This window comes from Stenotrophomonas maltophilia group sp. Smal12, assembly GCF_037079935.1.
In the GTDB taxonomy this organism is placed as follows: Bacteria; Pseudomonadota; Gammaproteobacteria; order Xanthomonadales; family Xanthomonadaceae; genus Stenotrophomonas; species Stenotrophomonas sepilia.
In genome coordinates, this window is sequence record NZ_JBAWUK010000032.1 from 1 (window position 1) to 57,259 (window position 57,259).

Genomic DNA, 57,259 nt, shown 5'->3' on the forward strand with positions numbered 1-57,259 from the left:
CTACATCGAGATGTTCTACAACCCGATCCGCCGGCATGGTTCCGCTGGCGGCGTGTCACCGGTAGAGTTTGAAAGGCGCTACGCGCAGAGCGGCAACTGAGTGTCTACAGAACTCTGGCCGGTCCAGTGCGAGTTCCGGTTTGTGCTCTCCTTCCAGTTCGAGAGCGTCTATACGGCAAGGCTCGGGAAGGATCTGGTCTTCCCGGGGCCAGCTACCCCGTAATGCCGCGCAACGGGCTGGCAGGTCCCTGTCTGATCCCATCTCGCTACCCGTGGCGATATACCTTATGGATAGAAAGCCCTCGTGAGTCGTCCTATTTCACACCTGTCTGCACAGTTCCAGAGTTTTGGATCGATATAATAATAATCGGCCCATAAAGTTTCCCCTGCCTGCGCCGCCATCGATCGTACGGCCATGATCAAGGGAATTGAGATGCTCGCCTTACGCAACCTCCGAGTGGGACCCCGGCTGGGTGCCGGGTTCGGTTTGCTGCTGCTGTTCATCGTGGCCATCGTCGGCCTGGCGCTGTACGGAAACCATCTGAAGTCCGCCCAGTTCTCGAAAGTGGTGGACGTCAACATGGTGAAGATGCGGCTGTTGAACGAGATGCTGGATACCAACAACGCGGTGTTGATGCACCGCCGGCTGATGGTGATCAAGCGCGGCGAGGATTTCGACAAGGATTATCAGAAGGCGCAGGAGCTGTCGCAGACCTACGATGGTATCTGGGCCAAGTACATCAAGATTCCACGCGACGCCACCGGCGATGCCCTGGTGGCGAAGATCGACGCGGCACGCAAGGCCACCGACGCCTCCACCCAGCATCTGCACGAGCGCATGAAGGCGGGTGATTTCGACGGTGCGGGCAAGGAACTGCTCGCCGAGCACGGCCTGGCTACCGCATGGAACGAGACGATCTCGACCCTGCTGCGGCATCAGGAGACACTGACCGCGCGCAGCCGCGAGGAATACCGTTCAACCGAGTCCTGGACCGGCACGCTGTCGATCGTGTTCGGTGTGCTGAGCCTGATGCTGGGCTCGCTGGCCGCGTGGGCCATCACCCGCAGCCTGACCTGCCCGCTGGAAGGTGCGGTGAAGCTGGCCGACGGCATCGCCAACGGGCGGCTGGACAACAGCATCGACGCGTCCGGCAACGATGAGGTGACGCAGCTGCTCAGGTCGATGCAGCGCATGCAGGCGCAGTTGCAGTCGGTGATGGCGGCGCAGGGCGAGCTGGCCCGCCAGCACGATGCCGGCAGCCTCAGCTATCGCATGGACGAGAGTGCGTTCCCCGGCGACTACGGGCGCATGGTGCACGAGACGAACGCGCTGGTCGGCTCGCACGTGCAGGTGCAGAACCGGCTGATCGAAGTGATGAAGCATTACGCCCGTGGCGACCTGTCGGTGGACATGGATCCGCTGCCGGGCGAGAAGGCGGCGATTACCCAGGCAATGGACGAGACCAAGACCAGCCTGTCTGCGATCAACGGCGAGATCCGCCGGCTGGCGACGGCCGCGGCGGCGGGCGACTTCAGCCTGCGCGGCGATGAAGATCGCTTCGCCTACGATTTCCGCGACATGGTGGCCGGGCTCAATCGCTTGATGCAGACCACCGACCAGAACCTGGTACAGGTGTCGACCCTGCTGCAGGCGATCTCGCGCGGTGACCTCACCGTACGCATGCAAGGTGATTTCCACGGCGTGTTCGCCCGCATGCGCGATGACTGCAATGCCACCGTCGATCAGCTCAAGCAGATTGTCGGCCGCATCCAGTCCAGTGCGTCCAGCATCAACCTGGCAGCGGGCGAGATTGCCTCGGGCAACACCGATCTGTCGCGGCGTACCGAGCAGCAGGCGGCGAACCTAGAAGAGACGGCGGCGTCGATGGAGGAACTGACCTCCACCGTGAAGCAGAACGCCGAGCACGCACGCCAGGCCAACCAGCTCGCCATCGGCGCGCACAGTGTCGCGTCACAGGGCGGCGAGGTGGTCGGCCAGGTGGTCACCACGATGTCGGCCATCGAAGCCTCGTCGAAGAAGATCGCCGAGATCATCAGCGTCATCGACGGCATCGCCTTCCAGACCAACATCCTGGCCTTGAACGCGGCGGTGGAAGCCGCGCGTGCCGGCGAGCAGGGCAGGGGCTTTGCGGTGGTGGCCAGTGAGGTGCGCACGCTGGCACAGCGCTCGGCCGGTGCGGCCAAGGAGATCAAGGGCCTGATCGAGGATTCGGTCGGCAAGGTCGCCGATGGATCGGCGCTGGTCCGCCAGGCAGGCACCACAATGGGCGAGATCGTGGCGTCGGTGCAGCGCGTGACCGACATCATGGCCGAGATCTCTGCCGCGTCGCAGGAGCAGAGCTCGGGCATCGAACAGGTCAACCAGGCGGTGGTGCAGATGGACGAGACCACGCAGCAGAATGCGGCGCTGGTGGAAGAAGCCAGCGCGGCGGCACGCTCCATGGCGGAGCAGGCCAACCTGCTGGCCGAGGCGGTATCGGTGTTCCGCACCGGTGCGGCAACCGCGGTTGCAGCCGTGCGTCCGGCCCTGGCTGCGGTGGCCGCGACGGTTACTCCGGTGCGCAGGCCGGCGGCACTGTCGCCGCGCATCGAGCCGACACTGGCGGCCAATGCCGGTGGTTGGGAAGAGTTCTAGCTGGAACGTGGCATGCCGGTAGGGAGACGGCGCCCATTGCGATGGCTGATCGCGATGGGCGCAGCTTTCTTCCTGAACGCGCGATGGCCGATGAGGTGGCGGACACGCGCATTTCACTTCCGGTTGCCAACCGCAGGAGGAAACATGCGTCATACCGGAACTCAGGAGATGGCCATGAAGACCTCGACCCGATTGCTTGTGCTGGGCACCCTGCTGGCGGCTTCGTCGGTGGCCGGCGCGCAGACCTATGGCCCGCGCGATGAGGGACGCAAGTTCAATGACGGCAGCCGCGTGGTCTGCAAGAACGTGGAAGTGCAGCGCAACTCGCGCGATCCGAACCGCATTGCGGGTACGGCCACGGGTGCAGTGATCGGCGGCCTGCTGGGCAACCAGGTGGGCGGCGGCAATGGCAAGAAGCTCGCTACCGTGGCCGGTGCTGTGGCCGGTGGTGCGGCCGGTCGCCAGATCCAGGGCAACAGCCAGCAGAAGAACGGCGACCGCGTGGTCGAGCGCCGTTGCGAGCGCGTCTATCGTTGATCGGTTGCCGACAGCGCCCGTTCCCCCCTTGCACATCGCAGTACTCGAACGCCGGCCCCGCGCCGGCGTTCTTCGTTCCGGACCTGTATCGCTGACTCCGGCGTCGTGCCTATACTGCGCCGACTCAACGGATGAATGTCCAGTGAACGAATCGGCTCCAGCTCCCCAACCGGCACCGCTCGCAAGGCATGACCCGATACCGGAAGCGACTGCCCATCCCCATCGGGTGCGTGATCGCACCGATGAACTCGAGCTCTTCATTTCGGGCCTGCTGGCGTTTGCGCTGCTGGCCGTGCCGGGTTATCTGTTCGACGCCTGGGCGCGCAGCAGCCTGCACACCGAAGGCATGTACTTCCAGATGCTCTGGTTCGGTTTCAGCATCAGTGTCGGCATGTGCTATGTGCTGGCAGTGGCCTTGATCATCCACCTCACGGTGCGCGGCTACTGGATCGGGCTGATCGGCCTCAGGTCGCATTTCCCCGATGGCATTGACTGGGACCGCCTGCCAAGAATGGGGGCGGTCACGCGCGCCTTCCTGCAGGCCCGGGACGGAGGCCTCGATGGCAGCATCGAACGTGCCGACCGGCTGGCGACGATGCTGTTCTCGACCACCCTGCTTGCCGTACAGACATTGGCGGGCACCCTGGTATTGGCCGTCCTGACGCTTGGTGTGTCGATGGTGATCGGCGCGCTGTCCGGCGGCGCCGATCATGTCGCCATGCTCGCCCTGTGCACTGTGCTGGCCGCAATGTTGGCGCTGGCTGTTACCCCCGGGATCCTGGAGAAGATCGTGGCGCGGCGGCAGGCGCGCGGGCAACCCCATGAGCGACCGCAGCGACTGCTGCAGGGCATGCTGGCGGCACTGCAACGGGTTCCGCTGTTGCGCCTGATGCAGACCATGCAGCTGACCATGCAGAGCAACCTGCGCTCGCGTTCGTTCATGGCGGCCTACCTGTTCGCGGTGCTGGTAGCAATGCTGCTGGCGGCCGTGCAGGTGATGGCGTCGTTGAAGTTCTCGCTGTTCAACCGTTACCAGATCGTCACGGAAGCGGCGGTTGAGCACGGCATGCTGAGTGCGCATTACGAATCGATGCGTTCGGCGCATGACCAGCTGCTGCCGTACCCGATGATCCCGTCGGACACGATCAGCGGTGCGCAGCTTCGTTTGTTCATTCCGCATCGCCCGCAACGCGACAATCCGCTGGCGCGCCAGCATTGCACCGCACTTCCGGACGCGCGCAATGAGGCCACCGGGCAACAGGCCGCCAATGCCGCAGTGGAGTGCCTTTCCCGGCTCTGGCAGGTCAAGCTGGACGGCGCCCCGGTCGACCTGCATGGCTTCGTGCCCATGGAGCGGCGTGACCTGGATATGCGCGGCCTGGTGGGGTACCTGCCTACCCGGGGGCTCGCACCCGGACGCCATGACCTGGAACTGGTGTGGAATGCTGCAGGCGGCGAGCGGGGGGCCGGAGGGCGCCGCGCGTTCCGCATCCCGTTCTGGTATGCCCCGGATCCATAAACGATGGATCAAAGCGGCCATGCCGCGCCGCTTGAACAGGCCGCTTACGACTTAATTCCCTCCGTCCCCTTTCTGGCGAGGAGGCGCCAGGTGGCGAGGCTGCCATAGAGCAGCAGCAGGACGGTGAGGGTGATCAGTTCGTGGCTGACGTCGGCCAGGCGGGCGTCCATCTGGTTCAGGCGCACCATCAGGTTGATGCCCGAGGTGGTCGGCAGCAGCTGTGCCAGCCAGACCAGCGGATGCGGCGTCATCACCGCCGGCCATGACAGGTTGGCCAGGAAAAACAGCGGGATGGAGGTGGCGATGATGTACTGGAAGGCGCGCTCGCGGGTGCGGAAGAAGCTGCCGACGAACAGGCCGAAGGCCACGGTGGTGGCGATGAACAAGGTGCCGCCCAGCAGCTGGCCCATCGGGTTGCCGCCGCGTGGATAGTCCTGCACCCAAGCAGTGAAACCGGCGTACCAGAACAGGCCGAACAGGCCGATCAGGCCGAAGCCCAACGCCATGCCGGCCAGCGCCGGCAGGTCGAAGCGCAGGCGCCGGCCCAGTGCGAGGCGGCGGCCGCCGAGCAGAACGCCGATGCCCATCAACAGCGTCTGGTGCACGATCAGTTCGGCCACGCCGGGCACGATGGCGCTGCCATAGCCTTCCTGCGTGTTGTACAGCGGGCGCTGCACCAGGGTGACCGGCGGTGCCTGCGGCGCACCCATGAAGGCGGCCTGGCCGACCACCGCATCACGCCCGAACGCACCCAGCGCATCAGCTACGCTGCCCAGCACCCAGCTGGCGCGGCCCAGGTAGGCACCGTTGCCAAGCAATACCAGCTTGGCCGGATGGCCGCGCAGGATGTCGCGCTCCAGGTTGGCCGGGATCACGACGATGCCTTCGGCGTGGCCGGCTTCGAGCTGCTGGCGTGCGCTGTCGACGTCCGCCGGTTGCCCGACCACGCGCGCAACGCGCAGTGCGTCGAGCTTGCGCAGCAGCTCGCGGCTGGTCGCGCTGTGGTCTTCGTCCACCACCAGCACCGGCAGGTTGCCGGCCACCTGGTGCCGATAGGCGGCTGGATAGAAGAACGAATACAGGATCACCGCACCGACCATCACCACGATCGCGTAGCGGTCGCACAGCACCGCCATCAGGGTCTGCCGCAGGCTGCGCCAGAGCATGCTCATGCGTCAGCCCCTGCGGATTGTGCGGCGGCGGGCGTGCGTGCAAAGGCGATCAGGCGCAGGCCGCCGATGCCACCGGCCACCACCGTCATCAACAGCAGCGTAGCCAGCGGCCATGCCGAAACCTGCAGCGGCGAGCCGATGAACTGCTGCTGGGTCTGCAGCTTGATGTAGGCGCTCAACGGCAGCAGCTGGTGCCAGACGCGGGTAAACAACGGCCCGTCCAGCACCGGGAAGGTAGCGCTGGAGAACGCCAGTGCGGTGCCGATGCTCAGACCGACCGCAGACAACGCGGTGCCCATGTCGCGGGTGACGCCGACGAAGAACAGCGCGTAGGCGGCCGTGGCCAGGTAGAACAACGGCTGCGCGAGCAGCAGCAAAAGCACGCTGCCGGCCACACCATCGCCGCGCAGCCACGCCAGGTAGCCGATGCCGAGCGCGCCATACAGCGAGAACAGCAGGAGGTACGGCGCGACCTTGCCGGCAATCGCCGACCACGGCGTGCGAGCCAGCCAGGCGGGCAGGGTGCCATCGCGGATCTCGCGGCCGAGGCTGCCGGCCACGGCAAGTGCCAGTACCAGTGACAGCACCGCCGGGAAGATCAGTGGCAGCAGGAACAATTCGTAGCTGCGCGCCGGGTTGTAGAGGATGTCCGACTGCACCGCGATCGGCGCCGCGCGCAGCTTGCCCGGGCCGACCTGCAGGCCGATGCGCTCGCGCAGCAGGCGTGCGTTCCATGCGGAAACCGCGTCGCCGATGTCGCGCGACGCCGACTGGCCGGTGGTCATGTAGGTGGCGTTGTAATAGGCGAACACCGTGCCCTGGCGCCCACGCAGCGCCTGCCGGGTGACATCGCGCGGCACCAGCACGATGGCGAACACGTCCAGGCTGCGCAGCTGCGATCGTGCCTCCTCCAGGTCCGCTGGTTGGCTGGCGACGCGTACGCCGGGACTGGCGTCGAGCATGCGCAGCAGCAGGCGGCTGTCACTGCTGTGGTCAAGGTCGACCACAGCAATCGGGATATCGCGCATCACCGACGGCGTGAACATCCATGCCATCACGACCAGCATCAGCAGTGGCAGCACGGTGACCAGCAGCAGGTCGGCACGGTTGCCGCGCAGCGACTGCAGCTCGCGCCGCCACGAAGCGGCGAAGCCGTTGCGGTCCGGGCTCAGTGCTGGGGCCATGCGAACAGCACGCTCATGCCGGGGCGGAAGCCCTCGATGCGGCGTACCGGGCGCACCCGCACCTCGAAGCTGCGGACGTCATAGCCGGACGACTGGCGGGTGGTACGCCAGGTTGCGTAGTCGCCGGCCGGATTGATGAAGTAGACCTCGAACTCGCCATCCAGGCCCAGCGCCGGCACGCTGCCCTGCAGCTTGCTGCCGACCTTCAGGCCCTGCATCTGCGATTCGCGCAGGTTCATCGCCACCCACATGCGGTCGATGTCGACCAGGGTGAACACGGGATAGCCGGCTGGCACCAGCTCGCCCGGGTCGGCCATGCGCTTGTTGATCTCGCCCGCCACCGGCGCGCGTCCTTCCACTTCGGCTCGCGCAGCGTTGACCTCGGCCACCGCGCCCTGCGCCTGCTGTACCTGGCCCTGCGCGGCACGCTTGTCCTGCTCGCGGGCGCCGGCCAATGCCATGTCGTACTGCGCGCGGGCGGCGCGGGCCAGTTCGCGCGAACTGGTGGCCTGGGCATGCGCTTCATCGCGCTTCTGCCGGGTCATCACCCCTTCGTTGAACAGGTTCTGCACGCGCCGGTAGGTGGCTTCGGCCAGTGTCGCGCCGGCTTCGGCGCGCTTCCAGTTCGCTTCGGCGGCGCGGATGTCTTCGCTGCGCGCGCCTTCGTCGGCCTTGTCGGCCACCGCCTGCGCAGCCGCCAATGCGCCGTGCGCCTGCTGTTCCTTGGCAGCCACTTCGGGGCTGTCGAGCAGGAACAGCACCTGCCCGGGCTGCACGCGATCGCCCTCGCGCACCTTCAGCTCGGCCACGCGTGCGGTGATCTTGGCGGCCACGTTGATCGTGTCCGCATCGGCCATGCCCTGGATCTGGTCGGCCGGGCTGCGCCAGGCCAGCCACAGGCCGAGCACCACCGCGACCAGCAGGACCACCAGCAGGATCGGTCCCAGCCGCCGCTTGCCGGGGGGCGTCGTCGCATCGTCGTGCAGCACATCACTCATGGTCGATCACCTCGTCCGCACGCCGCCGGAATTCTTCGAAACGGTCCATCTGTCCACTGATCTCCAGCAACTGTGCCAGCGCAATGTCGTATTGGTAGGCGGCCTGTGCGCGCTCGACACGGGCGCCGCCCAGGCCGAGCCGCGCATCGATCACATCCAGCGAGGTGGCCTGGCCTTCGCGGAATGCCAGCTCCTGCAGGCGCAGGTTTTCCTGTGCCTGGGCGATGCTGCTGTCGAGCAGCACGAACTGCTGGCGCGCGGTCTCAAGTTCGTTCCAGGCCTTGCGCACGCCCAGTGCGACCTGGTTCTCGGCCTCGCGCAGGCCCGCTTCGGCCTGCTCCTGCTGCGCACGCGCGGCGCTGATCTGCGCCGGCCGCGAGTTCGGCGACAGGAAGGTGTACTTCAGCCCGATGCCGAACGCCCAGTCCGGGTCGGTCAGCATTTCGTCGCGGCGGCGGAAGTCGTACTGGCCGAAGGCGAAGATCTGCGGCTTCAGCTTGGCCTGCTGCACGCGCACGCCCTGTTCGGCCTGCGCAACCATCGCGCGCAAGCGCGCGATCTGCGGCTGGCGCGCCTGCGCGGTGCGCTCGAAGCTGGTCACCGGTTCCAGCGGCACGCGCTGCACGAACAGCGGCGACACCGGCTGCACCTCGCCACCACTGCGCAGCAGCGTGGCCAGCGCGGCCTTCAGCGTAGCCAGATCGTTCACCGTCTTCTGGTATTCGCGCTCGGCCTTGTCGCGGGCCACGGTGGCCTGCAGGCGCTGGGCGCGGGTGGCAAAGCCCTCGCGTTCCAGCTTTTCTGCATCGGACAGGTGGCGGTTGAGGCCGTCGCGCACGTCGCGGCGCACGTCCACCGCCTGCTCGGCCAGGCGCTGGCCGAAGTAGGCCTGAGCCAGCTGCACGGTCAATGATTGGCGCTGCGCCTCGCGCTCGGCGTTGGCCTGCTCATGGGCGGCGCTGGCCGCACGTTGCGCGGCCGGGATCACGCCGCCGGTGTACAGCGGCAGCACCGCGGTCACTACCGGGCGTGTACGCCAGTCGCGCTCGGTGAACGACAGCGGCGAATCGATACCGAAGGCTTCAGCCACGGGCGCCAGCGAACCCAGTGGCAGGGTCAGGGTCTTCTGGAACTGCAGGCGGCGCACTTCGCCGGTGATCTCCGGCAGGCGCAGCAGGCGCGTGGCGTCCTGCAGGTCCTGCTTGTTGCGTACCGCTGCATCAGCGGCCGCCAGCGCATCGGAGACCTGCTCCAGGCGTTGGCGTGCCTGTTCCCAGTCCAATGCGGGGGCGTCGTTGCTGTTCTGCGCGGACGCAGCGGTTGGCAGGCAGGTCGCCAGCACCAGCGCCAGCGCGGCCTTCGCGCGGTGCATCCTTGTACGTCGGCCGATCACGCCCATGCCGTCCCAGTGGTAAAGAAGTGCGCAAACGGTAGTGCGCGCGGCGTGAAGCCCGAGTCTGCGGTCATCCAATTGTCCTCAACGAAGGGTGCCGCTGGCTGCAGTGCGCAGCGCCTGGGTGATGTGCTGCAGCGTGCTTGAGCGCACGGCGGCATGTTGCCAGTACAGCGGCACATCCAGCCAGCGGCGGGGTTCCAGTACCACCACGCGGCCGGCGCGCACGGCGGGCGCGACCAGGGTTTCCGGGGCCATGCCCCAACCGAGTCCGCACGCGGCGGCTTCGACGAAACCGGTGGAAGAGGGCAGGTAGTGTAGCGGCGGCTGCAGTCGCGCGCGGGTCAGGCGCTGCACGAAGCGCCATTGCAGTTCATCCTTGCGGTTGAACACCAGCATCGGTGCGCGCGCCAGGGCCGCGGCCTGCATGCCATCGTTGAAGTACTGACGGGCGAAGCCGGGCGAAGCGATCGCGTGGTAACGCATGGCGCCGAGCGGGTGCACGTTGCAGCCCTTCACCGGCTGGCTTTCGGCGGTCACTGCGCCGAGCACGCTGCCATCGCGCAGCAACTGCAGGGTGTGGTCCTGGTCGTCCATGCGCAGGTCGAACAGGTAGCCATGGCGCTGGTGCAGGTCGGCGATGGCGGGCACGAACCAGGTATCAAGCGAGTCGTCGTTGACCGCCAGGGGGATGGGCGTACGGGCAGCGTCGTTGCCACGCTCGGGTAGCAGCTCGGCCAGCGCCTCGGCTTCCAGTGCCTGCATCGGGCGTACCCGGCGCAGCAGTGCTTCCCCCGCTGCGGTCGGTCGGCAGGGTGCCTGGCGCACCACCAGGACCTGCCCGAGCCTGTCTTCCAGCGCCTTGATCCGTTGCGACAGTGCTGATGGGCTGATCGACAGGCGGCGTGCCGCGGCCTCGAAGCTGCCTTCTTCCAGCACCGCAGCGAATGCGGCCAATTGTGGATGTACCAGATCCATGCCGGTGCCTCTTCAGTTTTCCTGCACAGGATAAAGAAAAATCAGATTGTCTAAACATGGGCGGTGCCGCACCCTGCGCGTCCCCTCGCTGCCTGGCCTGTCCTGATGTGGATCGCCGCTACCGCCGCCGGCCTGTTCGCAGGTGTCGGCCTGATCATCGCCATCGGCGCGCAGAATGCCTTCGTGCTGCGCCAGGGCCTGCAGCAGCGGCATGTGGGCGGGGTGGTGCTGGCCTGCGCCGGCGCGGACATCGCGTTGATCCTGGCCGGCGTCGGTGGCATGGGCGCGCTGGTGCTGCACTGGCCGCTGCTGCTGCAGGGGCTGCGTTTCGGTGGTGCGGCGTTCCTGCTCTGGTATGGCCTGCAGGCGGGACTGCGCGCGTGGCGCGGTGGCAGCGTATTGGCAGCCGCCGAGGCGCAGGCCGCTAGTGGGCGCCAGGTGCTGCTGACCTGCCTGGCGTTCACCCTGCTCAACCCGCACGTCTATCTGGATACGGTGGTGCTGCTGGGCAGCCTGTCCACGCGCTACCCGGGCAATCTGCGCTGGGCCTTCGCCGCCGGGGCCTGCGTGGCCAGCGTGGCCTGGTTCTGCTCGCTCGGCTATGGGGCGCGCCTGTTGCAGCCGGTGTTCCGCAGGCCGAGTGCCTGGCGGGTGCTGGATGCAGGCATGGCGATGTTCATGCTCTGCCTGGCCACGCTACTGCTGTTGCGTCCGCTCTAGGCCGCGTCCACCGCGCACAGTGGCGCTTCGCCGGGGCGCAGGGTCAGTACGCGCACACCGTGGCGGGTGACCGCCACCGTGTGCTCGAACTGCGCCGACAGCTTGCCGTCGCGGGTGTAGACCGGCCATTCGTCCGGCTGCTGGCGGATGGCCGGCTTGCCCTGGTTGAGCATCGGCTCGATGGTGAACACCATGCCCTCCTCCAGCACCCTGCCGGTGTTGGGATGGCCGTAGTGCAGGATCTGCGGTTCCTCGTGCATTTCCTGGCCGATGCCATGGCCGCAGTATTCCTTCACCACGCTGTAGCCGTGACTGCGCGCGTGGCGGGCGATGGCGTGGCCGATGTCGCCCAGGCGTGCACCGGGGCGCACCGCAGCGATGCCTTTCCACATCGCCTGGTAGGCGGTCTGCACCAGCCTGCGCGCGGCGTAGTCGACCTCACCGATCAGGTAGGTGGTGCTGGAGTCGGCGATGTAGCCGTTCTTCTCCAGGGTGATGTCGAGGTTGACGATCTGGCCATTGCGCAGCACGTCGGTGGTGCTGGGTACGCCGTGGCAGACCACGTTGTCGATCGAGGTGTTGAGCACATACGGGAAGCCGTACTGGCCCTTGCTGGCCGGCCGCGCCTGCAGTTCATCGACGATCATGCGTTCGACGAACTCGTTGATCTCCATCGTGCTGCGGCCCTGCAGCGGCAGCTGGTCGAGCGCGGCGAACACCTGCGCCAGCAGGCGCCCGGATTCGGCCATCAGCGCGATTTCGTGTGGCTGCTTGATCACCGCCACGTCAGGCCCGCCCGGGTGCCAGCGCCTGTGGCTGCACGCCGGCTGCGCGCAGTTCGCTGGCGACGATGTCCTGGAAACTCAGCGTGGGGTTCATTTCGCACAGCATGCCGACCCGGATCCAGAAGTTGGCCTGGGCGTTGATCGAGCGGCTGGAGACGGTGCAGGCACGGCGCAACTGGTCGTGCAGGGTGTCATCGATGTTGACGATGCCCATCGGCGGTCCTGGAGTGGGAATATACGAAGCGTATATTTTTCGTATATCCGCCTCAAGCCCGCGTTGTTCAGTCCAGGTGGGTGGCAAAGCGCAGGCGGTTGCCGTCGGGGTCGCGCAGCAGCATTTCGCGGCTGCCCCAGTCGGTGTCATGCGGTGGCTGCTCGATCGGCACGTTGGCGGCGCTGAAGGCGCGGTACAGGCTGTCGACGTCGTCGACGATGAAGTACACCGCGCCGCCTACCTCGCAGTCACCGCTGTGCTCGGTGAGGAAGATCGTCTGGCCGTCCCGGGTGAGTTGGGCGAACAGCGGGAAGCCGGACTCGAAGCGGTGTTCCCAGTCGACCACGAAACCCAGCCCCTGCACGTAGAACGGCAGGGTGGTGTCTGCGTGGCGCATGCGCAGTTGCGGGATGACGGTCTGGGGCATGGCGGCGGCTCCGAGGTGGGAACCCAGTGTAGTGCCGGCCGCTGGCCGGCACTACCGAAGCCACGCCGGCCAACGGCCGGCATTGCCGACGCGGTCAGCAGGCCGTCGGTGCGGCGGCGATTGCCGCCAGCAGTTCGCGGTTCACCTGCTGGTGACGCGCCTGCCAGACGGGAAGATCATCGGCCCTGATGTCCGGTTGGCCATCCAGCGACGACAGCCAGCGCTTGAAGCGGCTCTGGTAGTTCGCCAGCGAGACTTCGCCGGTGATGTCACTGCCGACCAGGCCACCGGCGCGCAGTGCTTCGATCACCACCAGTGCGTGTTCCAGCTGGAAGCGGCCCTGGTCCCAGTTGCTGCGCGCAACGTCCTCGGCGAATACATCCTTGTCGATCGACAGGTAGGTCGGCTGCGGGGATGCGGCCTGCTCGGCGGCGAACGCGGCGACCAGTGCCTCCGGGTGCTCGAAGCGTCGGAACGCACGGCCCATGCCGAGGCGGTGGCCCCAGCCCACGTCCACGTCCATGCACCAGTACGTCAGGCGTCCACCCATCAGCGGTCGCCAGTGGTTCTCCCAGGCATGACCGAGGCCGATGTCGCTGGAAGTGATGCCGAGCACATGGATGTGCGAGATCTGCGGCAGCTTGCTGGCGGCGTTCACCCACGAGCCGCAGTGCATGCCGAGCGGGAACCGCATGTTGTCCGGATGGTTGTCCAGCACCACCAGCTGGAACGGGGCCTGCCCATGCATGCGGCGCAGCAGTGGCAGGCTCAGGTGGTGGAAGTCGCCGCTGCCGAGCATGACGGTTCCGAGCTGGGCCGGCAGCGGTGCCAGCACGTCAGCGGCGAAACGGTCGAGGGTGGCATTGCTGCAGGCGAAGCGCAGCGGATCGTGCCACTGCGGCAGAGCCAGGGTCTGCGCCTTTGGCAGCGGCAGCACGCCACCGTCCAGGTCCAGGATCAGCGGGGAACGCAACGGCATCGTTCAACCGCCTCCATCAGGTTCGCCCTGCAGGTGCGGGGCCAGCTTGCGCAGGGCGGCGCGCAGCAGCGGGGAGCGTGCGTGGATCGCGTGCCGGGTGGAGGTGAAGCGGGCGCCCAGCTCGGCCTTGATCCGCGAGTCGGTCCAGCCGGCCACGTAGTGGCTCAGGCCGTGCTGCAGCGCGTACTCGAGGTTGTGCATCCAGCTGACCGCGTACAGGTTGTGCTCGCGCGACTGCGGGTACGCCAGGCCGATGTACTTGTCCACCAGCTTGCCGGCATGCACGTAGCACAGGTTCCAGCCGATCAACCGGCCCTGGTGGCGGTACAGGAACATCCGTCCCTGGCCCTGGCTGTCGGCCAGCAGGTACTGGAAATAGGGCAGGTCGAGCTGGTCGAAATGCACCGCGCTCTGCGCGTATACGCCCAGGTACAGCGCGTACAGTTCGGCCTGCAGTTGCGGGTCGGCCAGGGCCGGGTTGCCGGTGGCGATGCAGTCGATCTGCAGGTCATCGCGCGAACGGAGCTTGCGACGGATGTTCTTGCGGCGCGACGATGACAGGCGGCCGAGATAGTCGTCGAGCGAATCGAAATCGATCGCCACCCAGGCCAGCGGCATGCCTTCCAGTTCGACGAAGCCGCGTGTCAGCAGCGCCTGCAGGAAGGCGCCGCTGTGTGCGTTGGCGGCGTCGTCCAGCAGCGGTGAATCGATCGCCAGGTCCTTGACCACCAGCAGCCGGGTATCGCCGATCGCGTGACGCGTCACGTCCTCGGCCAGCGCCTCCGGCGCCACGTCCGCCGGCAACGGGGTGTACTCGGTGCTGGTGGCACCGACGAAGCGCGTCTTCCAGGTAATCCAAGGTCGCCACAGGCGCGACAGCGGCAGGCCGAGCAGCCTGCCGCGCAGGTCGTCATCCATGGTGGTGGTCAGATCCAGCGGCGCATGGAAGGTCGGCAGGCCGCTGGGAAGGCGGCCTGCCTCGAATCCGAGCGGCGGGTGGGCCAGGAAGCCCTCCAGCAGCGCGGCCGGTTCCAGCGCGGTGCTGGATGCGCGTGACGTCATTTCCATCGGCACGGGAACCGGCAGCGCATCGACCTCAGCCCTTGGCCTTGGTCAGCGCCTGGTCGAGCAGGGTGATCGCCAGGTCGATTTCTTCGTAGCTGATGTCCAGCGACGGCGCGAAGGTGATCACGTTCTTGTACCAGCCACCCACGTCGAGCACGAGGCCCATGCGCTTGCCGTCGTGCAGCAGGTCACCGGCCAGGCCGATGTCGACCATGCGGTCCAGCAGCTCCTTGTTCGGCGTGTAGCCGTCGGCCTGGCAGATTTCCGCACGCAGCGCCAGGCCCAGGCCGTCGACGTCGCCGATTTCCGGGTGGCGCTTCTGCAGGCCGCGCAGGCCGTCGAGGAAGTACGCGCCCTTTTCCGGCACGGTGCGCTCGTAATCCATTTCCTTGCCCAGCTTCAGCACTTCCAGGCCCAGGCGGGTGCCCAGTGGGTTGGAGTTGAAGGTGGAGTGGGTGGAGCCCGGCGGGAACACGGTCGGGTTGATCAGCTCTTCGCGCGCCCACAGGCCCGACAGCGGGTTCAGGCCGTTGGTCAGCGCCTTGCCGAACACCAGCACGTCCGGGGTCACGCCGAAGTGCTCGATCGACCACAGCTTGCCGGTGCGCCAGAAGCCCATCTGGATTTCATCGACGACCATCAGGATGCCGTACTTGTCCAGCACGCGCTTGAGGCCGGTGAAGAAGTTGCGCGGCGGGATGACGTAGCCACCGGTGCCCTGGATCGGCTCGACGTAGAACGCGGCGTACTCGGCCTGGCCGACCTTGGGATCCCACACGCCGTTGTACTCGCTTTCGAACAGGCGCTCGAACTGCCACACGCAGTGGTCGGAGTACTCGTCCGGGGTCATGCCCTTCGGGCGACGGAAGGGGTACGGAAACGGGATGAACATCGCGCGCTCGCCGAAGTGGCCGTAGCGGCGGCGGTAGCGGTAGCTGGAGGTGATCGACGACGCACCCAGGGTGCGGCCGTGGTAGCCGCCCTCGAAGGCGAACATCAGGCTCTTGCCGCCGCGCGCGTTGCGCACGATCTTCAGCGAGTCTTCAATGGCCTGAGCACCGCCAACGTTGAAGTGCACGCGACCGTCGAGGCCGAACTTCTCGTGCATGTCCACGGCAATGGTCTTGGCCAGCTGCACGCGGGTCGGGTGCAGGTACTGGCTGGCGACCTGCGGCAGGGTGTCGATCTGGTCCTTCAGTGCATCGTTCAGGCGCTTGTTGCTGTAGCCGAAGTTGCACGCCGAGTACCACATCTGCAGGTCGAGGTAGGGCACGCCCGCGCCGTCGAACATGTAGCTGCCTTCGCCGCGCTGGAAGATCTTCGGCGGATCGACGTAGTGGACGGTGTCGCCGAAGGAGCTGTAGCGGGCTTCGTCGGCCAGCAGCTGCGCATCGGAGGCAGCGGCGTCGGCGTTCTTGTCAAAAATATTCATGCAGTTCGGTTCCGTGAAGGACGTTCGAAAGGGGTAACAGGGGAGCGCGCCTGGAAGGGAGTGCTCAGGCGGTGGCAAGCAGCAGGGGCAGTGCGGCGGGCTGCGGGCTGGCGTCGAGGCGACGTGGCTGCAGCAGGCTGCCATCGAGCAAGCGCGGCAGCAGTGCGATTGCATCGTGGAAGGTGTCGATGGCGGCATGCTCGATGCCGGCATTCGTGCAATGGGTAATCAGGCGGCGCTTGGCGAACACGAAGTCGGCGTCTTCGGACACGCAGAAATCCGAGCTGCCGTCGCCGATCATCAGCACGCGCGGTGCTTCGTTGGCGCGCGCCTGCGCGGCGCAGGCGCATTTGCAGGTGCCACTGCGGCAGCCTTCGGCCTGGTAGGGCGATTCCAGTTCCCAGTGGTCATCGCACCAGCGCAGGTGGTTGGCCACCACCGGCAGCTGCGCCAGGCCGTGGTTGGCGAGGATGCGATGGATCGCATAGTCCAGGCCGTCGCTGACGATGCGCAGTGGCAGGCCCAGCTGTTCGGCACGGCTGACAAAGGCGGCGAAGCCCGGATCGATCTGCACCTGGTCCAGATGGGCATCGAGCGTGGCCGGGTCCAGCTTCAGCAGCCGCACCTGGCCCTGCATGCATTCACGCGAGCCGATCTTTCCCGCCTTCCACTGGTCTTCCAGTTCCTGCCAGCCCGGCTGGCCGTACTTTTCCAGCAGCGAGTCGATGACATCTTCGAGGCTGATGGTGCCGTCGAAGTCACACAGGATGCTCCAGCGCATGGGCAGGTCCGTCGATGAAAGAAGCGTCCGGCACGATGCCGGGGCAGGCTCAATGTAGGCAGGCCGCCTTTCTCGTTCCTTTCCTGTTGAAAGGCGCTTTTGACGGGCTGGGAAAGCGTTCAGGAAAGTACATGGATGAATGCGCGGAGCGCAGGCCACGCATGCACGTGCGGGTCAGGCGCGGGCCAGGACCTGCAGTATTTCGGCCGTCTCCTCACGGGTCTGCCAAGCGCTGTTGCCAAGGGTGAGCATGCGTGCGGCGAAGTCACGTGCATTGGGCACGTCCTCCTGCGGCACGATGCCACGCAGGTAGGCGTAGTCGGGCAGGGCATGGATGAACATGCGGCTGGCACCGAGGCCGCGCGGCCACAGGTCGTCCAGCGCGGCATCGCGCGCGCGCTGGCTGGGCAGCAGCAGCATCAGCATCGGCCAGGTGCCGCCGGTGCCGGCCAGGCCATCGACCACCTCCACCGCTGGCAGTTGTGCCAGCTGCACGCGCAACTGCAGTGCGCGCAGGCGCCCGGCCTGCAGGAACGCCGGCAATCGCCGCGCGGCATGGGCACCGATGTTCTGTCGCCATCGACTGACCCGGTGCTGCGGTATGTCCAGCGGGAAAACATCACCGACCGCGTCTTCCAGATCGCCACGCTGCAGTGCGTTGCGCAGCGGATTGCCGTACACCAGCGACAGCAGCGAGGGGCGATAGCAGGCGGCAAGGCCAAGCAGCTGCACACTGCGAAGCAGCTCCCAGCGCAGGTTGAAGCGCACGTGTTCGGCGGCATGCTCGGCCAGTTCGGCGCGCAGTTCGTCATCGCGGCTGACCAGCAGGCCGCCTTCGTGCAGGCTCAGCCCCTTGCCGGCGGCCAGGCTGAAGAATCCGATGTCGCCACGCAGGCCGACACTGCTGTTGCCCACCCGTGCGCCCAGCGCCTGTGCGGCATCTTCGATGACCCAGGCGCCGGCGCTGCGGGCGATGTCGCAGGCCCGTTCGACATCGGCGATGCGACCGCCGAGGTGGGTCGGCAGGATGGCCAACGTACGCGCATCGGCCAACCGTTCGAGCTGGCCGGGATCGAAGTCGAAGTGGCCGCGCCGGGTATCGCACAGCTGCACGCGCAGGCCGAGGCTGTGCACCGCGATCGGCACCAGCGGGCAGGTGTAGGCCGGCATGATCACCGTGTCGCGCCTGGGCGCGCGCTTGCGCAGGGTGCGCAGGGCGATCAGCAGCGCGTGCGTGCCGGAACAGGTCAGCTGCAGCGGCGGCGTGCCCAGCTGGTTGGCCAGGATCCCGCGCAGGTCACCGCCACCGGGAAGGAAGTCGGTGGCCTGCATCGGCAGGCCGGCGGTCGGTGGCAGTTCGCGCGCGAACAGGCTCATCGCAACGCGCTCACGAAGCGTTTTCGGTGGGACTGTGCGGGTCGTCCGCTTCCGCGCGGGCGAGGCAGACGATGCCGGCCACGATCAGCACCGCACCGACCAGGTGGTGCAGGGTGAGAGGCTCTTTCAGCAGCCACGCCGAGAGCAGCAGTACGCTGATGACCTCCAGGTGCGAGGCCGCGAACGCCGGGCCGATCGGTGCATGCCGCAGCAGGCTCATCCAGGTGAAGAATGCACCCACGTAGCCCAGGATGGCGCCGTACACCCATGGTTGCGACAGCACGCGCAGCAGCCAGGTGGTGTTGGCCTCGACCGGCAGCGCAGCATCGCCGGCGTACTTGAAGCACAGCTGGGCCAGGGTGTCGAAGGCCATCAGCAGGGGGAAGCCGATCACATACAGGCGCCTCACGAGCCGGCCCCCACCACTGCCACGCCCGCGGTGACCAGCAGCATCCCGGTCACCCGCAATGGCGTGAGCTTCTCGCGGAACAGGATGCGGCCGGCGATCATCAGCGCCACGATGTTGATCGAGCCCAGCAGCACGCCCTTGGACAGCGGAACCAGTGACAGGAAGGCGATCCAGGCGACGAACTCAAGCACGTAACAGGCGATGCCGATCCACAGCCAGGGGCGGCTGAGCATGTGCTTCCAGCGCTGCAGTCCCTCGCCCTCCTGCGGGTCGCTGGCGGCGGCCTTGAAGGCGAGCTGGCCACCGGTATCGAGCACGACATTGGCCAGCCACAGCAGCGTGGCAAGTGCCCCCATCTCAGGCCACCGCCTTGAGGACGCCGCTGCGTTCACCGATCCCGGTGAAGAAGCGTGCGCTGCGGCGGATCACCTCGCGGCGTTCGCGGTCGATCGTGATCATGTGGTAGCTGTCCTCCAGCACCACCAGTTCCTTCGGGCCACTGACCCGCGACATCACCAGTTCGGCATTGCCCATGCTGGCCACGTCGTCTTCGCGCGCGTGCATCACCAGGCACGGGGCGGTGACCTGGTGCAGGTGGCGGCGGGTCCAGTTGCTCAGCGCCCGCATCTCGGCCAGCGCGTGCCAGGGATTGCCCGGAAGGCCGGCCGCCGCGCTGTCGCCGGACAGCATGGCGGCGCTGACCTGCGCACGCAGGCGCTCGTCGCGCAGGCCGTACGGCGGTTCTTCCATGAACATGCGGTCGCGGCCGATGTTGAAGCGCTTGAACCACGGCAGCAGGAACGAGAGGCGGGCGACGGCGGGTATGTTCCAGCCGTCGTAGCGGAACGTGGCGCCATACACGCCGACGCCGGACACCCAGTCCGGTCGTCGAGCAGCAAGTGCCAGCGACAGCACCGCGCCCATCGACAGGCCACCGACGAACAGCTGGTCGACCTTGCCGCGCAGGCTTGCCGCCGCATCTTCCACGCCCTGGTACCACTGTTCCCAGGTGGTCGCCAGCAGGTCATCCACGGTGCCGCAATGGCCGGGCAGCTGCACGCCGTGTACGGTGAAGCCGGCGTTGTTCAGCCCTTTGCCCAGCATGCGCATTTCCGCCGGGGTACCGGTCAGGCCGTGGACCAGCAGCACGCCCTGCGGGCCACCGGGGAGGAAGAAGTCGTGCGAGTCGGTCACCTGGCGGCTCCGGGACGGCAGTGGGGAGGGTCAGGATCGCAACCGCGATTTTCGCCAGCCTTTCAGCGCCCCGGTCCGGGTCAGGGGCCCTTCAGCAGCGGCAGCGTGATGGCGACCTTGAGCCCGCCGCCGGGGCGGTTGAGGAAGGTCAGGCGCCCGCCGAAGTGCTCCACCGCCTCGTGGGCGATGGCCAGGCCCAGGCCGGTGCCGCTGGCGGTGGTGCCGGGGGCGCGGAAGAAGCGCTCGCCCAGCCGCGGCATCACGTCCTCGGGTACGCCGGGCCCGTTGTCCTCCACGTACAGTTCGACGTCGTTGTCATCCAGCGCGTGCACGCCGACGGTAACGGTCGCATCGCGGCCGGCATAGCGCAGCGCATTGTCGATCAGGTTGTCCAGTGCTTCCTGCAGCTGGGCACCGTTGCCGAGCACGCGCAGCGGCTGGGGGCTGCCGCGGTAACCCAGATCGATGCCATCGCGGATCGCTTCAGGCACGCGTGTACCGACCCACTGCGGCACCCGTTCGCACAGGTCCAGTGCCTCCACCGTCTCCGGCACGGTCTGGGCCCGGCTCAGCGCCAGCAGCTGGGTGCTGACCCGCGCGGTGCGCTGGTTGAGCCGGCGGATGTGCTGCAGTGCCTCGCGCACCGTGTCCGGGTCGCCATGCGCCAGTGCCTGGTCCACGTGCAGGGCCATGCCGGCCAACGGCGAGCGCAGCTGGTGCGCGGCGTCGGCGATGAAACGGTTCTGCAGGGTGATCATTTCCGCCTGGCGGGCAAACAGATCGTCGATGGTGCTGATCAGTGGCTGGATTTCCTCCGGCACGTCGGCGTCGGAGATCGGCGCCAGTTCGCCGCGGCGCTGTGCCAGGCGGGTCCTCAGCGGGGTCAGGATGCGCAGGCCATGGGTCACCCCGAACCAGACCAGCGCGGCAGTGCCCAGCGCCAGCATGGTCATCAGCGGGATGATGATCATCAGGATCTCGCGCGCGCGCTGGCGTCGTTCGGCCATGCTTTCGGCCACGGTCACCGCCAGCTGGTCCTGCGGATCGTTCATCGCACGCGTGCAGACGGTGGCCATGCGCACCGGCTGGCCGTTGAGAATGCCATCGTACAGGGTGGGGTCCACGCCGGTGCATTCCTGCGAAGGCGCGTAGGCACTGAAATCTGCATTGCCGCTGAGCGTCCCCTGGCGGCTGCTGTCGACATTGAAATAGCGATGGCCGTCGGGCTCGTACTCGATCAGGAAGCGCGCCTGCGGAGACAGGTCGCTGGTCACCGGCATGGTGCTCAGCATCTGCGCGAACGAGTGCGTGTCGTCGATCAGGTTGCGGTCGTGGATGCGGTTGGAATAGTCCAGCGCAACGTAATAGGCCAGGATCGTATTGAAGGTGAGCAGGCCCAGCATCGGCAACGCCAGGAAGGCGAGCAGGCGCCGGCGCAGGCTGGGCGGTCCACTGATCACGGGGCGCTGTCGTCCTGCGCGTCTTCCAGCATGTAGCCCAGCCCGCGCACGGTGCGGATGCCCATGCCGCCCGGCTGCAGCTTGCGGCGCAGGCGGTGCAGGGCGATGTCCAGGCCGTTGTCGGTCAGGTCCTGGCCCCAGTCGCACAGCGCTTCCACCAGTTGCGCGCGTGACACGATGCGCTCTGCACGCACCGCCAGCGCCGACAGCAGGCCGAACTCGCGTGCGGTCAGTTCAAGTGATTGGTCGTCGATCCATACGCGGTGCCCGGCCAGGTCCAGGCGCAAGCGGCCGATGCGCAGGTCCGGATTGCCATTGCTGGTGACCCGCCGCAGCTGTGCACGCACGCGGGCTTCGAATTCATCCAGTGCGAACGGCTTGACCAGGTAGTCGTCGGCACCGAGGTCGAGCACGCGCACCCGCTCGGCCAGGCCGTCACGCGCGGTCACCACCAGCACCGCCAGGCCATCGCCACGCTGGCGCAGTCGTTGCAGCACGTCGCGGCCATCCAGTTGCGGCAGCCCCAGGTCCAGCACCAGCAGTGCATACTGGGTCGAGCCCAGTGCTGCATCGGCGTGCGCACCGTTGTCGACGTGGTCGACCACGTGCCCCTGCCGGCGCAGCGAGGCGCACAGGCCGGATGTCCGGGTCGTCTTCAGCAATCAGAACGCGCATGCGCGGGGCTCCTGTAACGGTCAGGCCCACCGGCTGGACGGGCGGGCCTCTCGGCTGCCGAAGGGTAGCCGCAAACCGGGTGAAGGTGGAGCGCGCCGGCACCTCCCGGCGCCGTCACGCTGTCCCTCCATTCAGTCCTGCAGCCCCGGCTCACCCAGCGCCAGCGGCATCCGGGAGCCATCCAGCAGGCCACGGCTGAGCTTGCCCTCCTCGATGAACAGTAGTTCGCCGTTCTCGCCGTTCTTGATGCTGCTGTCGATGGCGATCACGCGGTCGCCGTGGAAGCTGCTGACGTGTGGCATCGACGTATGGCCGACCACGATGCGCTTGAGCTGCAGGCGGTCGAGCACGGCCTGCACACCCGCGGTGTCAAGGCGGCCATCGAAATAGCCGCGGTACCAGATCGGGCTGGTCTTGCCGTCATACAGCGGTGCGGTGGCCGGGTCGGCCTTCACTTCGGCCTTGGGCAGGCCCAGCGAGGCCTGGTAGGCCGCGTTGGTGCGTGCCGGGTCCAGCGCCAGCTGCACCGCCTCGGGCGAGATGCCGCCGTGCAGGAACAGGGTATCGCCGATCTTCAGCAGTACCGGTCGGGTGCGCAGCCACTGCCCGATCACCGAGTCGGCGCCATACAGCTGCGGGTAGCTGCGGCCCAGCAGCTGGGCGCTGCGCAGGTACTTGGGGTTGACGTAGCGCAGGTCGTCGTACAGCACCATGGTTTCGTGGTTGCCGAGCACGAAGTGCACGGCGCCACCGGCGGCGGCCGCCTGCTGCTGCAGGCCGTAGAGCAGCCAGAACGCCTCGGTCACCTGCGGGCCGCGGTCGAACACGTCGCCGGCGATGACCAGCGTGTCCTTGCCCAGCGCCCAGCGATCCTCCGCGTCGATCACGTGATGGGCACGCAGCAGGCGCACCAGCAACCCGTACTGGCCGTGAATGTCGGACAGCGCGACGATGCGCGGTGTGGCCGGCAGCACCGAGACCGAGGCTGCATTCGGCGCAGCCACATGCACGGTGTGTTCGTAGCCGCAGCGCGGTGCGATATCGGTCCCTGTTGCCCCGGAGGCAAGCGTGCGCGATTCGACCTTGTCGGCGCAGATCCACTTGGCCTGCACCCGGTCGCCCTGGCGGAACACATAGGGGCCATCGGCCTGCACGTGGTCGGCGGGCGCGGCAACCTCGCGGGCCTGCGTGGTTCCGGCGCTGCAGGCCAGCAACGGCAGCAGCAGGGCGGTCATCAGGGAAGAGCGATAGCGCGACATCGTCGTTGTCCGGCGGCGGAAACATCCGATGCTAACCGGCGCGACCGGGTCGCGGTGTGCGCGAATGGGCGGGTCAGGCGCTGTGCCCGTCGTCCCTGAGCTTGCGCACACGGGTGGCGGCGGCCTGCAGGGGCCGACCGTCGCGCCCGCGCGGCTGCATGTACGGCAGCGGTCGCCGCGTGCTGGATTCGATCAGCTGCGAATGAGCTTCGTCTGCACCGAAGCGATGGCGTTCACCCCATTGGCGCAGCGCGACCAGCACCGGGAACAGCGCCTGGCCCGCGGCGGTGAGCACGTATTCCTGGTAGGCCGAGCCGTCGGAGGCCGGTTGCAGTTGCAGGATGCCGGCCTCGACCAGCCTGCGCAGGCGATCGCTGAGGATGTTGCGGGCGGCGCCCAGGCTGCGCTGGAAGTCGCCGAAGCGGGTGATGCCATCGAAAGCATCGCGGATCACCAGCAACGCCCAGCGGTCACCGAGCAGGTCGGCGCTGCGGGCGACGGGGCAGGGGCTGTCTGCGTGCATGGCGGTCTCCGTCCTATGTGGTTGCAGTTTAAAACCAAAGTAGCTAGCCTGCATCTGGTTTCAATATGAAACCAGATGACGAATGCCATGCCGATTCCACGCCCCCTGCTGGTGCTGCTTGCGGTTGCCGCCGGCGCCAGCGTTGCCAACGTCTATTACGCGCAGCCGCTGCTGGATCAGCTTGCACACGCCTTCGCGCTGGAGCGGACGGTTGCCGGCGCGGTGCTGGCCGCGACCCAGGCCGGCAGCGTGCTGGCATTGCTCGGGTTGCTGCCGCTGGCTGATCGCGTTGACCGGCGGCACCTGCTGCGGCTGCAGCTGGCGGCACTGGTGGCAGCCCTGCTGTGGCTGGCAGCGGCACGCACGGCCGGTTGGCTGTTGTCGGGCATGCTGCTGGCCGGGCTGTTGGGCACCGCGCTGACCCAAGGCTTGATCGCCTACACGGCAGCGATGGCTCCGGCCGCGCAGCGCGGGCGCGTGGTGGGGGTGGTGCAGGGCGGGGTGTTCATCGGGTTGCTGCTGGCGCGCGTGCTGTCCGGCACGGTGGCGGCCATTGCCGGCTGGCAAGCAGTCTATCTGCTGTCGGCAGCGCTGATGGCGACCCTGGCCGCACTGCTGTGGCGGCGCCTGCCGGCTGTGCCGATACCCGTGGTGCCGCCGCGTTGGCGCGACCTGATCGGCTCGATGCTGGGCATGCTGCGCCGGGATCGAACGCTGCGCGAGCGCGGTCCACTGGCGTTGCTGCTGTTTGCCGGACTCAACGTGTTCTGGGCGGCGGCCCCCTTGCCGCTGTCGGCCCCACCGCTGCAGTGGTCCACTGCGGCCATCGGTGCGCTCGGCCTGGCTGGGGTGGCAGGTGCATTGATGGCGTCGCGGGTCGGGCACTGGATGGACCGCGGTTTTGCCGATCGGGTCAGTCTTGGCGCGCTGCTGTTGATGCTGGTCGCGTGGTGGCCGCTGCTGGGCCTGCCGCAGTCGCTGTCGTTGCTGCTGCTGGGCGTGATCGTGCTCGATCTGGGTGGGCAGGCGCTGCATGTCTCGAACCAGGCGCTGCTGCTGCGCGCGCCGGGCGAGCAGCATGGACGCCTGGTGGCGCTTTACATGCTCTTCTATGCGGTGGGTAGTGGTGCCGGTGCGGCTGCCGGGCCCTGGGTGCACGCCCGGCACGGCTGGCCTGCCGTGTGCCTGCTGGGCGCCGGCATCGCGCTGCTGGCGCTGCTGTGGTGGGCAGCGTGGCGGAGGCGGGCGGTGAAAGCAGCGGCTGCCGCGCGAATCGGTAGAGTCGACTGTTAGTCGACTGCTCCTCGTTCCGACGGCGAAAAGCTCCGCGCTGCGCGCGGTAGTACTAACAGTCGACTCTACCCGCCACCGGGATTCTTCATTTCCGCCAGTTCAGCGCTGCAACGCGCGCCGCCCCGGCGCTTCCTGCAGGTCGGCGCTGGCCACCACCACGCGGTTGCGGCCGCTGCGCTTGGCCTCGTACATCGCCGCGTCGGCACGTGCCATCAAGCGTTCGTAGTCCGGGTGGCCATCATGGCCGGCCACGCCGATGCTGGCAGTCAGCGACAGAACCTGGCCGTTGGCCAGTGCCACTGGCGACTGCGCGATCTGCCGGCGCAGGCTCTCGGCGATCACCGAGGCCTGTGACTCACTGGCGGCAACCAGCACCACCACGAACTCCTCGCCGCCGTAGCGGAACAGGTAGTCGCTGCCGCGGGTCAGCTGGCCGAGCAGGCCGGCGACGTGCTGCAACGCGCGGTCGCCGGCATCGTGGCCGTGGCCGTCGTTGATCGCCTTGAAGTGATCCAGGTCGAGCAGCAGCAGCGAGAACGGCGTGCGGTTGCGCGTGGCCAGCTCGATCTCCCTGCGCAGCACGGTAGGCAGGAAGCGGCGGTTGAGCAGGTTGGTCAGGGCATCGCTGCCGGCATCCAGTTCACCGATGCGTTCGAACAACAGCGTCATCAGGGTACGGATGGCGGCCAGGTCCTCGCGAATGGCCGGCAGCACCGCCAGTCGTTGCGCCGGGGTGTCATGGTTTGCCCGCTGCAGGTTGCCGTCGATGCGGGCCATCAGTTGGCCGACCTGCTGGGTTTCGCTGCTCTCGCCGAAGCTGGGGATGCCCTTGTGGGTGAACCACAGGCCGAATTCCGAGGTCGCCAGGCTGGCGCTTTCTCCGGCCTGCACGTGTCCGGCGAGTGCGTAGAGCAGGGCGTTCTCCCAGTCCAGCAGCAGTGCACGCTGGCGCTCGCGTTCAGTACCGACATTCTGCACCAGCGAGAACAACCGGTAGGCAGCATCGGCGCGGGTGGAGCGCTCACGTGCATGGGTGTAGGCCAGGGTCATGCCTTCCATGGCGATGTCCATGATCGCGCTGAGGCAGTCGATGGCGGCGAACGCGGTGGCGCTGTCGGGCGCGTCGTCGCGCAGGCGCACGAACAGCTCGTGCTTGAGTACGCGCGCGCCGCGGGTGACCAGGTCGACCGGAATGCCGACCCGGGCATGCACATCGCCGATCACCCGTTGCGAGGCAACGGTGGCGGCAATGCCGTCGGCATCGGTGGTCAGCAGCTGCACCAGCCAGCGCTGCATGGCCGGTTGCAGGCGTTGCTTGACCTGATCGTGGGACAGGAAGCGGCGTGCACGCCCGTCCTGCAACAGCACTTCGTAGAAGCGTTGGGCCAGCGCCGGCGGGGCATCGGTTGCGGCGGCGTGCAGCAGCGCGGTGGCGGCAGGGCCGGCCTGTTGCAGGCAGTGCTGCCAGGCCTCGGCCAGCGGCTGGCTGGCATCGTCCAGTTGGGGTGGTTCCACGTCGATCTCTGACTGCGTACGGCAAACCACGGGTATCGGCCGCGGTGGCGTGCGGTTGATGGTGGGCAAGCCGGCCAGTTTAAGCGCGATGCAGGGTCGTCCGGCACGCAGGCCACATCACGCCTGCGGTAGCAATGAGCGAACGCATTTGAGAATCACTCGCATTGATGGGAGAATGCGCGCACGGATCGGGCCGCAGGCGACTGCAGCGACGCTCCGCCTCCCCCTCGTCGTTGCCTCAAGCCCTTTGCCAGAGGCCCCGTTGCCCTGCCAGAAGGTCCAGATCATGTCTCCTGCCGTTGTCCTCTCGCCGCGCCCGCTGGCGCTCGCCGTTGCCGCCCTGCTGGCGGGCAGCGCCCTGACCGCCCAGGCTGAAGCCGACGCCACCGATATCGACACGGTGCACGTCACCGCCTCGCAGATTGCCCGCCAGGCGTTGGGTACCTCGACCATCACCGCCGAGGACATCGCCAGGCGCCCACCGGCCAACGACATCGCCGAACTGCTGCGCACCATGCCGGGCGTCAACCTCACCGGCAACAGCGCCTCGGGCCAGTATGGCAACAACCGCCAGATCGACCTGCGCGGCATGGGCCCGGAAAACACCCTGATCCTGGTCGACGGCAAGCGCATCGGTGCGCGCGATGCCGTGCGCATGGGCCGCAGTGGCGAGCGCAACACGCGCGGCGACACCAACTGGGTGCCGGCGGAGATGATCGAGCGCATCGAAGTGCTGCGCGGACCGGCGGCGGCACGCTATGGCTCCGGTGCTTCCGGTGGCGTGGTCAACATCATCACCAAGCGCCCGACCGGCGACCTGACCGGTGCGGTCGACCTGTACGGGCTGGTGCCCGAACACAGCGCCGAAGGTGGCAGCGAGCGCGTCGGCCTGCAGCTGAGTGGGCCGATGACCGACACGCTGTCGTTCCGCCTGTACGGCAACCTCAACAAGACCGACGCCGATTCACTCGATCTCAACCGCCAGTACGCCACCCAGCCGAACGCAGTGCCACCGGCTGGCCGCGAGGGCGTCAAGAACCGCGACATCAACGCGCTGCTGCGCTGGGACGTGACCGCCGACCAGGTGGTCGAGTTCGAGGCCGGCACCAGCCGCCAGGGCAACATCTATGCTGGTGACCGCGCGGTCAGCACCACCGGCACTTCGACCGGCATCGATCTGGCCGCCCTGGCCGACGGCAAGGCGGAAACCAACCGCATGTACCGCAACACCGGCGCGATCACCCATCGTGGCCGCTGGGGCGATGTCACCTCGCGGGTGACCGCTGCAGTTGAAGCGGTGAACAACTCGCGCATCAACGAAGGCCTGGCCGGTGGCCCGGAAGGCAGCTTCAACGGCACCGACTGGTCGACCTCGCGCCTGCGCAACTACCAGCTGGATGGCGAAGTGAGCTTCCCGACCACGCTGGGCGGCGCCGAGAACATCTGGACGTTGGGCTTTGAATACCTGGACAGCCGGCTGACCGACCCTTATTCGATGAGCCAGTCCAGCAGCAGCGGCGGTGGCATCCCGGGGCTGTCGGCCGATCGTGCGCGCGGCAAGGCCGATGCGCAGACCACGGCGGTGTTCGTGGAAGACAACATCTACCTGGGTGAGCGCTGGATCGTTACCCCGGGCCTGCGCTTTGACCACCACAGCCAGTTCGGCAACAACACCAGCCCCAGCCTCAATGCGCAGTTCCGCATCAACAGCGAATGGGTGGTGAAGGGCGGCATCGCCCGCGCGTTCAAGGCGCCGAACCTGTATCAGTCCAATCCGGACTATCTCTACTACACCCGCGGCAACGGCTGCCCGAATGCGCTGCCGAGCCTGGGCGCCGGTTGCTACATGCGCGGCAACGCGGACCTGAAGGCGGAAACCAGCCTGAACAAGGAACTGGGCATCGAGTGGGCACCGCAGAGCGGCTGGCAGGCGTCTTTGACCTACTTCCACAACGATTACAAGGACAAGATCCAGGCCGGCTACACCCAGATCGGGCTGACCGCCGACACCAAGGGCCGCATCTTCCGCTGGGAAAACGCGCCGAAGGCGATCGTGCAGGGGCTGGAAGGCAACCTGGTCATTCCGCTGCTGGGCGAGCAGGGCAACCGCCTGAAGTGGAGCAACAACTTCACCTACATGGTGGAAAACGAGAACAAGACCACGCACCAGCCGTTGTCGGTGATCCCGAAGTACACGATCAACACCATGCTGGACTGGCAGGCCACCGACAGGCTGTCCGTGCTGCTGACCGGCACCTTCTACGGCAAGCAGGAACCGGCCACGACCAACATCAACAACGACCCGCGCTGCACCGGCAGCTGCGATGCATCGATCGCGCTGCAGGATCGTGGCGCGTACAACATCTGGGGCGTGAGCGCGCGCTACAAGGTGACCGAGACGGTCAGCTTCGGCTTCGGCGTGAACAACCTGGCCGACAAGCGCCTGTTCCGCGAGGCCAACAGCAGTGATGCCGGCGCGGCGACCTACAACGAGCCGGGCCGCGCGTACTGGGCCAGCCTGCGCTTCGGCTTCTGACCGCAGGCCGGCGTCGATCTGCAGCCCTCGCCGGGCCATGCCCGACGAGGACTCGTGTGGCCTGCAATGTTATAAACATCGTAATAGTCTCCTCCGCCGGCACCGCGTAGCCTGCACCGCATCGCAAAGGAGCTGTTGCCATGGGCCACGACCACGATCACCTGCCATCCCAGATCCGCCACGAGAAGCCCTTGTGGTGGGCACTCGGCCTGACCACCACCTTCCTCGTCGTCGAAGTGGTGGGCGCGTTCTGGACCAACAGCCTGGCGCTGTTGTCCGACGCCGCACACATGGCCACCGATGCGCTGGCGCTGATGATCGCGCTGGTCGCGGTACGGTTGAGCCGGCGCCCGCCGGATGCGCGCCGCACCTACGGCTATGCACGGCTGGAAGCGTTGGGCGCGATGATCAACGGTGCCATGCTGTTCGTGGTCGCCGCCTACATCCTGTGGGAGGCGGTCGGCCGCTTCCGCCAGCCGCAGGAGATCGCCTCCTCCGGCATGCTGGTGATCGCGGCTGCGGGCCTGGTCATCAACCTGATCTCGATGCGCCTGCTGCAGGCGGGCAGTGGCGAGAGCCTCAACGTGAAGGGCGCCTACCTGGAAGTGTGGGCCGACATGCTCGGCTCGGTGGCAGTGATTGCGGGCGCATTGTTGATCAAGTGGACCGGATGGAAACCGATCGACCCGATCCTGGCCGTGCTGATCGGCCTGTGGGTGCTGCCGCGTACCTACGTGCTGATGCGTGAGGCGATCAACGTACTGCTGGAAGGCGTGCCCAAGGGCATGGACGTGGACAGGGTGCGCGACAGCCTGTCCGGCCACGCCGCAGTCCTGGACGTGCATGACCTGCACGTGTGGGCGCTGGCTTCCAGCACCCCGGCGCTGACCGCGCACATCGTGATGCGCGAGGGCACCGATGCCGATGCGCTGCGCCGTGAGCTGGGCGGACGCCTGCATGATGACTTCGGTATCGAGCACGTGACACTGCAGATCGAAGCGGACCACTGCGGCGAAGCCTGTGGCGGGCCGGCGCCGGCCAAGGGCGGCGGACACGAGGGCCATGAGGGCCACGACCACGGCGAGGACGCGCAGGGCCATCGTGGCCATGTGCATCGTTGATCGAAGATGACGCGCGCGCCGGGAGACGCCCGGCGCAGCTATTCGTCCCGCCGCGAGGCCAGCCGATCCGCCAGCCGGGTTGGCTCCGGCAGCCGATAGCCACGCAGGGTGTGCTGCACCCAGCCCAGCGCGGTATCGGCACTGACCCGATGGCCACCGGCCACGAACAGCGGCTTGCAGCGAACCTTGCTGCGCAGCACCCAGCCCAGCTGCTCTTCGCCATCCAGCAGTGGTGTATGCGCGCCGACCTCGGCGCCCGGTTCGACGAACCTTCCCGCCAGTTTCGATTTCGCCACGCCGATGCTCGGCAGGTCGGTGACCACGCCCAGATGCGCGGCCACGCCCAGCCGGCGCGGATGGCTGATGCCGTGGCCATCGACGAACACCACGTCCGGTGCCCGCGGCAGCAGCGCCAGCGCGGCCAGCAGCGCCGGCAGCTCGCGGAAGCTGAGCAGGCCGGGGATATAGGGCATCACCGTGGGGATGCGCGCGATCTCCTGCGCCACGGGCTGCAGCGTCCTTGCATCCAGCAGCACCGCCGCGGCGCGGGTAATGGCACCGTTGTCCTCGAAGCCGACGTCCAGCCCGGCCAGCCAGCGCACGTCACGGGGCAGGCGGTCCTGGCGTTCCACGCGGGCGGCCAGTTGCAGCTGTTGCGCGCGGGCAGCGGTGACGCTGCCTTCCCAGCGCCCGGGGTCGATCACCGTATTCATTGGCTGCAGCATCGCATGCGCGGCGCCACGGCACGGTGAGCGGCCACCGGGGCTACAATGGCGGCCTGCCTTTCCTCGCGTTGGAGACCCTGCAGTGACCCGTAGACTCGTACTGTTGCGCCATGGCCAGAGCCAGTGGAACCTGGACAACCGCTTCACCGGCTGGGTCGATGTCGACCTGACCGAGCAGGGGCGCCGGGAAGCGGCTGCCGCCGGTCGCCTGATGCGCGAGGAAGGCCTGCAGTTCGACGTCGCCCATACCTCCGTGCTGAAGCGCGCCATCCACACCCTGCAGGGTGCGCTGGCCGAGCTGGAGCAGGACTGGCTGCCGGTGAACAAGTCCTGGCGCCTCAACGAGCGCCACTACGGCGGCCTGCAGGGCCTGGACAAGGCCGAGACCGCTGCCAAGCACGGCGAAGAGCAGGTCAAGGTGTGGCGTCGTTCGTACGACATCCCGCCGCCGCCGATGGACCTGGAAGATCCGGGCCACCCGATCCATGACCGCCGTTACGCCGGCCTGGACCGCAACGCGCTGCCGGGCACCGAATCGCTGGCCACCACCCTGGACCGCGTGCTGCCGTACTGGCACGACGCCATCGCGCCGCAGCTGAAGGACGGCAAGACCGTGCTGGTCACCGCCCACGGCAACTCGCTGCGTGCGTTGTACAAGTACCTCAACAACGTCTCGCGCGAGGAAATCCTCGAGCTGAACATCCCGACCGGCATCCCGCTGCTGTTCGAACTGAACGATGACCTGACCGTGCAGTCGTTCCGCTACCTGGGCGACCCGGAAGCGGCGCGCAAGGCCGCCGAAGCCGTAGCCAACCAGGGCAAGGCGAAATAAGAAACAGAAGGCCGGCGCAAGCCGGCCCTTCTTTTTGTAGAGCCGAGCCCACGCTCGGCTGCTTTGGGCCTTTGCCGCAGGAAGCATGAACCCGGAACGGAGAGCAGTCGAGCATGGCTCGACTCTACAGAAGGACGCTCTGTGACCTTTGGCCGGTCCCCAACCTCACGCCCCCGGCTACCCTGTGAAATTACCCGCGGGAGAGCCTCATGAACGTCCGCAACCTGGTCCCGCTGGGCCTGACCATCGCCATCGCTGCCTCGCTGGCCGCCTGTGGCAAGAACGAAACCGCGCCGGCGGCCAGTGCCGACGCCAAGCCGGCCTTCGACCTGTCGCAGATCAAGACGCCGCTGATCTCGCTCAACAGCGCCGACCTCGATCCGGCCATTTCGGCCTGTACCGACCTCAATGGCTTCGTCAACAGCAAGTGGCTGAAGGCCAACCCGGTGCCGGACGACCAGACCACCTGGGGCAGCTTCGAGATCCTGCGCGAGCGCTCGCTGGAAGTGCAGCACGCGCTGGTGCAGCAGGCCGCCGCCAGCCAGGCCAAGGCCGGCTCGGTGGAAGCCAAGATCGGTGACATCTGGAAGACCGGCAACGACGAGGCCAAGATCGAAGCCGCCGGCCTGGCGCCGCTGCAGCCGCAGCTGGACAAGATCACCGCGCTGAACGACACCGCCGCCATCACCCAGTACCTGCGCGACAGCCAGGCCGAAGGCAAGGGCGTGTTGTTCTCGCTGTTCGCCAATGCCGACTACAAGGATTCGGCCAACGTCATCGCCTATGTCGGCCAGGGCGGCCTGGGCCTGCCGGAGAAGGGCTATTACTTCGACGATGCGCAGGCCAAGATCCGCGACGCCTACGTGGCCTACATCGCACAGGTGCTGACCCTGTCCGGTGTGGACGCGGCGCAGGCCGCCGAGCAGGCCAAGGCCGTGATGGCCTTCGAAACCCGCCTGGCCAAGGCCTCGATGTCGCGCATCGAAATGCGTGACCCGGCCAAGCGCTACAACCCGCTCAGCGCCGCCGACGCCGATAGGCTGACCCCGAACTTCAGCTGGACCGCGCTGTTCGACACCCTGAAGGTACCGGCCGCGCAGAAGTTCTCGCTGGCGCAGCCGGGCTTCTTCGGTGAAATGGACAAGATGCTGGCCGATGTGCCCGCCAGCACCTGGCAGGCCTACCTGCGCTTCCACACCATCGATGATGCCGCGCCGTACCTGAGCAGCCAGTTCGAGAAGGCCAACTTCGATTTCTACGGCACCACCCTGCGTGGCCAGAAGGAAATGCAGCCGCGCTGGAAGCGCGTGCTGGAGTCGGTCAATGGTGGCATGGGTGAAGCCCTGGGCCAGCTGTACGTCGACGCCGTGTTCCCGGCCGAGTCGAAGGTGGCCATGCAGCACCTGGTGGAGAACCTGTCGCAGGCGCTGAAGGCGCGCCTGGAGCAGCTGCCGTGGATGGGCGAGGAAACGAAGAAGAAGGCACTGGAAAAATGGGCCAGCTTCACCCCGAAGATCGGCTACCCGGACAAGTGGCGTGACTGGTCGGGCCTGCAGACCAACGGCGACAGCTACCTGGGCAACATGCAGGCAGCACGCGCGTTCAACTACCGCTACATGCTGGACAAGATCGGCAAGCCGGTGGACAAGACCGAGTGGGGCATGACCCCGCAGACCGTCAATGCGTACTACAACGCCACCAAGAACGAGATCGTATTCCCAGCGGCGATCCTGCAGGCGCCGTTCTTCGACGCCAAGGCCGATCCGGCGCTGAACTACGGCGGCATCGGTGCGGTCATCGGCCACGAAATGATGCACGGCTACGACGACTCGGGCAGCCAGTTCGCCGCCAACGGCAACTTCGACAACTGGTGGACGGACGCCGACCGCAAGGCCTTCACCGAACGTACCGACCAGCTGGTCGCCCAGTTCGACGGCTATGAATCGGTGCCGGGCGTATTCGTGAAGGGCAAGCTGACCCTGGGCGAGAACATCGGCGACCTGGGCGGCCTGACCGTGGCCTACGACGCGCTGCAGATGGCGCTGAAGGAAGACCCGAAGGCCAATGTCGAAGTTGACGGCTATAGCCAGGATCAGCGTTTCTTCATGAACTGGGCCACCGTGTGGCGCCGCAACTTCACCGATGGTGAGCTGCGCGTGCGCCTGAACACCGATCCGCACGCGCCGGCCAACTTCCGTGCCAACTGTGCGCCGTCGAACATGCCGTCCTTCGCTGCGGCGTTCCAGTGCAAGGCGGGTGATGCGATGGTGCGCGCCGACGACAAGCGTGTGGTGATCTGGTAATCGATCACCCGTGACGCGTGGAGCGAAAGGCCCGGCGAACGCCGGGCCTTTCGTTTGCCCGGCCGATCTCAGGCCAGCGCCGGTTCCCGCTCCAGCATGCGATGGAAGCGTTGCAGCACGTACGGATCCACCAGCCCGCCGGCCTGCTCGTCGATGATCCGCAATGCGGCCTCATGCTCCATCGCGTCGCGATACGGGCGCACGCTGGTCATCGCATCGTAGGCATCGGCGATGGTGACGATGCGCGCGCCCAGCGGGATGGATTCGCCGCGCAGCCCATCGGGGTAGCCGCTGCCATCGAAGGCCTCGTGATGGGCGCGGATCAGCCGCGCCACCGGCAAGGCGTCGCTGCGGCCGGTGGCCAGGAAGATGTGTTCGCCGCGTACCGGATGCTCGCGCATGATCGCGCGCTCCTCGTCGGTATGCCGGCGGGGTGCCAGCAGCACGTCATCGGGTATGCCGATCTTGCCGATGTCATGGAAGCGCGCGGCCAGGCCGATCTGCGCACGGGCCTCGTCATCAAGATCGCAGTGCGTGGCCAGGCGCTGCGCGAGCAGGCCAACGCGGTCGCAGTGGTGGCGGGTGTAGGCGTCGCGCATCTGCAGCGACATCGAGAGGGCATCGATCAGGCAGGCCTGCGCGTGCATCAGGTCGGGGGCGGGTACGGCGTCAGGGAACATGGTCATCCGCCCGCACCGGGTGGGGACCGGTGCGGGGTGTTCGGGGGGCGATCAACCCGGGGCAAGTGTGGTCAGAAGGGCGCGGGCCGCATTGAAGCGGTCTTCCGGCAACGGCAGCGGGTGCTTGATGCGCAGCTTGTCGGGCCCTTCCATGGCATAGAGGTTCGGTTGTTTCTGGATCAGCTGGATCACCGCCATCGGATCGATGTTCGGCTTGGACTCGAACACGATGCGGCCGCCGTTCTCGCCCAGGTCGAGCTTGCGGATGCCCAGCGTATTGGCTTTCAGCTTCAGCTCGGCGATGGCGAACAGGTGCTTTGCCGCATCCGGCAGCAGGCCGAAGCGGTCAATCATCTCCACCTGCAGTTCGCGCAGTGCATCGCTGTCGCGCGCGCTTGAAATGCGCTTGTACAGGGTCAGGCGGGTGTGCACGTCCGGCAGGTAGTCTTCCGGGATCAGTGCCGGCACATGCAGCTCGACCTCGGCGCCGCGCACTTCCTCACCGGCATCCAGGTCGGGCAGCTTGCCCTGCTTGATGCTGCGTACCGCGCGTTCCAGCAGCTCCGTATACAGGCTGAAGCCGACCTCGGCCATCTGCCCGCTCTGGTCCTCGCCAAGCAGTTCACCGGCGCCGCGGATTTCCAGATCGTGGGTGGCCAGGGTGAAGCCGGCGCCCAGCTCGTCCATCGAGGCGATCGCTTCCAGGCGCTTCTCGGCGTCGGGGGTGATCGCGCGACGGTCGGGGGTGATCAGGTAGGCGTAGGCACGGTGGTGCGAACGGCCCACGCGGCCACGCAGCTGGTGCAGCTGGGCCAGGCCGAAACGGTCGGCACGGTTGATGATGATGGTGTTGGCGTTGGGGATGTCGATGCCCGATTCGATGATCGTGGTCGACAGCAGCACGTTGAAGCGCTGCTTCTGGAAATCCAGCATCACCTTTTCCAGTTCGCGCTCGGGCATCTGCCCGTGGGCGATGCCGATGCGTGCCTCCGGCACCAGCTCGGACAGCTCGCGCTGCATGCGGCCGATGCTCTCCACGTCGTTGTGCAGGAAGTACAGCTGGCCACCGCGCGCCAGTTCGCGCTGGAAGGCTTCGCGCAGCAGCGCGTTGTCCCACTGGGTGATGAACGTCTGCACCGCCAGCCGGTTCGGCGGTGGCGTGGCGATGATCGACAGGTCACGCAGGCCGGCCATGGCCATGTTCAAGGTGCGCGGGATCGGCGTGGCGGTCAGGGTCAGCAGGTGCACATTGGCGCGCAGCGCCTTCAGCGCCTCCTTCTGGCGCACGCCGAATCGCTGCTCCTCGTCGACGATGACCATGCCCAGGTCCTTGAACTTCACATCCGGCTGCAGCAGGCGATGGGTGCCGACGATGACGTCGATGGTGCCAGCGGCCACCTTCTCCAGTTCGGCCTTGATTTCCTTGCTGGTCTTGAAGCGCGACAGCACTTCGACCTTCAGCGGGTAATCGGCGAAACGGTCGCGGAAGTTGCGGTAATGCTGCTCGGCCAGCAGCGTGGTCGGCACCAGCACCGCCACCTGCTTGCCGGCACTGGCCGCAGCAAATGCAGCGCGCACCGCCACCTCGGTCTTGCCGAAGCCGACGTCGCCGCAGACCACGCGGTCCATCGGCTGGCTGCTGGCCAGGTCGCGCAGGGTGGCATCGATCGCGGCCAGCTGGTCGGGGGTTTCCTCGAACGGGAAACCGGCGGCGAACGGCTCGTACATCGCGCGGTCCACCTGCAGTGCCAGGCCGGCACGCGCCTGGCGGCGGGCCTGGATCTCCAGCAGTTCGGCGGCCACATCGCGCACCTTCTCGGCGGCCTTGCGCTTGGCCTTGCTCCACTGCTCGCCACCGAGCGAATGCAGCGGTGCGGTTTCCGCCGAAGCACCGGAGTAGCGGCTGATCAGGTGCAGCTGGGCGACCGGTACATACAGGCGGTCGCCCTTGGCATATTCGATCTCGAGGAACTCGCCCGGCATGCCGCCGACGTCCATCGCGATCAGGCCACGGTAGCGGCCGACGCCATGGTCCTCGTGCACGATCGGCGCACCCTCGGTCAGCTCGCCGAGGTCGCGGATGATCGCCTCCGGCTCGCGGCCTGCACGGCGCGTGCGGCGGGTCCTGCCGGCGCGCTCGGGGAACAGCTGGCGCTCGGTCAGCACCGCGATGCGCGGATCGTCCAGCGCGAAGCCATCTTCCAGCGGCGCTACCGCGATCGCGAAGCGCGCATCGCTAGCGAGGAAACCGGGCAGGTCGGCCACCACCGGCGGCTTCAGCTCGGCGGCCTGCAGCACTTCCAGCAGTGCCTCGCGGCGGCCGGGCGAATCGGCGGCGATCAGTACCCGGCCCGGATAATGGCCGAGGAAGGATTTCAGCGCATCGCCGGCGGGGGCTTCGCGTGCGGCCACCGGCAGCGGGGGCAGCGGCTGGTCGCCCAGCGCGTGCGCGTCGGCGATGCGTGCGTGGTCGGCGGCCCATACCTCGATGCGCGGGGCATCGTTCAGGCGCTCGCGCAGCAGCTCCGGCGACAGGTACAGCGCCGACGGTGGCAGCAGCGGCCGTTCCACATCGTGGCGGCGCTGCTCATAACGCTCGCTGGTCTGCGCCCAGAACGCCTCGGCGGCTTCGCCGGCACCGGCACAGACCACCGGCAGGCTGCCGCTGGGCAGGTAGTCGAACAGGGTTGCGGTGCGCTCGAAGAACAGCGGCAGGTAGTACTCGACGCCGGCCGGCGCCAGCCCGGATTTCAGATCCTGGTACAGCGCGCTGCGCCGGGTATCGACATCGAAGCGCTCGCGCAGCGTGGCCAGCACGCGGGCGATGCTGGCCTCGTCCATGGGCACTTCGCGGCCCGGCAGCATGTGCACGGCCTCGACCTTGTCCAGCGAACGCTGGCTTTCCGGATCGAAGGCACGGATCGAATCGATGTCCTCGTCCAGCAGTTCCACCCGCAGCGGCTCGTCGGCGCCCATCGGGAACACGTCGAGCAGGCCACCGCGCACGGCGAAGTCACCCGGATCCATCACCTGCGGCACGTTGCGGTAGCCGGCGCTTTCCAGGCGGCGCTTCTCGGCTTCCAGATCCAGGCGCTGGCCGACCTTCAGGTCGAAGCTGCCACCAATCACGTAGCTGCGCGGGGCCAGCTGCTGCAGCAGGGTCTGCACCGGCACGATCACCAGGCCACGCTTCAGCGTGGGCAGGCGGTGCAGGGCAGCCAGGCGCTGCGAGATGATGTCCGGATGCGGGCTGAAGCGGTCGTAGGGCAGGGTTTCCCAGTCCGGGAAGGCGACCACCGGCAGGGCCGGGTCGCCACCGAGCAGGGTCTGCAGGTCGGCTTCGAGCTGGTTGGCGCCGTGGTTGTCACGGGCGATCACCAGCAGCGGAGCGTCGTGCACGCGCGCTGCCTGGGCCAGGTACCAGGCCAGTGCGGTGGGCGAGGCGGGGGCGCGCCACCAGGCGCGGAGCTGGCCGGCGCGCGGCAGCGGCGGGGCGGGGTATGAGGTACGCGACATGGACCCCGGATTTTAGCAGAAGCCCGATCCGGCTCCTGTGCGTCGTGCCGGCCGGCTGCCGGCAGCCTCATCTGCCGTTGGCAGAGCGGAATGCCGGCCAGCGGCTGGCACTACCGGGAGACGTGGCCGGGCACGGCCCGGCGCATCCGTCAGTTGTCCAGCTCCAGCACCATCCGGACCAGGCCTTCGGCGCCGGTCGGGTGCGGCACAGGCTTGAAGCCCAGCGACGCGGCCAGCTGCTTCATCGGTTCGTTCTCGGCGGCAACGTCGCCGTACAGGCGGTCCAGGTACTTGCCACGGCCCCACTTCACCAGCTTGCGCATCAGCTGCCGTCCCAGGCCTTGCCCGATCAGGAAGCGGCTGATCAGGATCGCGTACTCGGCTTCACGGGTGCCGGGGATGATCGAGGCCCGGGCGACCGCGCCGACCACCGCTTCGCCAGCGGGCAGGGACTCGGCGGCGACCAGGGTGATCTCGGTCTTGGGGTTGGGGTGGGTCAGGCGCTGGGTGGTTTCCGGCGACAGCTCGGTCACCGCCTGCAGGAAACGATCACGGATTTCTTCCGGCCCGAACAGGCTGAATGCCGCTTGCAGCGGTGCGCCATCTTCCGGGCGGATGGGGCGGATCAGCAGCTCGTGGCCGCTGGGAGCCTTGAAGATCTCATGCCAGGGCGGCATGCGGTTGCGAGTGGCCATACCGGGTGATTCCTTGGTGGTCCATCGATTGTGGCATCACCGGGGCTGCGTTCCGTGAACGAAAGGCTCACGGTGGTACAGCCTCGTGAAGGCCGTTATTCGGGGGCTTTGAGCCAGTCCAGGCGGGTGCTGGCCCCGGGTTCGCCCAGGTGCTGGCGCAGCGCCGGCAGGGCCGGACCGACCACGCGGTCGAACTGCCACGGCGGGTTGAGCAGCAGCATGCCGCTGCCGTTGAGGCGCAGCGGCGAGTCGTCCGGGCGCACCAGGAACTCGATCGTCATCGCCGATTTCACCGGCAGGGCGGTGGCCTTGCGCAGGAAGTGCAGGATGGTGCGGCGCTGCTTGATCGGGAACCAGACCGCACAGGTGGCCTGCGGCCAGCGTGCCAGGGTCTCGGCCAGGGCGGCCAGGATGTTCTGGTATTCGGCGTCCTGGGCCTCGTACGGCGGGTCGATCAGGACCAGGCCACGGCCGATCTTGCTGCCGTTGAACTTCGGCGGCAGCAGCGAACGCAGCAGGGCATAGCCATCGCCGGGGCGCACATCGACGCGGCTGTCATGGGCGAACAGGGCCTTCAGCGTGGCCGTTTCGGCTTCCTGCAGCTCACAGACCGCCATGCGGTCCTGCGCACGCATGGCCTGTGCGCTCAGCAGCGGCGAGCCCGGGTAGTTGGTCAACGCGCCCACCGGATTGTCGGCCTGCACCGCCTTCAGGTAGCGCTCGACCACCTCCGGCAGCCTGGGCTGGGCCATCAGCCGCATGATCCCGGACTCGGCCTCCAGGGTCTTGCGGCTCTCTTCGCTGGCCAGCAGGTAGCGGCCGGCACCGCCGTGGGTGTCGAGCACGAAGAACGGGCTGTCCTTGCGCTTGAAGCTGTCGATCAGGGCCAGCTGCACGATGTGCTTGAGCACATCGGCGTGGTTGCCGGCATGGAAGGCGTGGCGATAGTTCATGGGCGGCAGTGTACGGGGCGGCGGCCGCAGCGGCTATGCTGCGCGCCATGACAGCTCCTGTTGCCCATGTCCTGGTCGTCGAGGACGAAGCCGCCATCGCCGAAACCGTGCTTTATGCGCTTCGCAGCGAGGGCTATGCCGCCAGCCACTGCCTGCTCGGTGGCGAGGCCCTGAAGCGCCTGCAGGCCGGGGATATCGACGTGGTGGTGCTGGACGTGGGCCTGCCCGACCTGGGCGGTTTCGAGGTGTGCCGGCGGCTGCGCGCGCAGCCCGGGCCGGCGGCCCAGCTGCCGGTGATCTTCCTGACCGCCCGCAACGATGAAGTGGACCGCGTGCTGGGCCTGGAACTGGGCGCCGACGATTACATGACCAAGCCGTTCTCGCCGCGTGAGCTGGTGGCGCGGGTGCGTGCGCGCCTGCGTCGCGCCGCACCGGTCGCGGCAGCCCCCGGCGCCGATGCGGGCTGGCAGGAACATGGTGCCTTCGCCATCGACCGCGAAGGCCGGCGCATCCGCTTCCGCGGCCACGCGCTGGACCTGACCCGCTACGAGTACGCGTTGCTGGAAGCGCTGCTGCAGCGGCCGGGCGCCATTCTCAGTCGCGCCCAGTTGATGGATCGCGGCTGGGACAGCAGCGCCGACCGTGCCGACCGCACCGTCGACACCCATGTAAAGACGTTGCGCGCCAAGCTGCGCGCAGCCGGTGCCAGCGACGACCCGATCCGCACCCACCGTGGCCTCGGCTACGCGCTGGAGGTCTAGCCGATGCGCCTGGTCCTGAAGCTGTTCCTCGGCTTCTTCCTGATCACCGGCATCGCCGCGTTCTTCGTGATGCGCGTGTTCGTCAACGAAGTGAAGCCGGGTGTGCGCCAGGCGATGGAATCGACCCTGGTCGATGCCGCCAACGTGCTGGCCGAGATGGCGGCGGCCGATGTCAAGGACGGCACCATCCGCAGCGGCAGCTTCACCCGCAACCTGGCCAAGGCGCGGCAGCGTGACCTGAAGGCGATGGTCTGGCGCTTTCCCAAGCGCTCACTGGACTACCGGGTGACCATCACCGATGCCAAGGGCATCGTCATCTACGACTCGCTGGGCCGCGACCTGGGGCGTGACAATTCGCGCTGGAACGATGTCTACCGCACCCTGCGTGGCGAGTACGGTGCCCGCTCCAGCCCGGAAGTGCCAGGCGAAGAAGGCGATACGGTGATGCATGTGGCGGCGCCGGTATACGACCCGGCCGATGGCCGCACCCTGATCGGCGTGCTCAGCCTGGCCCAGCCCAACCGCAGCATCGATCCGTTCATTGCGGCCAGCCAGCGCGCCATCATCGAGCGCGGCGCCTGGCTGATCGGATTGTCGGCGCTGGTCGGCGTGCTGGTGACGATGTGGCTCACCACGGGCCTTGGCCAGCTCAGCCGCTATGCACGGGCGGTCAGCGCCGGCGAACCGGTGCCACCGCCGCGGCGGCGCCGCGACGAGATCGGCGACCTGGGCCAGGCCCTGGAAACGATGCGCCGCAAGCTGGAGGGCAAGGCCTACGTCGAGCAGTACGTCCAGTCGCTGACGCATGAAATGAAGAGTCCGTTGGCGGCGATCCGCGGTGCCGCCGAGCTGCTGCAGGAGCCGCTGCCGGAGGCCGACCGCGTGCATTTCGCACGCAGCATCGTCGATCAGCAGGAGCGGCTGACCGAGACGATCGACAAGCTGCTGGCGCTGGCCGAAGTGGAACAGCACGGCTGGCTGCAGACCCGCGATCCGATCGCGCTGCCAACCTTGCTGGCCGACGCAGCGGCGGCCGCGCAGGTGCGCGCGCAGGCGGCCGGCGTGCAGGTGCGCATCGGCAGCGTGCCCGACATGCGCGTGCAGGGTGATGCCTATCTGCTGCGGCAGGCGTTGCACAACCTGATCGACAACGCCATTGCCTTCTCACCGCCCGGCGCGGACATCGCGCTGCAGGCCGAGGTGGACGGGCCGGGCGTGCGCCTGCAGGTAGCGGATCGCGGTGCCGGCATTCCCGACTACGCGCGCGAACGGGTGTTCGAACGCTTCTATTCGCTGGCCCGCCCCGGCAGCGGTCGGCGCAGTTCCGGCCTGGGCCTGCCGTTCGTGCAGGAAGTGGCTCGCCTGCATGACGGACGCGCCAGCTTCGACGCCCGTGATGGCGGTGGCACGTTGGCAAGCCTGTGGCTGCCGTTGGGTGCTGCGGGCCAGCGCCCGCGCCGCTGACTTCACACTCGCTTCAAATTCGCCACAAACCCTGCTCACCGCAGTGGTCCATCCTGCAGCCCTCTCCAACGAGGATGGACCATGAAATCCCTGAAGATGCTGCTGCGGTTCGCCATTGTCGGCGGGCTGATCCTGTTGTTGCTGGTGCCGCTGATGATGATCCGCGGGGTGATCACCGAACGCAGCCAGTACCGCGACGAGGCCTTTGCGCGGGTGGCCGACAGCCGTGCCGGCACGCAGCAGCTGGTGGGCCCGGTGCGGGTGGTGCCGTGGGTGGAACGCAAGCAGGTTGAACTGGTTGACCCGCTGGGCGTCAAGAAGACCGAGGTGCAGGTCACCGAGGGGCACTGGCTGCAGATGCCGGCGTCGCTGGCGGTAAGCGGCGAGATGCTGCCGAGCCAGCGCGAAGTCGGCCTGTTCAAGGTGCCCGTGTACAGCTGGAACGGCCAGATGAAGGCGAGCTTCGCCGCTGACGACTATCCGGTGAAGGCAGGGCGCACGTATGGCAAGCCGTATGTGGCGGTGGGAATTTCCGATGTGCGCGGCCTGGTCGGTACACCGAACCTGCGCGTGGATGGCAAGCAGCTGCGCCTGCTGCCGGGCGTCGGCGTGGCCAGTGAAGTCGGCCGTGGCCTGCATGCGCCGGTGGCCGGTTTCGCTGCGGATCAGGGCGGCACGCTGGCGGCCAGCACCGTTGAACTGGAGCTGCGCCTGGATGGCAGCCGCATGCTGTCGGTGGTGCCGGTAGGCGATGACACCCACATCGCGCTGCGTTCGAGCTGGCCGCATCCGTCGTTCAGCGGTGCGTTCCTGCCCAACGAGCGGCGCGTTGATGCACAGGGATTCGACGCGCGCTGGGCGGTGTCCTCGCTGGCCTCCGACGCACAGCGGCAGCTGCGCAATGAAGGTTCGGTCGACTCGCAGGCGGTTACGGTGTCGCTGGTCGATCCGGTCGATACCTACACCCAGGCCGACCGTGCGTCCAAGTACGGCGTGCTGTTCGTGCTGCTGACCTTCGTCGGCTTCATCCTGTTCGAGCTGATCAAGTCGCTGCGCATCCACCCGCTGCAGTACCTGATGGTCGGCCTGGCGCTGGCAATCTTCTTCCTGCTGCTGATCAGCCTGTCCGAACACATCGCGTTCTGGAAGGCCTACCTGGTTTCGGCGGTAGCCTGTATCGGCCTGCAGGCGGTGTACCTGGCCAACGTGCTGGGCCATTGGAAGCGCGGCCTCGGCTTCGCGGCCCTGCTGACCGTGCTGTACGGCGCGTTGTATGGCCTGCTGGTGTCGGAGAACAACGCACTGCTGATGGGGTCGCTGCTGCTGTTCGTGATCCTGGCGCTGGCGATGTGGGTGACCCGCCGGGTCGACTGGTACGCGCTCGGCGCGGACCTGAAGTAAGGAGCACGCCATGGGCTGGCGCCAGGGATTGCGGCAACGGGCACGGCAGGGCATTCCGGCCCTGCTGGAAGTGGATGCACTGCTGCAGGCACATGGCGTGCTGGCGGCCCTGCCGGGGGCGCGGATCGCCCCCGGCCTGGTCCGCTTCCAGCTGGCGGCGGTGACCTGCGAAGGATTGCAGGGGCAGGGATTGCGTTGGCTGCAGGGTGCGCGGCAGGGACGCGGCGCGGTGGCCGGCCGGGTGCCGCGCTACCGGCCATGGAAGGCCGGCGCGGAGGCATTGGCCGAGATCGGCATCGGCGGCCTTCCGGATGACTGGCCGGCACACGCGGCGGTGTACGGCTGCAGCAGCATCGACCGGCGGCACTGGTTGCTGTTGCTGCCGGAGCGGGCGCAGTTGTGGTTGGGATGGAGCGGGTGATTCGGCTTTGCGGGTACGACCCAATCACTCTCCTGTGGGTGCGAACCTTGGTTCGCACGCTTCCGCGCCGTCCATGACCGATGGGACGGTATCGCCGCGCCCCGGCTGGCTAGACTCGATGGGTTGATGATCGAGCCGAAGGGCAGGAGTGCGATGTGTTGAAGTGGGGCGTGCTGGCCGCAGCGCTGGTGATGGGTGGCAATGCAGGGGCGCAGCAGCGCGAGACGGTGGACCTGGACATGGTCAGCCGCATCCGCCAGGAGGCGTTCCACCGTTCGCAGGTGATGGACACCTTCAGCTATCTCACCGAGCGCATCGGCCCGCGCCTGAGCAATTCGCCGGCGATGGGCCGCGCCAATGCGTGGACCCGCGGCAAGTTCAACGAATGGAAGCTGGACAACGTCCACGACGAAGCCTTCGATGATTTCGGCCGTGGCTGGGAATTCACCTCGGCGAGCGTGGAAATGCTGGGTGACCGCGTGCAGCCGCTGCATGCGCTGCCCAAGGCCTGGACCCCCGGTACGAAGGGCCCGGTCGAAGGCGAGCTGATGCAGGTCGACATCAAGAAGCCCGAAGACATCGAGAAGTACCGCGGCAAGCTGCGCGGCAAGATCCTCCTGCTGGGCGAGGCACGCGAATACAAGCGGGGCACCGAGCCCGATTCGCACCGCCACGACGCCACCTCGCTGGAGGGCCTGCAGGAGTTCACCCTGCCCAAGGACAAGGACGCCACCGCCGAGCGCGCCAAGCGGGTCAAGGAATACCAGGAACGCCAGCAGCTGGCGGCCAAGGTCAATGCGTTCTTCGTCGAAGAGGGCGCGCTGGCCTCGATCAGCATCAGCAGCTGGGACAACGGCATCATCCGCGTTGCCGGCGGCGGTTCGCGCAAGGCCGGTGAGCCGGTGGGCATCCCCGAACTGGCGATGATCAGCGAACACTTCAATCCGCTGGTGCGCGCGCTTCAGGCCAAGCAGACGGTGCGCCTGCGCGTGGATGTAGCGGCGCGCTTCACCGACGAGGCCGACCAGCCCGGCTACAACACGCTGGCCGAGATCCGCGGCAGCAGCAAGCCCGATGAAGTGGTGATGATCGGTGCGCACCTGGATTCGTGGCACAGCGGCACCGGTGCGGCCGACAACGCCGCCGGCGTGGCGGTGATGATGGAGGCGATGCGCATCCTCAAGGCCACCGGCGCCAAGCCCAGGCGCACCATCCGCGTGGCGCTGTGGAGCGGCGAGGAGCAGGGCCTGATCGGCTCGCAGGCCTATGTGGCCAAGCATTTCGGTCGCTTCCCCGAACCCACTGACGCGGCCCAGAAAGCGCTGCCGGCGTCGCTGCGCGAGCCGACCGGTGCACTGCAGAAGACCCGCGATTACAGCAAGTTCCAGGTCTACTTCAACATGGACAACGGCTCGGGCCGCTTCCGTGGCATCTACGCGCAGGAAAACCTGGCGGCGATGCCGATCTTCGAAGCCTGGCTGGCGCCGTTCCATGACGTGGGCGCCACCACCGTGGCCACCCGCAACACCGGCAGTACCGACCACATCAGCTTCGATCGCATCGGCCTGCCGGGCTTCCAGTTCATCCAGGACCGGCTGGACTACTTCACCAACGTCCACCACAGCCACCTGGACACCTGGGACCACGCCGAACCGGAAGACCTGAAGCAGGCCGCGGCCATCGTCGCTTCGTTCGCCTACAACGCCGCAATGCGCGAGCCGTCGTTCCCGCGAAAGGCAGAACCGTAAAAGGGGACGGAGGGGATTAAGTCGTATCTCCCCCTCCGCTTCCCGGTTACAGCACCCCAGGGCTGGGCAATCGCGACTTAATCCCCTCCGTCCCCTTTTTCCGTCGGGGGCGGTGGGCTGGTAAAATCGGGGGATTCCCGTTCCTCGAGCCGTCCATGACCTGCCGCACCCGCTTCGCCCCCAGTCCCACTGGCTACCTGCACATCGGTGGTGCCCGCACCGCGCTGTACTGCTGGCTGGAGGCCCGTCACCGCGGCGGCGAGTTCGTGCTGCGCATCGAGGACACCGACCGCGAACGCAGCACCCAGGGCGCAATCGACGCCATCCTGGAGGCGATGGAGTGGCTGGGCCTGGACTACGACGAAGGCCCGATCTACCAGACCGACCGCGTCGCCCGTTACCGGGAAGTGGCCGAGCAACTGATCGCCGAGGGCAAGGCGTACTACGCCTACGAGACCCGCGAGGAGCTGGATGCCATGCGCGAGGCCGCCATGGCCAGGCAGGAAAAGCCGCGCTACAACGGCGCTGCGCGCGATCTGGGCCTGCCCTACCGGGACGACCCGAACCGCGTCATCCGCTTCAAGAACCCGCTGGAAGGCACGGTGGTGTTCGATGACCTGATCAAGGGCCGCATCGAGATCGCCAACAGCGAGCTGGATGACATGGTCATCTTCCGCCCGGACGGCTACCCCACCTACAACTTCGCGGTGGTGGTGGACGACTGGGACATGGGCATCACCGAGGTCATCCGCGGCGACGACCACATCAACAACACCCCGCGCCAGATCAACCTGTATGAAGGCATCGGCGCGCCGGTGCCCAAGTTCGGCCACATGCCGATGATCCTGGACGAGCAGGGCGCCAAGCTGTCCAAGCGCACCGGTGCGGCTGACGTGATGCAGTACAAGGACGCCGGCTACCTGCCCGATGCGCTGCTGAGCTACCTGGCCCGCCTGGGCTGGTCGCATGGTGACCAGGAGCTGTTCAGCCGCCAGGAACTGATCGACCTGTTTGACGTGAAGGACTGCAATTCCAAGGCCTCGCGCCTGGACATGGCCAAGCTGGGCTGGGTCAACCAGCACTTCCTGAAGACCGAGGAGGTGGCCGCGATCGTGCCGCACCTGGTCTACCAGCTGCAGAAGCTGGGGCTGGACGTGGCCGCCGGCCCGGCTCCGGAGGATGTGGTGATCGCCCTGCGTGAACGCGTGCAGACCCTGAAGGAAATGGCCGAGAAGGCCGTGGTCTGGTACCAGCCGCTGACCGAATACGATGAAGCGGCGGTGGCCAAGCACTTCAAGGCCGGTGCCGAGGTGGCGCTGGGCAAGGCCCGCGAGCTGCTGGCCGCGCTGCCGGAATGGACCGCCGAGTCGGTGGGCGTCGCCCTGCACGACGCGGCCGCAGCGCTGGGAATCGGCATGGGCAAGGTCGCCCAGCCGCTGCGCGTGGCCATCACCGGCACCCAGGTCAGCCCTGACATTTCCCATACCGTTTACCTGGCCGGCCGCGAGCAGGCCTTGAAACGCATTGATGTGGCCATCACCAAGGTAGCAACGGCCTGAGGCATCCTTGCCAGGCCCGAACCGGAGAACACGCATGCCCGCCAAGACCGCCACTGCCTGTACCGCCCCGCACCACCACGTCCACGACGCATCGGATTTCGTGGCGGTGGTCGAGCGTGTCTCGCGCGAACGCGGGCTGCGCCTGACCCCGATCCGCGCCAATGTGCTGAAGCTGATCGCCGAGGCCGGCAAGCCGGTCAAGGCCTACGAGCTGCTGGAATGGGTGCGTAACGGCAAGGGCGTGGGCGCTGATGCCCCGCCCACCGTGTACCGCGCGCTGGACTTCCTGATGGCCAATGGCTTTGTGCACAAGCTGGAGTCGGTGAATGCCTTCGTGGCCTGCCATCATCCAAGCAGCGCTGCGCATTCGGTGCCATTCCTGATCTGCAACAGCTGCCACAGCGCAGTGGAACTGGAAGACCGCGAGATCGTCAGCCAGCTGGAGAAGCGCGCCAAGGAGCTGGGTTTCCAGCCGCAGGCGCAGACGCTGGAAGTCCACGGTCTCTGCGCGCGCTGCGCGGGGTAACGCAATGGTAGTGCCGGCCGCTGGCCGGCATCCTGAGTGGGGTCAGATCCCTTTGCCATTGGCAAAGGGATCTGACCCCGTTTCATGACAAGGGCTAGTCCTTCGGTTTGCCTGCGGTATCCACCCGCACGATCACCGACATGCCGGGCCGCAGCTGCGCGGCCAGCTTCTGGCCTTCATCGATCGATATCCGCACCGGCAGCCGCTGCACCACCTTGGTGAAGTTGCCGCTGGCATTGTCCGGGCGCAACACGCTGAACTCCGATCCGGTGGCGGGCGCGATCTCCTGCACGCGGCCCCTCAGCACCTGGCCCTGGAACGCGTCGACCGAGAACGTGGCCGGCTGGCCGATCGCCATTCCCCAGGTCTGGCCTTCCTTGTAGTTGGCCACCACCCACAGTGTGTCAGGTACCAGGAACAGCAGCTGCGAACCGGCGGCGACATACTGGCCCACGCGCACGCTGGCTTCACTGATCTGGCCGTCGCGCGGTGCGTGGATCACCGTGTTGGCCAGGTCGATGCGGGCCAGTTCCAGCTGCGCCTGTGCGCTTTCCACCTGGGCCTCCAGGCTCTTGCGCGCGACCTGGGTCGACACCAGTGTTTCCTCGGCGATGCGGATCTGCGCCTGCGACTGCTGCACGCTGGCCTGCGCCGAGGCTTGGCTGGTGCGGAACTTGTCGCGGTCATTGATCGACACCAGCTGCTGCGCGGCCAGTTCCTCGTAGCGCTTCAGCTCGTTGCGCGAGCGCTGCAGTTCGGCCTGCCCGGCCGAGAGCGTGGCGCGCGCGGAGGCGATCTGCGCACGGTTCTGCGCCTGCGACTGGTCGGAGTTGGCCAGCGCCGCGCGCGCACTGTCGAGCGTCGCCTGCGCCTCGGCGACGCGTTGGGCATAGATGCGGTCATCGATGCGCAGCAGCGGCTCGCCCTGCCTCACATGCTGGAAATCCTTCACCAGCACTTCGGTCACATAGCCGTTGACCTGTGGCGCCATCACGGTGATCTGGCCGCGCACATAGGCGTTGTCGGTCACCATCACGCTGCTGGTGAACGGCCACAGATGCCAGGCGCGCAGGATCAGCGCAATGCCCAGCAGGGCCACCACCACCATCACCACCACGCTGCGCGCGCTGGGCTTGAGATACTTCGGCGCGACTGCCGGTTCAACGGGCGTGGGCGCAGGTGCCGCGTCGGTCGGCGGCGGTGGAGTCACATTGTCGGCGTCGTCGGATCGGGGCGGAACGGGGGGCATGGCGGAGGACTCAGCGGTGTGCGGCCGGGGTGGCCGCAACGGGTGAAGTGGGGTGGCGCTTGCGCCATTGCTTGAGCACGGCGGTGCGCAGCGACAGCAGCAGCAACCAGCACAGGAAACCGATCGCCAGCCAACCGCTCAGGGTGAACACATCATTGAAGCCGCGCACATTGGCTTCGCGGCGCGTGGTCTGCGCCAGCTGCGCGCTGCCCTGCGCGCTGCGCAGCACCGGGTCGGTGATCTGTGCGCTGTACAGCTGTTGCTGGATGCGCAGGCGTTGTGCCACCACCGGATCGGCGGGGTCGAGCTGGCTGGTCAGCGCGCTGGAGTACAGTTGCTCGCGATGCAGCTGGAAGGTGCCCAGCACCGCCGAGCCGGCCAGGCCGCCCAGCGTCTGCGTGATCGACAGCGTCACCAGGAAGGTGACGATGTGGTCCACCCCCTGCTTCAACGCCGCCGAAATGCCGAGCATGATCAACGGGCCCATGAACATGCCGGCGCCGACCGAGGCCAGGAACTGGCTGGCGTAGAAATCGTGCGGCCGATCCATGCTGGTGCGGTGCTGGTCGAAGAAGGCGGCAGCGCCCAGCAGCAGGATCGCCATCAGCAGCTGGGCGATCAGCCGCTTCGGGCCGAAGGTCAGCGAGGCACCGGCGATGCCCACGATCACCCCGGCCAGGATCACCACGAACAGCGGCCGCATCTGGTCAGGCCCCATGCCGAGCGTGCGCATCAGGTTGACCACGCCATAGGACTGCTCGGTGGTCAGGAAGCGGATCAGGAAGGCGCCGACGATGAAATGCAGCACCGGCAGCGTCGACAGCCAGCGGATCTGCAGCAGTGGATTGCGCCGGTAGTGCTCGATGATCAAGGCGGTGGTGGACAGCACGATCGAGGCGATCAGCGCCCAGCCCAGCCACGCTGTGTTGAGCCACCAGCGCGTGTAGCCCTGCGCCAGCACGATCACCAGCAGGGCGACGGCCGGGGCGAGCAGCGCGAACGTGAGGAAGTCCAGTGGCTCGAACGCCTTCACCTGGATGCCCGGCGGCAGCTTCAACACCACCACGGCGGCGAACGCACACAGCGCCAGCCCGGCTTCAAACGAATAGAGCTGGTGCCATTGGCCGGTATCCACCAAGCCTGGTGAAACGATCCAGGCGATCGGCACCGCCAGCTGCGAAAGGCCGACGCCGACCACCAGCAGATTGCCGGTGAAGCGCCGCGGCAGCGCCTGCAGCATGTACAGCGTGCCCAGTGTCGAACAGGCCGCGCCGGCGAAGCCGCTGGCGGCACGGGTTAGCATCGTGGTCTCGAAGCTGCCGACGAACAGGTGCAGCACCGCCAGCGCCGCATACAGGCCCAGCCCGATCTCGGCGAACAGGCGGATGCCGTACTGCTGGCGGAACTTGAAGGCCAGCAGGTTGGCGGTGACGTTGACCATGGCATAGGCCGCCACCAGCCAGCTGCCCTGGGTCGGGGTCAGCGCCAGCTGGCCCTGCAGGAACGGCAGGTTGGCGGTGACCAGCGCATTGCCGAGGCCGCCGGTGATCGCTACCAGCAACGATACCAGCGCATAGGCCGCACGCCGGTACGGCGGGTGCCAGGGCATCGACGCCGAGCCGGGCATGGTCGGCTTCTCGTGCTCCTCCCAATCCGGAACCGGCTTCAGATACGGCTGGACCATCAGCGCGCCTCGCTGGTTGCTCCCTGGAGACCCCCGCGCAGCAGCTGCAGGGCGCGCCCGGCGAGGTGGGCGCGCTCGTCGCGGGTCTTGCCGCGCAGGGCCGCACCCAGCATGCCCGAGATCAGTGAAATATCCGTCTTTTCCAGGTCGGCACGGCACAGTCCGGCGGCCTTGGCGCGGGCGATCGGTTCCTCCAGCAGGTCGCGCACGGTCTCGCGCGCCGCGCGCATGGCCGGCACGTCCGAATCGACCGCGCGCCAGTAATCGGCCAGTGCGGGCGAATCGATGATGCGCTGGGCCATGCCCTCGAACACCTCGAACAGGGCGTCGTCGCGGTCACCGAGCTGTTCGACCTGGCGCCGGATGCGATCAACCGTGCGCTGCAGCAGCGCCTGGATCAGCGCGGTGCGGTCGGGGAAGTTGCGGTACAGGGTGGCGCGGCCCACCTGGGCGCGTTCGACCACCAGGTCCAGTGGGGCAGTGACACCGTGTTGGCCGAACACATGATCGGCGGCGTCGAGGATGAGGGCACGGCGGGCAGCGGCATCGGCACGTTGGGCAGTCATGGAATTATTTTCGGACAAAAGTGTCCGATTGGCGAGACATTGGGTGACGGGATTGTCCGCTTGTTGTGGTACGCACATCTTTGTGACGGGTGTGTGAGCGGGGGCGCCGCGACCTCGCTCACGCACAAAGGAACGGGGGGCCAGACGGCCCCCCGGGAGAGAGAATGGTATTGGTGGTGCGGCCCCGCCATGCGTTGAAAGGGCGAGTGGGGGCAGAGCCCTTTCCCGCGGAAAGGGATCCGCCCCCCTGCATCCGATCAGAAGAACGCGCGGATGCCGAATGCGACCCCACGGCCCGGCAGCGGCGAGTAGTCGCGCAGCAGCGAGGTATGCGGGCGCACTTCGCGGTTGGTCAGGTTGCTGCCATCCAGGAAGACTTCGTAGCTGTTGCTGGCGTTGCGGTCCCAACGATAGGCCAGGTGCGCATCGACCAGGGTGTAGCCATCGCTCGGTGCCTCGTTCTGCGCCACGTCCTTCTGGCGGCTGTAGCGCACCGCACCGACCGAGGCGCGCCAGCCGTCCTTCGACCAGCGCAGGTCGGCGCCGACGCGGGCCGGGGCGATGCGCGGCAGGTAGCCGGTGTTGGCCAGTTCCACGTTGTAATTGTGGTTGTGGTCGCCGTGCGGCACGGCGATGTCCAGGTTGCGGCTGCCGCTGCCATCCAGCTTGGCTTTCACGTAGTCACCGAACACGCGCAGGTCCCAGTCACCGGCGCCGCCCTCGAACAGGTGCAGCAGCGCTTCGGCCTCGGCGCCGCGGAACACCGCGTCCTGCTGGGTCCAGGCGCGCACCGGCAGCCCCTCGGTAACGCCGGTGTCGGCCAGGTAGATGAAGTCCTTGAACTTCGTCTGGTAGACCGAGGCGGAGAAGTCCAGGCGTTCGCTGTGGGTGTGGATACCCAGTTCCACGCGCTGGCCGCGCTCGGTCTTCAGGTTGGCATCGCCGATTTCCAGCGAGCGGGTGGCGATGTGCGCGCCGGCGGCATACAGCTCCTCGTTGGTCGGTGCACGTTCGGAGCTGTCCACGCCGATGCGCAGGTCAACCGCATCGTTGAGCTTCCAGATGCCAGCGGCAGACAGGTTGGTGGCGCCGAACGTGCGGCGGCGATAGTCACCGCTCGGGTCCAGCTTGACCTGATCATGGCGGCCGCCCAGTTCCAGCTTGAACGGGCCGAACTGCTTTTCCTGCAGCACGAACAGGCCGATGTTCTTCGTGCCGGTATCCGGAACGAACGCCTCTTCGCCCTTGGCGCCGAAATCACTGTTGCCGAACTGCAGGCCGAAGGCACCATCCCAGCCGCCGATCTGCTGCTGCACGGCTTCCAGGCGTGCCTCGATGCCCCGGTTGGTGAAGCGGGTCGACGGCGTGCCGGCCTCCAGCTCCACGTGCTCGTAGTCGGTGTAGGCCACGCGCGCGTTGATGTTCTTCAGGAACGAGACCGGGTTGTAGATGCCGGCCTTGGTCTCGAAGCGGTTCTGCACCATGTCGATGCGCACGTCGTGCTCGTCACCGCCTTCCTCTTCATCACCATGGTCGTGACCATGGTCATGGCCATGATCATCACCGTCGGCGTGCACGTGCGCGCCGTTGGGAATGCCATAGTTGGTGCGGTAGGTGCTGGCCGACACGCCGAAGTAGCCGCCGTCACCCAGCCAGGTTGCGCCGACGCCGCCGGCGCGGGTGCGGATGGAGCTGTTCTCGAGGCGGCCGCGACGCGGCTCTTCGCCTTCCTCGCCCGCGTGATCATGGTCGTGGTCGTCGTGGTGGTCTTCCAGGCTGTCGATCACCGCATAGCCGGGAATGCGGTAGTCGTCGCCATTGCGCACCAGGCCGTCCACGTGCAGCACGACATTGCCGCTGACGCCATCGAGGCGGAACATGCCGCTGCGCTCGTTGTTCACCGAATTGCCACGCAGCTCGGCGCGGCCGCTGAGCGGGCGCTCGGGCAGCTCGCGCGCGATGCGGCCATCGACCACGTTGACCGCGCCACCGATGGCACCGCTGCCGAACAGCAGCGTGGCCGGGCCCTTCAGCACTTCGATCTGGTCGGCCAGGAACGGTTCGATGCTGGTGGCGTGGTCGGCGCTGACCGTGGACGCATCCATGTTGCCCATGCCGTTGGACAGCACGGCCACGCGCGGGCCTTCCTGGCCACGGATGATCGGGCGGCCGACGCCGGGGCCGAAGAAGGTGCTCTGCACGCCGGGCAGCTTGGCCACGGTATCGCCGAGGGTGCCGGCCTTCTGTTCGTCCAGGCGCTCACCGGCCAGCACCTCCACCGGGCGCGCAAGGGATTCGGCATCGCCCTGCAGCGGCGACGCGGTGACCTGCACCGAGGACAGCTCGGTCAGGTGGCGGTCACGATGGGCGGTGTCCTGACCGGCTGCAAAGGCGACGGACGGCAGCAGGGCGGCGAGGGCCAGGGCCAGGGAATGCGGCTTGAGCCGTGCGGTGTGGGCGGGCATGGATGGGTCCTTTGTTACACTGTATCAATCGCGGGGCGCACGAATCCCGTCGATGGGACAGGGGGAGGGAAAGCGTGCGGGTCGGAGAGGGATGTTATATTATTCCATAACGATTCGCCGACCCTGCTGGAAGTCATGTCCTTGTCCTCACGCCTGCGCCACCTGCTCGACCGTTTCGGTGCCACCGGTTCGATGCTGTGCGCGGTGCATTGCGCAGTCATCCCGGTGCTGCTGGCGGCAGCGCCCTCGCTGGGCCTGTCGTTCTGGCTGAGCGACGGCGTCGAACAGGCGCTGGTGCTGTTCGTGACCCTGCTTGGGCTGTTCAGCCTGGTCTGGGGTTACCGCCGCCACGGCGCGCTGCGTGCGCTGGGCTTCCTGATCCCCGGCCTGGTCGCGCTGTGGGCCGGCGTGCTGTACGAGCCGCTGCATCACAACGCCGTGCCGCATGCGGTGGTGATGACCATCGGTGGCCTGCTGGTGGGCGTTGCCCATCTGGTCAACCTGCGCCTGAACCACGGCCACGTACACGACGCCAGCTGCGCGCACTAGGCGCTCCGTGATAGGATTTTCGATCGTGCGCGGGGGCGCCCAGCAAGGCGGCCCCGCCGAACCCGTGTCAGTACGGGGTAACCAGATTTCACACTTGAGGAGTTGAAGACATGGGTAAGGGTGACCGCAAGACCGCCAAGGGCAAGCGCTACAACGCCAGCTACGGCAACGCCCGTTCGCATACCGCGAGCAAGGTCGCCGTAGGCGCCGCCGCCCCGGTTGCCAAGAAGACCGTGGCCAAGGCTCCGGCGAAGAAGGCCGTGGCGAAGAAGGCCGTCGCCAAGGCCTGATCCGGCCGAACGACCGGTCTAAAGAAAACGCGGCGCCTGGCGCCGCGTTTTTTTATGCCTGTCCGGTGAGCCGAGCGTGGGCTCGGCGCTACAACCGGATCAGCGCAGCGTCTGCTTCAGCGTTTCCGGGTTGCCGTCGTTCGGCGCGGCCGGCACCTGCAGCAGGTGTGCCAGCAGTGGATAGACATCGACATTGTCGAAGCCATCGATCACCAGGCCCTGGCGGAACGACGGGCCACTGGCCACGAACACCGCGCGCATGGACGGCAGCGCGTTGTCGTAGCCGTGCGAGCCGCGGTCCTGCTGTTCGCGCTTGGCGATCTTTTCCTGATGCAGGGCATCCCAGCCTTCATCCATCATGCAGACAATGGCGGGAATGCGCGGATGGGTGCCGTAGTGCAGGCGCGCCGGCAGTTTTTCTTTCTTCCAGCATTCGTAGTGCGCGTGGCGGCCGAGCAGAGCGCGTTCGGCGGCGGCTTCATGGCCGACCACTGGTGCGAAGCCGACCGACTGGCCCTGGCTGACATTGCGCGCAATCGCCGGGTCGACCATCGATTCGGTGGCGATGACCTGGCCAGCGAGGACACTGGCCATGCCATGGTCGGAGACCACGATCACATTGGTGGTTGCGGCCAGCCCACGTTGCTGGAGTCCGTCGAGCACCTGGCCGACGATCTGGTCGGCGCGCACGATGGCGTCGGCGTACTGCTTCGACTCGGGGCCGTAGTTGTGACCTGCTTTGTCCACGTGTTCCATGTACAGCGTGGTCAGGCGGGGGGCATCGGCGTCGGTCTGTGACAGCCAATCGAGCACGATGCCAGCGCGCTGTTCCAGCGGTTCCTTGCCGTCGTAGATGCGCCACTGGCTGGGGCGTACGCCACGGATCTCCGATTCACTGCCCGGCCATGAGGTGGTGGCCGAACGCACGCCAGCATTCTCGGCGCCGACCCAGATCGGTTCGCCGCCCCACCAGCCACTGGTGGTAACCGCTTCGCGATTGCTCAGCTCGAACCGGCCCAGTGCTTCATCGTCCATGCTGTTGTTGACGATGCCGTGGTGGTCCGGGCGCAGGCCGGTAACGAGGGTGTAGTGGTTGGGGAAGGTCAGTGACGGATAGGACGGGGTCATCCAGCGTGCACGCACGCCGCCGTCGATCAGTCGCTGCAGGTTCGGGGTCAGGCCGCGATCCAGCGCGTCGGCACGCAGGCCATCGATGGAGATCAGCAGCAGCTTGGGCGGTGCCGCCGCAGCGACGGGTGTGGGAACGGAGGCGGAAGGGGCAGGCGCGGTGGTGCAGGCGGCCAAGGGCAGCAGCAGCGCCAGCGCGCAGGTCAGGCGTACGGAAGTCATCCGCGCATGATAGTGCGAGGTAATGACGCGCCCAAGACACGGCTCACTATTGCGCGCCGTCTCCGCGCATTTTTCCTTATCCCTGCGCCTGTCGGCGCCCCCCTTCAACAAGCAGGGGGCTTTTCTCCAGACGTATTCCTGATGCTTCCATCCACGCATGGCGCGGACCCACCCTGGCTCCCCGCAGGAAGCCCGCTGTTGCTGTTGCTCTAGCCACTGCGGGTGCCGGGCGCAGCCCGGCCAGCCCTCTCAGGCGAACAGCGGGGCCTGGCGTTGTTCCAGCCGCAGCAGCGCGGCCTTGGTTTCCAGGCCGCCGCCGAAGCCGGTCAGTGCGCCGTTGCTGCCGATCACGCGGTGGCAGGGCAGGATGATCGGCAATGGATTGCGGCCATTGGCCGCGCCCACCGCGCGGGTCGCGCTGGGCTGGCCCAGGTGCTGCGCCAACTGCAGATAGCTCCAGGTCTGGCCGAACGGAATCAACGCCAGCGCCTGCCAAACACGCAGCTGGAAAGGCGTGCCCCGTGGTGCCAGCTGCAGGTCGAACCGGCTGCGTTCACCGTGCAGGAACTGGAGCAGCTGTTCGCGCGCTTCGGGCAATGCGCCCGGCTCGTGATGCCAGCCGTCGCGCCCGCGCGCGGGGTGGCGGTTCTCCGGGAACAGCACGTGCGCAAGACCACGCTCGTCACCGGCGATGGTCAATACGCCGATCGGGCTGTCGAAACGATCGAACAACAGGGTCATGTCGGTTCTCCAACGAACGTGCCGGACAGGTGCCACAGGTGCAGCACCGCGTAGGCGCGCCACGGGCGCCACGGTTGCGAGCGCGCTTCGGTCGCACGTTCGCTCAGGCGCTGGCCCTGGGCGTGGCCGAGCACCTGCTGCAGTACAAGATCGCCGGCCGGGAAGGCATCGGGCTGGCCGAGTCCGCGCAGGGCAATGTACTGAGCGGTCCAGGGGCCGATGCCGGGCAGTGCAACGCAGCGGGCCACGAATTCCTCCAAGGCCTGGCCGGGCCCGAAGTCGAGCCGGCCGCTGGCGCAGGCGGCGGCCAGGGCGCGCACGGTGGCCGCGCGGCTGCGCGGCAGGCCAATGGATTCCAATGGTGCCTCGGCCAGTACCTCGGGCGAGGGGAACTGGCGATCGAATTCCGATGGCATGCCCGGCAGGTGTGCGCCGTAGGCATCGACCAGGCGCCGCGCGAAGGTGGTGGCCGCGGCCACGCTGACCTGCTGCCCGAGTACCGCGCGTACGCCTACCTCGAAGCCATCCCAGCCGCCGGGTACGCGCAGTCCGGGGCGTTCGGCGATGCCACGCGCGAGC

General features: G+C 67.4%; 50 protein-coding genes and 1 pseudogene (1 of these 51 cut by a window edge). 18 read left to right on the forward strand and 33 right to left on the reverse strand.

All coding sequences use genetic code 11. The annotated features are described in order from the left end of the window. Positions 1-433 precede the first annotated feature (433 nt). The 3 genes from WDC87_RS14280 to WDC87_RS14290 all read left to right on the forward strand — a co-directional run bounded on the left by WDC87_RS14280 (position 434) and on the right by WDC87_RS14290 (position 4,712). Positions 434-2,656 carry a methyl-accepting chemotaxis protein gene (locus tag WDC87_RS14280; RefSeq protein ID WP_252745344.1) on the forward strand — a complete coding sequence of 741 codons (2,223 nt, stop codon included), beginning with the start codon at positions 434-436 and terminating at the stop codon, positions 2,654-2,656. Between the two features lie 168 nt (positions 2,657-2,824). After that, on the forward strand, positions 2,825-3,193 hold the full coding sequence (locus WDC87_RS14285; RefSeq protein WP_005415760.1) for a glycine zipper 2TM domain-containing protein: 369 nt from the start codon (positions 2,825-2,827) through the stop codon (positions 3,191-3,193). 226 nt (positions 3,194-3,419) lie between these two features. Next, the gene (locus WDC87_RS14290; protein ID WP_252745345.1) at positions 3,420-4,712 is read left to right on the forward strand and encodes a hypothetical protein; all 1,293 of its coding nucleotides are present in this window, start codon (positions 3,420-3,422) and stop codon (positions 4,710-4,712) included. A 44-nt stretch (positions 4,713-4,756) separates the two neighbouring features. Here the strand turns inward: WDC87_RS14290 and WDC87_RS14295 are convergent, their stop codons facing one another. The 5 genes from WDC87_RS14295 to WDC87_RS14315 form a co-directional block, all read right to left on the reverse strand. Continuing rightward, positions 4,757-5,884: an ABC transporter permease gene (locus WDC87_RS14295; RefSeq protein ID WP_252745346.1), complete on the reverse strand. Its 1,128-nt coding sequence runs from the start codon at positions 5,882-5,884 to the stop codon at positions 4,757-4,759. Beyond that, positions 5,881-7,068, reverse strand: coding sequence for an ABC transporter permease (locus WDC87_RS14300; protein WP_072166866.1), 1,188 nt, complete (start codon positions 7,066-7,068; stop codon positions 5,881-5,883). The genes WDC87_RS14295 and WDC87_RS14300 overlap by 4 nt, the downstream gene beginning before the upstream one ends. Beyond that, positions 7,053-8,066 (reverse strand): efflux RND transporter periplasmic adaptor subunit, encoded by a 1,014-nt coding sequence (locus WDC87_RS14305; protein WP_072166865.1) that lies wholly within the window; start codon positions 8,064-8,066, stop codon positions 7,053-7,055. Before WDC87_RS14305 ends, WDC87_RS14300 begins: the two co-directional genes overlap by 16 nt. Next, positions 8,059-9,465, reverse strand: coding sequence for a TolC family protein (locus WDC87_RS14310; RefSeq protein WP_072166864.1), 1,407 nt, complete (start codon positions 9,463-9,465; stop codon positions 8,059-8,061). The genes WDC87_RS14305 and WDC87_RS14310 overlap by 8 nt, the downstream gene beginning before the upstream one ends. 78 nt (positions 9,466-9,543) lie before the next feature. After that, positions 9,544-10,437: a LysR family transcriptional regulator ArgP gene (locus WDC87_RS14315; protein ID WP_252745347.1), complete on the reverse strand. Its 894-nt coding sequence runs from the start codon at positions 10,435-10,437 to the stop codon at positions 9,544-9,546. A 105-nt stretch (positions 10,438-10,542) separates the two neighbouring features. Here WDC87_RS14315 and WDC87_RS14320 point away from each other — a divergent pair, with 105 nt between their 5' ends. After that, on the forward strand, positions 10,543-11,157 hold the full coding sequence (locus tag WDC87_RS14320; protein ID WP_252745348.1) for a LysE/ArgO family amino acid transporter: 615 nt from the start codon (positions 10,543-10,545) through the stop codon (positions 11,155-11,157). Here WDC87_RS14320 and map read toward each other — a convergent pair. The 15 genes and pseudogenes from map to WDC87_RS14395 form a co-directional block, all read right to left on the reverse strand. After that, positions 11,154-11,936, reverse strand: coding sequence for a type I methionyl aminopeptidase (map, locus tag WDC87_RS14325; RefSeq protein WP_252745354.1), 783 nt, complete (start codon positions 11,934-11,936; stop codon positions 11,154-11,156). The genes WDC87_RS14320 and map overlap by 4 nt on opposite strands. 7 nt (positions 11,937-11,943) lie before the next feature. Then, positions 11,944-12,156 carry a ParD-like family protein gene (locus WDC87_RS14330; RefSeq protein ID WP_006425741.1) on the reverse strand — a complete coding sequence of 71 codons (213 nt, stop codon included), beginning with the start codon at positions 12,154-12,156 and terminating at the stop codon, positions 11,944-11,946. Positions 12,157-12,223: 67 nt separating this feature from the next. Continuing rightward, positions 12,224-12,583, reverse strand: coding sequence for a VOC family protein (locus WDC87_RS14335; RefSeq protein ID WP_072166862.1), 360 nt, complete (start codon positions 12,581-12,583; stop codon positions 12,224-12,226). A gap of 94 nt (positions 12,584-12,677) precedes the next feature. Then, positions 12,678-13,562: a hypothetical protein gene (locus WDC87_RS14340; RefSeq protein ID WP_252745349.1), complete on the reverse strand. Its 885-nt coding sequence runs from the start codon at positions 13,560-13,562 to the stop codon at positions 12,678-12,680. Positions 13,563-13,565: 3 nt separating this feature from the next. Continuing rightward, positions 13,566-14,630: a GNAT family N-acetyltransferase gene (locus WDC87_RS14345; protein ID WP_252745350.1), complete on the reverse strand. Its 1,065-nt coding sequence runs from the start codon at positions 14,628-14,630 to the stop codon at positions 13,566-13,568. Positions 14,631-14,658: 28 nt separating this feature from the next. Continuing rightward, on the reverse strand, positions 14,659-16,059 hold the full coding sequence (locus WDC87_RS14350) for an aminotransferase class III-fold pyridoxal phosphate-dependent enzyme (protein WP_005408663.1): 1,401 nt from the start codon (positions 16,057-16,059) through the stop codon (positions 14,659-14,661). Between the two features lie 64 nt (positions 16,060-16,123). Next, entirely contained in the window at positions 16,124-16,840 is a 717-nt protein-coding gene (locus tag WDC87_RS14355; protein ID WP_301655304.1) for an MtnX-like HAD-IB family phosphatase, read from the reverse strand. Between the two features lie 174 nt (positions 16,841-17,014). Continuing rightward, on the reverse strand, positions 17,015-18,217 hold the full coding sequence (locus tag WDC87_RS14360; RefSeq protein WP_188241162.1) for a DegT/DnrJ/EryC1/StrS family aminotransferase: 1,203 nt from the start codon (positions 18,215-18,217) through the stop codon (positions 17,015-17,017). Positions 18,218-18,227: 10 nt separating this feature from the next. Next, positions 18,228-18,626, reverse strand: a complete 399-nt coding sequence (locus WDC87_RS14365; protein WP_134970296.1) for a DMT family transporter — start codon at positions 18,624-18,626, stop codon at positions 18,228-18,230. Beyond that, a complete protein-coding gene (locus WDC87_RS14370) occupies positions 18,623-18,982 on the reverse strand; it encodes an EamA family transporter (protein WP_021202495.1) in 360 nt (119 codons plus the stop codon). The genes WDC87_RS14365 and WDC87_RS14370 overlap by 4 nt, the downstream gene beginning before the upstream one ends. 1 nt (position 18,983) lies before the next feature. Continuing rightward, positions 18,984-19,820, reverse strand: coding sequence for an alpha/beta fold hydrolase (locus WDC87_RS14375; protein WP_005415777.1), 837 nt, complete (start codon positions 19,818-19,820; stop codon positions 18,984-18,986). An 80-nt stretch (positions 19,821-19,900) separates the two neighbouring features. After that, positions 19,901-21,280 (reverse strand): sensor histidine kinase, encoded by a 1,380-nt coding sequence (locus WDC87_RS14380; protein ID WP_188241161.1) that lies wholly within the window; start codon positions 21,278-21,280, stop codon positions 19,901-19,903. Then, a pseudogene (locus tag WDC87_RS14385) lies at positions 21,277-21,955 on the reverse strand (response regulator). The gene WDC87_RS14380 and the pseudogene WDC87_RS14385 overlap by 4 nt, the downstream one beginning before the upstream one ends. Before the next feature lie 131 nt (positions 21,956-22,086). Further along, a complete protein-coding gene (locus tag WDC87_RS14390) occupies positions 22,087-23,214 on the reverse strand; it encodes a metallophosphoesterase (protein WP_252745352.1) in 1,128 nt (375 codons plus the stop codon). Between the two features lie 73 nt (positions 23,215-23,287). Continuing rightward, the gene (locus WDC87_RS14395; protein WP_252745353.1) at positions 23,288-23,737 is read right to left on the reverse strand and encodes a helix-turn-helix domain-containing protein; all 450 of its coding nucleotides are present in this window, start codon (positions 23,735-23,737) and stop codon (positions 23,288-23,290) included. An 87-nt stretch (positions 23,738-23,824) separates the two neighbouring features. Between WDC87_RS14395 and WDC87_RS14400 the strand changes: the two genes are divergently transcribed. Further along, positions 23,825-25,030, forward strand: a complete 1,206-nt coding sequence (locus WDC87_RS14400) for an MFS transporter (protein WP_336331307.1) — start codon at positions 23,825-23,827, stop codon at positions 25,028-25,030. 99 nt (positions 25,031-25,129) lie between these two features. On the opposite strand, the gene WDC87_RS14405 is transcribed toward WDC87_RS14400, so the two are convergent. Next, positions 25,130-26,545: a GGDEF domain-containing protein gene (locus WDC87_RS14405; RefSeq protein ID WP_252745402.1), complete on the reverse strand. Its 1,416-nt coding sequence runs from the start codon at positions 26,543-26,545 to the stop codon at positions 25,130-25,132. Positions 26,546-26,831: 286 nt separating this feature from the next. On the opposite strand from WDC87_RS14405, the gene WDC87_RS14410 reads away from it, so the two are divergent. Beyond that, complete coding sequence (locus tag WDC87_RS14410; protein WP_252745403.1) at positions 26,832-29,081, forward strand: TonB-dependent siderophore receptor; 2,250 nt, start codon at positions 26,832-26,834, stop codon at positions 29,079-29,081. A 140-nt stretch (positions 29,082-29,221) separates the two neighbouring features. Further along, the gene (locus WDC87_RS14415; protein ID WP_065179784.1) at positions 29,222-30,202 is read left to right on the forward strand and encodes a cation diffusion facilitator family transporter; all 981 of its coding nucleotides are present in this window, start codon (positions 29,222-29,224) and stop codon (positions 30,200-30,202) included. Positions 30,203-30,240: 38 nt separating this feature from the next. Here WDC87_RS14415 and nfi read toward each other — a convergent pair whose 3' ends face one another. Further along, a complete protein-coding gene (gene nfi, locus WDC87_RS14420; RefSeq protein WP_252745404.1) occupies positions 30,241-30,915 on the reverse strand; it encodes a deoxyribonuclease V in 675 nt (224 codons plus the stop codon). 94 nt (positions 30,916-31,009) lie between these two features. Here nfi and gpmA point away from each other — a divergent pair, with 94 nt between their 5' ends. After that, positions 31,010-31,759 (forward strand): 2,3-diphosphoglycerate-dependent phosphoglycerate mutase, encoded by a 750-nt coding sequence (gene gpmA / locus WDC87_RS14425; RefSeq protein ID WP_005415787.1) that lies wholly within the window; start codon positions 31,010-31,012, stop codon positions 31,757-31,759. A 209-nt stretch (positions 31,760-31,968) separates the two neighbouring features. Beyond that, positions 31,969-34,062: a M13 family metallopeptidase gene (locus WDC87_RS14430; protein WP_301655306.1), complete on the forward strand. Its 2,094-nt coding sequence runs from the start codon at positions 31,969-31,971 to the stop codon at positions 34,060-34,062. A 68-nt stretch (positions 34,063-34,130) separates the two neighbouring features. Here WDC87_RS14430 and WDC87_RS14435 read toward each other — a convergent pair whose 3' ends face one another. From WDC87_RS14435 to rlmJ, 4 genes are all read right to left on the reverse strand, one after another. After that, complete coding sequence (locus WDC87_RS14435) at positions 34,131-34,748, reverse strand: HD domain-containing phosphohydrolase (protein WP_088496912.1); 618 nt, start codon at positions 34,746-34,748, stop codon at positions 34,131-34,133. A 45-nt stretch (positions 34,749-34,793) separates the two neighbouring features. Further along, entirely contained in the window at positions 34,794-38,258 is a 3,465-nt protein-coding gene (gene mfd / locus WDC87_RS14440; protein ID WP_336331308.1) for a transcription-repair coupling factor, read from the reverse strand. A gap of 149 nt (positions 38,259-38,407) precedes the next feature. Continuing rightward, positions 38,408-38,953 (reverse strand): GNAT family N-acetyltransferase, encoded by a 546-nt coding sequence (locus WDC87_RS14445; protein WP_004150340.1) that lies wholly within the window; start codon positions 38,951-38,953, stop codon positions 38,408-38,410. 95 nt (positions 38,954-39,048) lie between these two features. Continuing rightward, a complete protein-coding gene (gene rlmJ, locus WDC87_RS14450) occupies positions 39,049-39,906 on the reverse strand; it encodes a 23S rRNA (adenine(2030)-N(6))-methyltransferase RlmJ (protein WP_252745367.1) in 858 nt (285 codons plus the stop codon). 35 nt (positions 39,907-39,941) lie between these two features. Here rlmJ and creB point away from each other — a divergent pair, with 35 nt between their 5' ends. The 7 genes from creB to WDC87_RS14485 all read left to right on the forward strand — a co-directional run bounded on the left by creB (position 39,942) and on the right by WDC87_RS14485 (position 47,786). Then, on the forward strand, positions 39,942-40,667 hold the full coding sequence (gene creB, locus WDC87_RS14455; RefSeq protein WP_252745366.1) for a two-component system response regulator CreB: 726 nt from the start codon (positions 39,942-39,944) through the stop codon (positions 40,665-40,667). Positions 40,668-40,670: 3 nt separating this feature from the next. After that, the gene (gene creC / locus WDC87_RS14460) at positions 40,671-42,131 is read left to right on the forward strand and encodes a two-component system sensor histidine kinase CreC (RefSeq protein ID WP_252745365.1); all 1,461 of its coding nucleotides are present in this window, start codon (positions 40,671-40,673) and stop codon (positions 42,129-42,131) included. A gap of 81 nt (positions 42,132-42,212) precedes the next feature. Beyond that, on the forward strand, positions 42,213-43,532 hold the full coding sequence (gene creD / locus WDC87_RS14465; RefSeq protein WP_252745364.1) for a cell envelope integrity protein CreD: 1,320 nt from the start codon (positions 42,213-42,215) through the stop codon (positions 43,530-43,532). 10 nt (positions 43,533-43,542) lie between these two features. Then, a complete protein-coding gene (locus WDC87_RS14470; protein WP_012479575.1) occupies positions 43,543-43,953 on the forward strand; it encodes a hypothetical protein in 411 nt (136 codons plus the stop codon). 155 nt (positions 43,954-44,108) lie between these two features. Further along, positions 44,109-45,701, forward strand: coding sequence for a M20/M25/M40 family metallo-hydrolase (locus WDC87_RS14475; protein ID WP_151355047.1), 1,593 nt, complete (start codon positions 44,109-44,111; stop codon positions 45,699-45,701). Positions 45,702-45,856: 155 nt separating this feature from the next. Then, entirely contained in the window at positions 45,857-47,260 is a 1,404-nt protein-coding gene (gltX, locus tag WDC87_RS14480) for a glutamate--tRNA ligase (protein WP_072166846.1), read from the forward strand. Positions 47,261-47,294: 34 nt separating this feature from the next. Continuing rightward, positions 47,295-47,786, forward strand: coding sequence for a Fur family transcriptional regulator (locus WDC87_RS14485; protein ID WP_005415799.1), 492 nt, complete (start codon positions 47,295-47,297; stop codon positions 47,784-47,786). Positions 47,787-47,880: 94 nt separating this feature from the next. Here the strand turns inward: WDC87_RS14485 and WDC87_RS14490 are convergent, their stop codons facing one another. The 4 genes from WDC87_RS14490 to WDC87_RS14505 all read right to left on the reverse strand — a co-directional run bounded on the left by WDC87_RS14490 (position 47,881) and on the right by WDC87_RS14505 (position 53,750). After that, on the reverse strand, positions 47,881-49,035 hold the full coding sequence (locus WDC87_RS14490; RefSeq protein ID WP_252745363.1) for an HlyD family secretion protein: 1,155 nt from the start codon (positions 49,033-49,035) through the stop codon (positions 47,881-47,883). A 10-nt stretch (positions 49,036-49,045) separates the two neighbouring features. Further along, positions 49,046-50,719 (reverse strand): MFS transporter, encoded by a 1,674-nt coding sequence (locus tag WDC87_RS14495; protein WP_072166844.1) that lies wholly within the window; start codon positions 50,717-50,719, stop codon positions 49,046-49,048. Then, the gene (locus WDC87_RS14500; RefSeq protein ID WP_005415802.1) at positions 50,719-51,285 is read right to left on the reverse strand and encodes a TetR/AcrR family transcriptional regulator; all 567 of its coding nucleotides are present in this window, start codon (positions 51,283-51,285) and stop codon (positions 50,719-50,721) included. Before WDC87_RS14500 ends, WDC87_RS14495 begins: the two co-directional genes overlap by 1 nt. A gap of 257 nt (positions 51,286-51,542) precedes the next feature. Further along, positions 51,543-53,750, reverse strand: coding sequence for a TonB-dependent receptor (locus WDC87_RS14505; RefSeq protein ID WP_252745362.1), 2,208 nt, complete (start codon positions 53,748-53,750; stop codon positions 51,543-51,545). 135 nt (positions 53,751-53,885) lie between these two features. On the opposite strand from WDC87_RS14505, the gene WDC87_RS14510 reads away from it, so the two are divergent. Further along, positions 53,886-54,299, forward strand: coding sequence for a MerC domain-containing protein (locus tag WDC87_RS14510; protein WP_005415804.1), 414 nt, complete (start codon positions 53,886-53,888; stop codon positions 54,297-54,299). Between the two features lie 110 nt (positions 54,300-54,409). Next, a complete protein-coding gene (locus tag WDC87_RS14515) occupies positions 54,410-54,589 on the forward strand; it encodes a 30S ribosomal protein THX (RefSeq protein WP_004150462.1) in 180 nt (59 codons plus the stop codon). Positions 54,590-54,688: 99 nt separating this feature from the next. Here the strand turns inward: WDC87_RS14515 and WDC87_RS14520 are convergent, their stop codons facing one another. The 3 genes from WDC87_RS14520 to WDC87_RS14530 all read right to left on the reverse strand — a co-directional run. Continuing rightward, entirely contained in the window at positions 54,689-55,939 is a 1,251-nt protein-coding gene (locus tag WDC87_RS14520; RefSeq protein WP_252745360.1) for an ectonucleotide pyrophosphatase/phosphodiesterase, read from the reverse strand. A gap of 249 nt (positions 55,940-56,188) precedes the next feature. Then, the gene (locus WDC87_RS14525; protein WP_252745359.1) at positions 56,189-56,680 is read right to left on the reverse strand and encodes a methylated-DNA--[protein]-cysteine S-methyltransferase; all 492 of its coding nucleotides are present in this window, start codon (positions 56,678-56,680) and stop codon (positions 56,189-56,191) included. After that, positions 56,677-57,259, reverse strand: partial view of a DNA-3-methyladenine glycosylase 2 gene (locus WDC87_RS14530; protein WP_252745358.1) — the 3' portion only. 896 nt of this gene lie beyond the right edge of the window; only the last 583 of its 1,479 coding nucleotides appear in the window; its start codon lies beyond the right edge, outside the window; it ends in the stop codon at positions 56,677-56,679. Before WDC87_RS14530 ends, WDC87_RS14525 begins: the two co-directional genes overlap by 4 nt.

Coding starts and splice junctions, on each gene's coding strand:
- WDC87_RS14280 (WP_252745344.1), top strand. CDS start 434: ATGCTCGCCTTACGCAACCTCCGAGTGGGACCCCGGCTGGGTGCCGGG.
- WDC87_RS14285 (WP_005415760.1), top strand. CDS start 2,825: ATGGCCATGAAGACCTCGACCCGATTGCTTGTGCTGGGCACCCTGCTG.
- WDC87_RS14295 (WP_252745346.1), bottom strand. CDS start 5,884: ATGAGCATGCTCTGGCGCAGCCTGCGGCAGACCCTGATGGCGGTGCTG.
- WDC87_RS14300 (WP_072166866.1), bottom strand. CDS start 7,068: ATGGCCCCAGCACTGAGCCCGGACCGCAACGGCTTCGCCGCTTCGTGG.
- WDC87_RS14305 (WP_072166865.1), bottom strand. CDS start 8,066: ATGAGTGATGTGCTGCACGACGATGCGACGACGCCCCCCGGCAAGCGG.
- WDC87_RS14310 (WP_072166864.1), bottom strand. CDS start 9,465: ATGGGCGTGATCGGCCGACGTACAAGGATGCACCGCGCGAAGGCCGCG.
- WDC87_RS14315 (WP_252745347.1), bottom strand. CDS start 10,437: ATGGATCTGGTACATCCACAATTGGCCGCATTCGCTGCGGTGCTGGAA.
- WDC87_RS14320 (WP_252745348.1), top strand. CDS start 10,543: ATGTGGATCGCCGCTACCGCCGCCGGCCTGTTCGCAGGTGTCGGCCTG.
- WDC87_RS14330 (WP_006425741.1), bottom strand. CDS start 12,156: ATGGGCATCGTCAACATCGATGACACCCTGCACGACCAGTTGCGCCGT.
- WDC87_RS14335 (WP_072166862.1), bottom strand. CDS start 12,583: ATGCCCCAGACCGTCATCCCGCAACTGCGCATGCGCCACGCAGACACC.
- WDC87_RS14340 (WP_252745349.1), bottom strand. CDS start 13,562: ATGCCGTTGCGTTCCCCGCTGATCCTGGACCTGGACGGTGGCGTGCTG.
- WDC87_RS14345 (WP_252745350.1), bottom strand. CDS start 14,630: ATGGAAATGACGTCACGCGCATCCAGCACCGCGCTGGAACCGGCCGCG.
- WDC87_RS14350 (WP_005408663.1), bottom strand. CDS start 16,059: ATGAATATTTTTGACAAGAACGCCGACGCCGCTGCCTCCGATGCGCAG.
- WDC87_RS14355 (WP_301655304.1), bottom strand. CDS start 16,840: ATGCGCTGGAGCATCCTGTGTGACTTCGACGGCACCATCAGCCTCGAA.
- WDC87_RS14360 (WP_188241162.1), bottom strand. CDS start 18,217: ATGAGCCTGTTCGCGCGCGAACTGCCACCGACCGCCGGCCTGCCGATG.
- WDC87_RS14370 (WP_021202495.1), bottom strand. CDS start 18,982: ATGGGGGCACTTGCCACGCTGCTGTGGCTGGCCAATGTCGTGCTCGAT.
- WDC87_RS14390 (WP_252745352.1), bottom strand. CDS start 23,214: ATGTCGCGCTATCGCTCTTCCCTGATGACCGCCCTGCTGCTGCCGTTG.
- WDC87_RS14395 (WP_252745353.1), bottom strand. CDS start 23,737: ATGCACGCAGACAGCCCCTGCCCCGTCGCCCGCAGCGCCGACCTGCTC.
- WDC87_RS14400 (WP_336331307.1), top strand. CDS start 23,825: ATGCCGATTCCACGCCCCCTGCTGGTGCTGCTTGCGGTTGCCGCCGGC.
- WDC87_RS14410 (WP_252745403.1), top strand. CDS start 26,832: ATGTCTCCTGCCGTTGTCCTCTCGCCGCGCCCGCTGGCGCTCGCCGTT.
- WDC87_RS14415 (WP_065179784.1), top strand. CDS start 29,222: ATGGGCCACGACCACGATCACCTGCCATCCCAGATCCGCCACGAGAAG.
- nfi (WP_252745404.1), bottom strand. CDS start 30,915: ATGAATACGGTGATCGACCCCGGGCGCTGGGAAGGCAGCGTCACCGCT.
- WDC87_RS14430 (WP_301655306.1), top strand. CDS start 31,969: ATGAACGTCCGCAACCTGGTCCCGCTGGGCCTGACCATCGCCATCGCT.
- WDC87_RS14435 (WP_088496912.1), bottom strand. CDS start 34,748: ATGACCATGTTCCCTGACGCCGTACCCGCCCCCGACCTGATGCACGCG.
- mfd (WP_336331308.1), bottom strand. CDS start 38,258: ATGTCGCGTACCTCATACCCCGCCCCGCCGCTGCCGCGCGCCGGCCAG.
- WDC87_RS14445 (WP_004150340.1), bottom strand. CDS start 38,953: ATGGCCACTCGCAACCGCATGCCGCCCTGGCATGAGATCTTCAAGGCT.
- rlmJ (WP_252745367.1), bottom strand. CDS start 39,906: ATGAACTATCGCCACGCCTTCCATGCCGGCAACCACGCCGATGTGCTC.
- creB (WP_252745366.1), top strand. CDS start 39,942: ATGCTGCGCGCCATGACAGCTCCTGTTGCCCATGTCCTGGTCGTCGAG.
- creC (WP_252745365.1), top strand. CDS start 40,671: ATGCGCCTGGTCCTGAAGCTGTTCCTCGGCTTCTTCCTGATCACCGGC.
- creD (WP_252745364.1), top strand. CDS start 42,213: ATGAAATCCCTGAAGATGCTGCTGCGGTTCGCCATTGTCGGCGGGCTG.
- WDC87_RS14470 (WP_012479575.1), top strand. CDS start 43,543: ATGGGCTGGCGCCAGGGATTGCGGCAACGGGCACGGCAGGGCATTCCG.
- gltX (WP_072166846.1), top strand. CDS start 45,857: ATGACCTGCCGCACCCGCTTCGCCCCCAGTCCCACTGGCTACCTGCAC.
- WDC87_RS14485 (WP_005415799.1), top strand. CDS start 47,295: ATGCCCGCCAAGACCGCCACTGCCTGTACCGCCCCGCACCACCACGTC.
- WDC87_RS14490 (WP_252745363.1), bottom strand. CDS start 49,035: ATGCCCCCCGTTCCGCCCCGATCCGACGACGCCGACAATGTGACTCCA.
- WDC87_RS14495 (WP_072166844.1), bottom strand. CDS start 50,719: ATGGTCCAGCCGTATCTGAAGCCGGTTCCGGATTGGGAGGAGCACGAG.
- WDC87_RS14500 (WP_005415802.1), bottom strand. CDS start 51,285: ATGACTGCCCAACGTGCCGATGCCGCTGCCCGCCGTGCCCTCATCCTC.
- WDC87_RS14505 (WP_252745362.1), bottom strand. CDS start 53,750: ATGCCCGCCCACACCGCACGGCTCAAGCCGCATTCCCTGGCCCTGGCC.
- WDC87_RS14510 (WP_005415804.1), top strand. CDS start 53,886: ATGTCCTTGTCCTCACGCCTGCGCCACCTGCTCGACCGTTTCGGTGCC.
- WDC87_RS14515 (WP_004150462.1), top strand. CDS start 54,410: ATGGGTAAGGGTGACCGCAAGACCGCCAAGGGCAAGCGCTACAACGCC.
- WDC87_RS14520 (WP_252745360.1), bottom strand. CDS start 55,939: ATGACTTCCGTACGCCTGACCTGCGCGCTGGCGCTGCTGCTGCCCTTG.
- WDC87_RS14525 (WP_252745359.1), bottom strand. CDS start 56,680: ATGACCCTGTTGTTCGATCGTTTCGACAGCCCGATCGGCGTATTGACC.